This window comes from Peptococcaceae bacterium 1198_IL3148, assembly GCA_036763105.1.
Classification (GTDB): domain Bacteria; phylum Bacillota; class Desulfotomaculia; order Desulfotomaculales; family Desulfohalotomaculaceae; genus JBAIYS01.
Genome location: JBAIYS010000003.1, coordinates 1 through 57,671, shown reverse-complemented (window position 1 = coordinate 57,671; position 57,671 = coordinate 1). Strand labels below are relative to the sequence as shown.

Below are 57,671 nucleotides of genomic sequence, written 5' to 3'. Positions count from 1 at the left end.
CTATTGGGACATGATAATATCGCCACCACAAGAATATATACCCATGTGAATAGAAAACGGATGGCTACAGTAATAAATAAAATCCCCTTTGGCAGATTATAGCAGTAGATATTTTTGACAATAATATTAATAGAGATTATAGAGGGAGGTGAGTTTATTGAGCAAAAGATTCACAGTGCGCGGTCCCGGAAGTACGTGTACTGAAATTCAAGCGGGTGATTTAGAGCAAGCAATACAGCAGGTAAAACAGCATCACCCAAACAAAATGGTGGCTGCAGACGCCACCGAAGTTATTTATGTATGCAATGCCAACGAGGAAGAAACTGCCTGCCAAATGAAATTAATCTAATTGCCAAGAAAGAACCGTAATGAAACGGTTCTTTCTTATTATGAGATATATCACAGCAAAAACAAATTTTAATTGTTAATATGTAGTTAGATATAATGCAAAGGATGAGGACTATGCAAAAAATAGATAGAGATATAGATATAGTGTTAAAATTTATAGAAACTTATTGCCAACATAATCATCAAAATCATCACTCTGTTACACTACACAATAAAAGTCTGGCACTATGCGAAGAATGTAAAGAACTGAGTAATTATGCCATCAAGCGTCGCCAAAATTGTCCTAAAAACCCTAAACCAGCTTGTAAAAATTGCGATATTCATTGTTATACCCCTAAGTACCGAGAAAAAATTAAACAGGCAATGAAATTCTCAGGAATCTACTATATAAAAAGAGGACGTATTGATTACCTATTTCATTACTTTAGATAAACATTATTAATGCCTTGCTATTTGGCTACGCAGCATCTCACACATATTACAAGTTTCGGTAAATTGTTCATCGTTCATTTGGGGAATTTGTTTAATAATATTATTTAAAGTTTGTTCCATATTTTCTTGGTGCATCATTATTCGCTCTTTTTTACTGAGGGGTTCACGTTTACCGTTTCTAATATCTTCTACCAGCTTGGCCATTTTGTCAGCCCGATCACTATTTAAGTGCAATGGTAGATACAATTTAAGGGTTTCCGATTCATTGGCGGTCAATGCAACGCCCCGACGAATTTTTGTCAATACTGCAACCAACTCTTCCGCAGTAAAATGTTTCATAGACTGCTCTCCTCTCCATTGATAGTAATTTATTATTTCTCTAAAATAAAACCAATTACCTGCATTGGTGCTAAGGAAGTTTTAAAGAGGAATAATACGATTGTCAGCGAATTTATATATAACACGACATTTTTATTATATTGATGCTAAAGAAAGTGGTGACCCCAAATAGCTAATAACCTCATACTACCTAACCAAGATCAATTGACCAAAGCGTTTCTCCAAGGTGGGCCATATAAAGTTGGCGAGTTATTGTATTTACAATCTTATCCCATAATTGAGGACATTATTAATCAGAAGATAATAGAGACTTCCGCTGTCCAGGGAAGAAAAGTTACCTGCACTAAGGGTTGCGACAGTTGCTGTCACGAACAGGTCTTGGCCCAAGGAATAGAAGGTTTAGTAGCAGCCGCATGGATTAATAAACAGCCTAGATCTTTGAGAAAAAATATATTAAAAAAATTAGATAAATGGATGAAGGAACTGAAAAATGCCGGTATTAATTTGCACCTGTGCTCTCCCGAAGAGATATATTCAGAAGCTAATAAGTACTGGGAAAGTAAAATTGCTTGCCCATTCTTAAATAATAATATTTGCTCTATTTACCCCGCCAGGCCCTTTGCCTGTCGGACAATGTTGGTGGCCTCTGATCCTCAAGAATGTAGTAAAAACAAAGTCAATGCCGTTAGGGTACACAGCAATAAATTTGAACAATTAGTACGCTCGGAATTTTTACAGGTTACAGGACTTTTAAATAACATTAATAACAACGTCAACGAACAACAAATCGCAAATATGGTTTCATGGTTTCCATATATAACAAAAAAGTTTATTGATCAATAAAAATTTAACAAAATATGGCACATTTCTCCTCTGTTTTACGTCTAATATAATAACAAACAGTTTCGGGAGGGGATTTCATGTCAACTAAGGGAGCTAAATTATCATTCCGCACCAAAACGGCGGATTGCCAATATTGTAATCATCGGTCTGAGCGCTATATTCCCAATACTGACATTACCATTAACTTTTGTACTGTAAATTTACCCAAAATTGTATACCAATTGAGGGGTGTTAGTATATCTAAGTGTAGTTATTACAAACATAAAAATATTATGTAATAATCTAAGCCAGGGCAAAAGTTGCCCTGGCTTAGATTATTAGTTTTTCAAAAGGAAAATGCGGTATTATGTTGAAATAAATCATATATTGCCATTCATAGGAGGTATCTTTGTAAAATGTCCCATTTGCTGCAGAAGATTGCCCTAGTTTTAACTGGGTTAATGGCATTGTGGTTTGCCTTTGCTTATGTCCATCAACCCACGGTTCCCTTCTACCATAACATGGTTTTGTTCGTAGTTAGTTGGGTACTATTTTACTCCTTGCTAGATATTGCTTTTCAACCGGTGTCTGCTGTAGAAATACCGAATACTGATAAGAAAAGGCAAAAAATTAGGCGTAAAAATAGCACTACAGTTAATAAAGGTTAAGCTCAATGGCAAAAGCACAGTTTAGCTTACTTATCAAGGTTAATTTCTTTTTCTTTTTTTAAATCATTTGATCCGGACTCTTCCTTAATACTAACTTCTTTTTTTATATTATTGGATTCTTCTTTAATGGTTTCCGAAACTTTATTGGTGATGTTACGGAATTCGTAGAGGCCTTTTCCTAAAGATTTTGCTATGTCCGGAAGTTTATTGGGACCAAATACTATTAAACTTAACAATAATATTAGTATTATATCTGAAAAACTAAAATTCAAGACATGCCACACCCCCTCTTATTATACTTCTGCGTAAAAGTAAAATAACCTTTAGTTTTTTGCCTAACCCCTGTTAATTTAAGTTTTTACCCTTTGACAAAATCAAATGCAACCTATGCTGGAATAATAAAAATTAAACCGCCATTTAAGCGGTTTAATTACTTTTTCCCTATTTATTACCAGTTGTATTGCCGTAGGCAATTTGACTGGTCTTAGACTTTACATATCTTCTTTCTAGAGCACCCATCTCTCCTAAAACGTATTCTGCAATATTAACAGCATGATCACCAACCCGTTCCATATTGCTTAGGATATCAAGAAACACAGTTCCGGCTGCAACCCCACTACATTGGCCTTCATTTAACCGATAAATATGTCCTTCTCTAAATTGCCGCTCAAGACTGTCAATAATCACTTCATTTTGGATTACTTTGCGGGCCAAATCCTGGTCATTGTTTCTTAAAGCTTCCAAACCCAACTCTAATGTTTCATGGGTTAATTCATACATATTTTTGATGCTGTTCAATGCTTCTTCACTAAAGGTAAGTTTATGTTCCACAGCATATATTGCCTGTTCCACAATATTATCGGCGTGATCACCGATTCTTTCTAAATCATTTGCGGCATGTAACAATACAGAAGAGTAATTTGACTGTTCTTCTGTCAGTCTGTTTTCAGCCGTTACTCTAACTACATAATTGGTAATTTCTTCATCAAGTTTATTGATGAGTTGTTCTGTTTGTTCCATGTATAAAGGGTTTACTTCTTTGTCTTTGGTATCGAAGAAAAACTTAATGGAGTTGCTAAAAAATTTACTAGCATGGTCACCCATGCGTACAAGTTCTTTTTGTGCCTGACTTAATGCCACCTCTGGTTGCTGCAATAGTCTAGGCTCCAGATATCTGGTATTCATGTTTACCTCAACCATTTTACCAGGTACCAATTTAGTCACTATTGCGGCTAGCACCCCAACAAATGGTAGTTGCACTAATTTATTGGTGATATTGAAAACACCGTGGGATTGGGCTATTTGCATTCTGATATTTAAAGTCTCCCAGGTAGCATCAAAACCAGGCAGTAATATAAACACATAGTTTGTAAATAATTTTACTAGTTCCGGAAATACCCCTAATATTGTTAAAGGCAAAAATATTGCAGTACCACTAATATTAAAAAGCATGTGTGTCAGGGCAGTACGTCGGGCTGCAACGGAAGTGCCGATACATGCCAGCAGTGCGGTAATCGTGGTGCCGATGTTATCGCCAAATAAGATTGGCAAAGCTTGCAGATAGGTTACCGCACCTTGGCTGGCCAGTTCCTGTAATATACCAATGGTGGCACTACTACTTTGAACAATCATTGTCAGTGCAGTACCAATTGCTACCCCCAACAGCGGGTTATCTTCAACGCTAAGCATTAGCTCGGCAAATACTGGCAGGTCTTTTAATGGTTTTAAACCATCGCCCATAATATCCATGCCATAAAAAAGCATGCCAAAGCCAAATAATACTTGTCCAATACCAGCTAATTGCTTGTTTTTAAGAAAAAATATTGGTATCATTCCAACTGCCATAATAGGTAGTGCGTATGCCGCTAAATCAAAACCGATTAGGTAGGCAGTCATTGTGGTACCAATATTGGCACCCATTATCACACCAATTGCCTGCCGCAGGCTTAACAGCCCCGCATTAACCAAACCAACGGTAAGTACTGTTGTACCACTACTGCTTTGAATCAAGGCAGTGACCAGTGTACCCGTTAGAACACCACGGATAGGTGTTTTAGTACCCTTTTCTAAAAAATTTTTCATTTTGCTGCCGGCTACATTTTGCAGTGCATCAGACATATATTTTATACCAAAAAGAAATATAGCTAAGCCACCAACAGCATTGAATAATAACTCCTGTAAAGATAATTCCATTCTTTTGCCTCCAAACGGATTATTTAAAAGCTAGCAACAAACGCCTCCACTAATCATTTTTCTCAAATACCATATATCTATTATTTTTATCTATCTAATACCTTTATAAGATATGTAACGGTGTATATCACCACCCTGAATTGTTAAAACATATTTTATTGAAGATCACACTTTTTTACTGTAGTTTGTTCATAAACACTAGTATTTAACAGTTATCCTCAATAAACTGCTTAAAAGCTCGTGAGATTAAAATTTTACAACATATTTTGACATATATTTTTTCCATGATTATTATTCTTTAAATAAGTTAAAATCCCTTTACATGTAACTATCTTTTAACATTAAATTAACAAACCCTCTGCAATTTTACAGAGGGTTTGTGCTGGTTATGCTATTTTTAAAATTTCTCTTTCCACCCAATGTTTTAGGTCTTGATCTAAATAATAAAACCCATCACCCATCAGCTCGTTTCCTTGTTCTGTTAATGCTTTCTTTAGCATATCCATGGGCGGTTGCTTTTCCTCCAGAGGTTCACTTTTACAGCCATATTGCGAAAAGCGATACAGCGAGACCATAGCTGCACCATTTAAAACGTCAATAATAAAAGTGTAACCATGGGCGTTAGTTTTAAACTCATCCTCAAATTTAAAATCCCAAGATAAATTTCTAATAACCTTTTCCTTTAAGTGCTGATTCATTGCCTCAACCCCTTTCAATATTGTTACATATATCACTATTTTCCACATTGCTAATTAGAGTCCTGCTAAGGTTTTGATCATTAAATCTAGTCACTAACCATGGAGTTTGCTTTGCAGTTGATAATCAGGTAGTAATTTATAATACACCCTTTCTAGTCTTTTTGCACATTGCTTTGCGGAAAGTTGTTCGGCGTTTTTCAACGCATGTTCGGCCATAACTTGACATAATGGCCCATTACTAAGGATGCTTTTTAAACTGTTAGTAAATATGTTGACATCTAAAGGACATAGATAACCATCTTTGCCATTGGTAACCATTTCCGATACACCAAATGCATCGACGGCCACCACCGGTAAACCAGCAGCCTTGGCTTCAGCCAGCACTAAACCCTGGGTTTCTGTTACTGAGGCAAAGACAAAGATATTTGAACCGGCATAACATTTCACTGTATCTTCCTTAGAGAGCTTTCCAGTAAAGATTACTTTATTGTTCAGACCACTTTGATTAACTATAGTTTTTAAGTTTTCTTCCTCTGGCCCGCTTCCCACTATCACCAACACTGTCTGCGGATAGTATTGAACTACTTCTTGGTAACTTTTTAATATAAAATTAATATTTTTCTCTAAACCTAATCTACCCACAAATAAAAGCACCTTATAATCCGCTGGAATATTGTATTTATTTCTTAACCATTGTTTGTCTGCCCTCCTAAATTCATCAATATCGATGCCTGTGGGCACCACTTCTGTTGGGACATTAACTCCGTTTTCTTTTAAATAATCCGCTATTACCGCCGTCGGCACCACCACCTTATGGCATTGATTGCAAAAGTCGATGGTGACCCGCTGAGTAATACCTTTAGTAATATTTTGCCCTAAGGGGACGTAGTGTACATACTTGTCATAAAGAGTATGATAGGTAAAAACCAATGGAATATCCAAGCGATGCGCCCAGCGGGCACCTAATCTGCCTAGCAAAAATGGGGAATGAACGTGTATAACATCTAGCTGCAGTTGCTTTATTTTAGTCCATAGACTTAATGAAAACGGAACTGCCAGTGTAAATTCCTTATTTGTGGGAGATGGAATAGAAAAGAAACGGTAAACCCCCTTTTCCTGTTCACAATTGGGATAGTTAGGAGCAAAAATAAAAACCTCATGGCCCATCTCGGTTAGTTCATGTGTAAAGGTTTCTACAGATCTGACCACTCCACTGGTATAGGGGTGATAGCTGTCAGAAAACATAGCGATTTTCATTAATACTCCTCCTTTGCTTACAATTACCTATTAGAATAATCTCCTAATCCTACTGATAATATACCATACTCTACCAATGATTTAATTTACGCTGACAACGGACCAGCTAGACAACATAAAACCACCTCTTACATATCCTTAAACATGTATTTGGAGGTGGTTTTATTATCTATGGATTGTAGATCGATATTGGATGTTATTTTTCATGCCTGGGGTTGTTCATCACTATTTCTACAGCATTGACTATTTGTGATATCACCTGGGCTTTGCCTCCAAAATGGTCAAAGGAAATTTGAGTAATAACCTTTCCGGTATCTGTAACAACATAGTGCGGCGGCAAGTGATTAAGGGCAATGGCCATTATGTCTTGTCTACAACGCTCACAGTCACAAAGATTGGGGTGGGTTTTTTTGTAATTATCCAAAACATAATCCAACAGCTGCAATGTGGCGATTTCAGTGTAATTTTTTAACATAATAAATCCCTCTAATCTAATTTATTTACTATTATATACCAACATTATATTATAATTAAACTAAAATATTAACCATTATTATCCTTTAATCGAGTAGCAGGGAGCGATTAACTCCCGTCCTCTCACACCACCGTACGTACCGTTCGGGACTTTCACCCTATAGATAATGCCCATGCCGGGCGCACATACAAAAAGGGGCTATTGCAAAATTATGCAACAGCCCTTTTTACTAGTTTGACTGTTCCACTAGACGATCCAGTGTCTCTTTTAGCCTTTGTTGTGCTTCACCATAACCTGACCAATCACCACTCTGCAACCGCTCTTGAGCCTGATTATATAACTGGGCTGCTTCCCTAGCCAAATCCGGTATGCTGACCACTTGATCTGGTGGCGGTTGTTGTCCATCGCCCGGCTGTTCTTTCTTAGTTCCGTCACCAAAAATTCTCTCCAAGGCCAAATCTAGCGTTGGTTCCATCACCACTCGATCACCATGGGCCACTATAACCCTGCGCAACTCGGGCATACTACTTTGCTCTGATTGTAGGTAAAGGGGCTCCACATAAAGAATTGAATCTTTGATCGGTATCACCAATAGATTACCTCTCATAGCCGATGACCCCTTTTGGTTCCATAGAGTTAACTGTTGTGAAATAGTGGTATCTTGGTCAATTCTAGCCTCAATTTGCATAGGGCCATATACCAACTCTTGTTTCGGAAATTCATAAACCAGCAATTTGCCATAGTTCTCACCATCAGATCGGCCCGCCAGCCATGCAATCATGTTCTTTTTATTAGTGGGCGTAAAGGGTAATATTTGAACAAATTCCAATTTATTCGAATCTGGCAGTTTGATGATAGTGAAATAAGGCTCTAGTTTTACTTCTTCACCAGCAAAAATCTCGGTGGGTAATTCCCATCTATCCTCTTTGTTATAAAAGACTTGGGTGTTTTCCATATGATAATTGGTATACATATTTGCCTGCACTTCAAATAGATCAATGGGATACCTAATATGAGCCCTTAGACCCTCAGGCATTTGATCAAGGGATTGGAACATATTAGGAAATATTTTGCTATATGCTTTAATTAATGGATCCTCAGCATCTGCAATATAAAAATTCAGCTGTCCGGTGTAAGCATCTATAACAATTTTTACCGAGTTGCGTATATAGTTTTCACCGGTATTTTGAAATGGTTCTGAATATGGATAGCGATCGGTGGTGGTATAAGCATCCCACATCCAATACAGTTTACCATTGGAAACCACAATATAAGGATCATCATCATAGGACAAAAATGGGGCAATTTTCGGCACCCGTTCCCGAATATTCCTATACATCAGTATTTGGCTTTGGTCTGTGATGTCACTGGTAAACAATAGTTTGTAATCTGATAAAGTATAGGCAAAAAGCAACCTTTTAACGATTGAATCTAGCTTTATACCGGCATCGGCTTGATAGGTGCTGTATACGTTTTGATCTCCCTTTGGATAGTCAAATTCCTTAGTGTCAGTATTTACAATTACATACTGGCTGGCCTCTTCACCAAAATATATTTCCGGACGCTCTATCGGAATATCCTTTACACCTGTGGGAGGAATGTCTTTAATAAAGAAATTTGGCAAACCTTCACCGGTTACTTCGTTTACCGGGCTGATGGCCACTCCGTAGCCATGGGTGTAAATTAATCTTTGGTTTACCCAAGTCTGGGCTTGGGTTGGTAATTGATTTTGATTTAATTCCCTAGGTGCCAACATCACTTGTCTGTATTGGCCGTCAATTACATAACGATCAACGTCAATATCAGAAAAATCGTAGTACAATCTCATTTCTTGTAACTGAGCATAGGTTTGTTGTAATGGTTGCCAGTCCCACAGCCTAATATTATCAACGATTTCTCTATTTTCCTGGATGTCTTGGGCTGTAAGTACTCTTCCAGCTGGATAATCAGCAGTTTCAATCTTATTTAGATTATATGCCATACGGGTAAACTCAATATTATTGGCGATATATGGTTCTTCCTTATTAAACTGGTTCGGTAGTACAACAAACCGTTCGGTAACATAGGGCAATATACCATTTAACACAACAGACGCCACAATTAGTCCAATGACGCTGTACATTATAATGTTGAAACGGCGAACAAAAATATTTATCAATATTATCAAAGAAGTAACCAGTGATAAAACAGCCAACACTTTTAAAGCCAATAATGATACTTGAGCATCGGTGTACCCAAGTCCATATACCACTCCACGGCTGGAGAAAAGTAAATCGTATTGATCTAAGTAAAAATCCACTGCTTTGAATAGAAAGAAGATCGCACCTAAAACTGCCACATGAAATCTCGCTTTATCGGATTTAAACATGGCAAACCGACCGTTATTGGGCAACGCTTCGGCTATGAGATAAACCGCACCAACTGCCAATATAGACATTACCGTTGTCCACATTAAGAAGGACAAAACAAATTCGTAAAATGGCAACTGAAATACATAGAATCCCACGTCGTTATTAAAAATAGGATCGCTGATGTTAAATGTGCCATTATTTAAAAATTTTTGTAGCGTTATCCAATCACCACTATAGGCGCCGCTTGTAAATATAGCCAATAAAATACTGGTAACAATAAATACTAAACCAACAGACCGCTTATTTATCATGCCTACCCATTGGTCAGCCTGGGGATTAATCACTATTAAGTTATCATCAAATATTTGCCGGCGTTTTAATTGAAATTTCTCTACTGCCTCTAATAGTGGTTTGCGAGTGGCCAATAGGTTCAGCAATATAAAGATGAAAAATACTAATCCGGTGACTAATCGCAATCCCGCTTCACTTAAAATTATTTTGAGGAAAACCGATTGGTATTCAAGGGAGGAGAACCACAACCAATCGGTGTATAATCCAGCTAACCAGTAAGACATACTCAATATTAAAATTACTATGGCTAAAAAAATAAATCGCTTATTGCGCATAAAATCAACCTCCTAAGCCTTATTAGGTATTTTTGCCAAAATAAATAATTTATACCACATTATTTTAAGGCTTTAGGAAATTTATTAACTTACATTGGTTTTTTGGGCCCCTGAACAACATCATCCGCTTCCTTTCTTAATTTAGCTTGGCACAATTGACAAATTGATGAAGTGCTTTTCTTTGGTTTGGGAATAAAGTCATCTTCATCATCCCACAAATCATTTTTTTCTGGTTCTTCAGGTTCATTTACAATTAATTTGCCACAAATCATACAACGATCCGCCATTTTAATCCCCCCTATAGACATATAAACATATGTAACATTTTTCTTTATTTATTAGGCTTTTCCTGCTGAATATTTTAAATTTTTTAGAAAAGCTTGGTCTATTGCTTAGAGCTATATAAAAAACAACCCAACATCCTGCTATTACACCGATGTTGGGCTGTGCATTAATCAGATTATTTCTCTAGAGCAAGTTCAACCAACATGCTCAACAGTTTAGGGAACTCAATTCCAGCTGCCCGGGCAGAATCCGGAACCAAACTGGTTTCTGTCATTCCCGGCAAGGTATTCACTTCTAAAACATAAACTTTGTCATCTGGGGTCACTATGAAATCTACTCTGCTTAAACCCTGACAACCTATGGTGCGATATGTCTTTAATGCCAAATCCGCAGTTAGCTCTATGCATTTTTGGGGCAATCTCGGTGGAATGATGTGATCGCTCATACCCACAGTATATTTGGCATGATAGTCATATACCCCAGTGGCAGAGGTAATCTCAATTTGGGGTAAAACTTGTAACTTATCATTGCCAATGACTGTGACGGTCACCTCTGTGCCGGTGATAAACTTTTCAGCCATAATTTCTTTGTCATATTTAAAGGATTCCTCAATGGCGTTGGGTAAGGCTTCCTTATTTTTTACAAACGAGATCCCTATGGTGGATCCTTGGGTTGGTGCTTTAATTACCACCGGTAATGACAACCTACCGATAATTTCGTTACATACCTGTTCCATCCCCATTTGGTTGATGGTGGCTTGATCAAAAGTCAAAAAGTCAGGGGTAGGAATGTTATCAGCAGTAAGCAATTTTTTGGTTACTATTTTATTCATGGCTATTGCACTGGCCATAACGCCTGGTCCTGTATAAGGAATGCCCAACATTTCCAACAATCCTTGGATAGTACCATCTTCACCATATTTCCCATGTAATGCTAGAAAAGCAAGGCCTATTTGTTCTTTTTTGATGATATCTACAAAATCTGCTGCGGCCACATCTATTTTTACCACTTGGTATCCGCTGAGTTTTAATCCCTGATATACCGCTTCTCCGCTTTTAAGCGATACCTCTCTTTCAGTGGATTTTCCACCATATAAGACGCCTATTTTCAGGGTCATAAACACACCTCCAATAGGTTTTATTTTATTATATTCCTGGGCTAGGATCAAATACCTTAACAAACATTATTTAGCATTGACTAAAGCTGTAGTATGGTTTATAATTTATTTTGTGTCAAAAAACATTTGTAGGGGAGTAGCTCAATTGGTAGAGCACCGGTCTCCAAAACCGGGTGTTGCGGGTTCAAGTCCTGTCTCCCCTGCCAGTGGTTAACAATATAAAGGTCCTGGTTAAAAACCAGGACCTTTTACGTTATGACATTTTGTACTTTTTGCGGTAGTATACTCTCGGTTGAAGTAGTTCTGAACGAGCGGTATTTTTTTCTTCAAAATTTATCATCACAATACGACAACGCAACAAACGTTTTATTAATTTGAACATATACATTCCTCCTTAAAATTATCTACTTGTCCAACCTATATGCAGTATTAATATTCATCATTAATTGATGTTAGAACCAAACAATTAGTGTTAATTTGAAAAATAATTTATAACAAACTATTTACTATTAACATCTTTTAGGCTATAATATCACTTGCGAACAAAACTAATATATTTATAGGGGAGTAGCTCAATTGGTAGAGCACCGGTCTCCAAAACCGGGTGTTGCAGGTTCGAGTCCTGTCTCCCCTGCCAGCTGTAAAGGACTTGATTAATCAAGTCTTTTATTTTTTTGCCAAAAATACCTGATTTTTGATAGTATTTGTTTTTATAATCAGGCCAAAATAATATTGCGGGTTGCAAAATACTTAATTTAAGGGGGAACTAAAAATATGAAAAAGCAAAAGAGACAAAAGAAACAAAATCAACAATTTGAGTTTGCTCAAGAATTAAGCCCTCAACAGAAAATGCAACAAAAGCAAAATCTGAAACAACAACCTAACAAAGAACCACAATTTTAGTTGAGAGAACATGAAAAAGCATAATTTACTCAAAGGAAAACACAAATACCGCGTTGGTGAACCATTAATCTCTCCAATTAATACCGCAGAAAACTGTGCTAATTGTGAGTGTGGTGAAATCAGCCGCGAATTGACTGAATTTGCTGCTGAGCATACACCAGAGAAAACAATCAGAGATTATAAAGGTTAAAATGAAAAGCGACAGAAGTTTTTTAAAACCTCTGTCGCTTTTATAAATACTATTTGAAAACAGCTTCCTTCTCTTCCTTTGCTTTGGCGATAATTTTTTCTGTTAAATTAGCTGGCACCTCTTCATAGTTATAAAATTCCATTCTAAATTGGCCGCGACCTTGGGTCATGGATTTTAGATCGTTAGCATACTTAAACATCTCAGCTTGGGGCACATGGGCCTTGATAATAGTGCCTTCCTCCCCTTGGTCTGTACCTAAAACCCGTCCTCGCTTGGTGTTAAAGTCTCCGATAATGTCACCCATAAATTCATCCGGAACGGTAACTTCAACATACATAATTGGTTCTAACAAAACGGGCTTTGCTTGGGGTACTGCCTTTTTAAAGGCTAAAGAGGCCGCAATTTTAAATGCCATTTCTGACGAGTCTACGTTGTGGTATGAACCATCGTAAAGGGTAGCCTTTATGCCTACAGTGGGGAATCCCGCCAGCGCACCTTCAAGCATTGCTTCTCGCAAACCCTTTTCTACAGCAGGGAAATAATTTCGGGGTACAGCTCCACCAAATATCTCCTCTGCAAACTCAAAATCTCCATCGGCATAAGGTTCAAAGCGTATCCAGACGTGACCATACTGACCGCGACCACCGGACTGTTTCTTATGCTTGCCTTCAACTTGAACTTTTGAGCGAATTGTTTCCCGATATGGTACTTTAGGTTCCTCTGTGACTACGTCTACGCCATAGCGGTTCTTTAGTTTACTAATAATGATATTTAGATGTGCTTCACCCATACCAGTTAACAGGGTTTGTTTAGTTGCGGTGTTCTTTTCTATGCTTAAGGTAGGATCTTCATCCAGAAGCTTGTGCATCGCGTCGCCTAGCTTATCTTCGTCGTTTTTACTCTTAGGAGCTATTGCAATGGTGTAGTTTGGTGATGGGAATTCAATGCCACCCAATGCCTCTGGTTTTTCTTTATCACAAAGGGTGTCGCCAGAAACTGTTTCGGTAAGTTTGACCACTACGGCAAGATCGCCACATGGTACTTCAGTGGTGGGTTCAGATTGTTTGCCACGTAGATATAATACCTGTCCTAGTTTTTCTTGCTTTTCTTTATTAACATTAAAAACAACATTATCTGCTTTTAAAGACCCTCTAAATACCCGCACAAAGTTCATTCGACCTACATAGGGGTCAGATATGGTCTTAAATACTAAGGCAGCCAGTGGGCCGTCCTCATATTTAGGTGCCGGTGCAAATTCGGCCATAAAGTCACAAAGCGTTGTAACTGCTATATTTTTTATAGCAGAACCACACAACACTGGCACCACTTTAGCAGCGGCAATAGATTTTTTTAAACCTAACCTAATTTCTTCCGGTGTAAGTTCTTCACCTTCTAAGTATTTCATTGTCAAATCGTCATCGCCTTCAGCTGCAGCTTCTATCAACATTTCTCGATACTCTGCCAATAAATCCTGCACGCTTTCCGGTACTTCTATGGCCTTAGGTTTGCCATCATTACCGTATTCATAGGCTTGCCCGCTTAATACATCAACGACTCCTTTAAAATTTAAAGCTTCACCGATGGGAATAACCACTGGCACAAAATTTCCCGGGCACTTTGTATTTAACTCATCTATTAATTTATTAAAACTGGCATTTTCCCTATCCATCTTATTGATAAAAACAAATCTTGGCATTTCGGCCTTTTTTGCCAGTTTCCAAATCAACTCATGCTGTACTTGTACGCCATCCACAGCGGAAAGGACAAATAAATTGCTATCTGCCACTTTAGCTGACGCTTTAACATCAGATATGAAGTCCGAAAAACCTGGTGTGTCTAAAACATTTAACTTGACATTATTCCACTCGATAGGCACTAAACTGGTATGAACCGTTGACTGGCGCTGCTGTTCTTCAGGATGGTAATCTGCCACAGTGTTACCGTCTTCAACTCTGCCCATTCTAGAAGTCAATCCGGTGTTGAATACCATTGTTTCAACCAGTGATGTCTTGCCATTACCACCATGTCCTACAATTGCAATATTCCGAATTTTGTCTGTAGAATAGTTCTTCAATGCTATGACCCCTTTCTATATCTGATTATATTTATTTAATTGTTTCCTAATTTAGTAACTTTTGTTATATTATTACCATTTTTATTGTTTATGTACATAATTAAATTATATTCATTAAAAGCGATGTTAAGAAAAATTAACATTAGCTAATCAAACTTTAATAAGTATGTGATATATTCTACAAGCCATTGTAAATATCCTTGTAATAATAAATAATAATTTATTTTTTTCACACAAATTTTGCTTCATAGGTGTAAAAGCAAATGCATAGACATGTTATACGATATTTTTGGGGCGAGAGGTATGGCATGAAAAAGCAATCTTTTATTTATGGAGCAATGATTCTATTTATAGCTAGTTTGTTCAATCGCATCATTGGTTTTGGCTACCAAATGGTTGTTATTCGTTTAATTAAGCCCGAAGGGGTAGGGCTTTTTAATATGGTTTATCCAGTGTACATAATGGCAATGGTGCTATCAACTTTAGGGATTCCCCTAGCAATAGCCAAATTAGTTGCCGAAGAGGTAGCTAAAGGTAATATGCGGGGGGCATACCGCATTTTTTATATTTGTCTGTCAATACTAATCATTACCGCCACTGCGGTAACCGTTGGTCTATATTTGTCTACACCTTTCTTAATGGCTCACTACTTTCCTAACCCTAAGGTCTATTATAGTTTTTTGGCTCTCATACCGGGTATTTTTGTGGTATCAATGTGTTCGGCCTTTAGAGGTTTTTTTCAGGGTTTACAGCAAATGACACCCACCGCAGTTACCCAAATACTGGAACAATTGGTCAGAGTAGGTGCTGGATTAGTCATCGCCTATTTACTGCTACCCCAAGGAATTGAATATGCAGCCATCGGTATGTCACTGGGGGTAGTTTTGGGTGAAATTACCGGGTGTATAACCATGCTTATAATCTTTTTTCGTTCAAGACCATGCCCAAAACAAATTGGCACAATAAAACCTCTGGGTGTATCTTTAAAAAATATATTTTACTTAGGAATACCAGTGACGTTAACGCGATTTATTTCCACTGCTATCATGAGCATAGAAGCCATTATTATTCCCCAACGACTAATTATTAGCGGAGTATCATTAACTGACGCCACTTCTATGTATGGACAATTTGTCGGTATAGCCCAAACATTACTGCTCACCCCAGCCATTATCACCACCGCTTTGGCCACAGCATTGATACCGGCAGTATCAGATGCACTAGCGCAAAATAATTTAAAACTAGTACAAGCCAGAACATCAGAGGCCATCAGGTTAACCAACATTGCAGGGTTACCCTGCATTGTACTATTTTTGTTACTGCCCCATGAGTTATGTGGTCTACTTTTCGGCTATCGAGAAGCTGGCACCAGTTTAGCTATTCTGGCACTGGGAGGTAGTTTTTTATATTTTTGTCAAACAACCACTGGTATTTTACAGGGAATGGGTGAAGCAGTACGGCCGTTTAAGAATATGTTGATAGCCTCTTCCTTTAAAATAATTGGCATTTATTACTTAACCAGCATTCCTAGCTTGGGCATCAAAGGTACAGCTGCAGTAATGTCAATTTATTGCATCATCTACGCCTTACTTAACTACATTGATTTAAAAAAACTAATTGGATTTCGGATGTATTTTATTGCTTCAATTATTAAACCGCTAACATCTGCCCTAATAATGGGTTTTGTAGTGCTATTAACTAAACAAGCTATTTTTACCATCAGCGGATCTCTGGTGATGACAACATTTGGTTCAATATTTAGTGGTATGGCAATCTACCTAGCGGCACTATTTTTAATGGGGGGAGTTTCACCCCAGGATGTTGAAAGAATAAATAAAATGATTTATAAAATTATCCCCAAAAAACCAAATTAATTTAGTAATATGTTATACCTTAATTGCGCCATACTACACCTAAACATATCCAAAGGAGGGATTTTGGAATGGCACAATTTACCGATCAAGAAAAATTATTGCCCCGCACAGTATTGAGAGATCTTAAATATGAAGTTGCTAATGAAATTGGAGTTGCTCCCATTGTTGAAAAACGTGGTTGGGGTGGAACATCTTCCAGAGACTGTGGCCGGGTGGGAGGAAAAATGGGGGGTAATATGGTAAAAGTACTGGTTCGACAGGCCGAGGAGGCTTTAATGAATAAAAAATAGTTATTAATATAAGTAATGCAGCCTATCCTCAGTTCGACAGGCTGCATTGCTTACTTGTTAATGGCCCAAGTTTGCAATTCCTTCATAAAGTCGTAATTGGTGACATCGATTTCTATGGGCGTGACGGCTACATACCCTTCTTTTACTGCGTTGGCATCGGTGGTGGGATCATTTTCATCAAGGTTTTCCGGTTCCCCAGCCATCCAGTAATAGGTTCGTCCCCGAGGGTCTGTGCGCTTATCAAATACGTTAATATATCGCCTATTGCCTAGTCTAGTTATTCTTACGCCCTTAGGTTCTTCAATATGGGGAACGTTGATGTTTAATAATATACCCTGTGGTAACTTGTGTTTTAGCACATGGGGTACATATTCCATGATAAACTTAGCAGCCATATCGAAGTTAGGATTGGTCCAAGTGTTTAACGAGACCGCAATTGCCGGAACCCCATTGATAACCCCTTCATATGCCGCCGACACTGTACCAGAATATAGCACATCAGTGCCTAGGTTGGGACCTAAATTAATTCCAGAAATAACCAAATCCGGTGGTGCCTTTAACAAAGTCTCTAACCCTAATTTAACACAGTCAGCCGGGGTTCCATCCACCGCATAACCTATACTGTTACTGTTTTGATACTCAACTTTCTTAGCCCGCAGGGGTCGATAAACAGTAATACCGTGACCAGTGGCACTTCGTTCTCTATCTGGTGCCACCACAGTGACATCACCGATTTGCTCAAGGGCTTTCCGCAGCGCATTAATTCCAGGCGCTTGTATGCCATCATCATTTGATACTAAAAATCGCATGCTACCTCCTAAGTTTCGTATATATTAATGGTGATAGTATCATCACTTTTGGTTAATCCAAAAATTAAATTTTTATCTTTTAATGTTCGGTTTAAAAAGTCCACCACTCGATACATCTCATCGTAATTGGAGAATGACTTATGTGCAATTAGTTCCAACTTCGGCTCTCTTTTTTCCCCTGTACCCATGGTTATTATCCTCCTTCCCAGTGATTATTATCTAAGTATAAGCGAAAATGCTTCTTGTCTGCTGGCTAGATTCCTTTGAAAAAGTCCTCTAACAGCCGATGTTACCGTTTTAGCTCCCGGTTTTCGAACACCGCGCATGGTCATACACATATGTTCTGCTTCCACCACCACCACCACGCCGAAGGGGTTTAATTTTTCCATAATCCCATCGGCTATTTGTTTAGTTAAACGTTCCTGAAGTTGTGGCCTCCGGGCATATCCTTCCACCACCCGCGCTAATTTAGACAAACCAGTTACATTGCCATTGCGAGGGATATAAGCCACATGTGTTTTTCCAAAAAATGGAAGTAAATGATGTTCGCACATTGAATACATCGGTATATCCCTTACCAATACCATTTCTTCATGGTCCTCAGAAAATATTTTTTCCAAATGTGCCATTGGGTTCTCATGGAGACCACTAAAACATTCCCGATACATTCGGGCTACCCTTGCCGGTGTTTCAAGCAAACCTTCGCGTTCCGGGTCTTCGCCAATGGCTTCCAAAATCATACCGACGGCGGTTTTTATTTTTTCCTCATCGAATTTTTCACTCATACATTGTCCCCCTTATGGTTACATAATATAAGTCCTTGTATGTCATAGCATCCAGTTGCAATAATATTGGGGGCTATGATGTATACAAATCATTGCACTCCGCGAACTTTGCAGCGGGCTAGCCTAATGCTCTCTATTTCATTAGCATAACGCTGCCCAATTTTGTCAGCTAATTCTGCACTGCGATTTTCTGGCCAACCAAGATCCGTTATACTTACAGTAGGTACCGGTGTATTGTTAGATGAAATATTTATCCCAGTATGAATCACAGTGGATACTGGACTTAGGGTGGCAATAGAAACGGATAGTTTAGCATCGTTTAAATATAGATCATCTCCGTTACGCTTCAGTCGACAACCCGTAAGATCTTCCAGCACTTCTTTAATTATAGCAATTAATAATCGCTGCCGTGTAACTGTTTTTTCTAAATCCATATCAAAATGTTCTACTATAAAATGTAGCATATCTTCACTATAAATACTATCATTTGCTCTCACATCGGCCAAATCAACCATATGATCAATTTGCACATGGCATCGGCCTCTAAAACTAACAATGCTGTCCCCCTGAAGGCCAAAATTTCTAAAGGCCCATAGCGAACACAGTTGTGTTCCGTCATATTGCTTAACACTATCTACAAATTTGGCAATCATTATTATACCTCCAAATGGATTGATAATTTATTCTGCAAAACAATTAACCTTCATGCAAAAAAATAATAAGGGCACAGCCCTTATTATAAAATAAACCATTATTAAGTTAACTGGCAAGCCCCAATGCCTTGGCAAAGGCTTTGGCCGCCTCATTTGTTTTACCCATTTCCATGAGTATATTTCCCTTTAGACCCCAGGCTTCATAATTATTTGGTTCATTATCAATGGCTTTATCACAGAATTCAATGGCTTCAGCATAGCGCCCTAATTTGCCCAGGCATGCTGCATAATTAGTAAATACAATACTGTCAGCATCGGGCATGGACACAGCTTTGATATAGTATTCTTGGGCCTGTAGATCATTGTCAAGTTTTTCTAAACATATAGCCATATTGTTATATAATATAGCTACCTGGGGAGTGACGCCAATGGCAATTTTGTAACATTCCACCGCTTCGTTATATTTGCCTAACTCTTGATAGCAAGAACCTAAATTGCCTAAAATAGCTGAATCTTCTGGTGCCATTTGACGGGCTAATTCAAAACAGGTAACCGCCTCTTCATGCCTATGCAAATGAAATAAAGCATATCCTTTTAAACCCAATAGCTCTAAAGAGGAATAACCCATCTGTTGGGCTTGTTCCAGCATATTTAATGATTTATTATAATCTTTAACCTTGCTATAGGCCAATGCCAAATTTATTAGAATCACCGGGTCCCGCCGGCTACACTTAATGGCCTGTTCGAAGCAAGCGATGGCTTCACAATACTTATGCTGTCCTAAAAGCAACAGTCCACTATTATTAAACTTTGTGGCTATATCACTTACTTCTGCGTCTATATCAACGGTATCCGGTTTATCAACAGCTAAAGGTTGATCATTTGTGCTTAAGTAGCCACCATTACTGGCTTTGTCCAGTAAGTAAAGAAAGCCACCGGGGCCAACTCCAATATCGGCTTTTTTGCAATGTAATGCTGCTTGATCCACCTGACCCTCTTTTAAGAACAATCTACTGGCCTGAATGTGCAATTCAAGTTTTTGCGGATTGATGGCTATTGCCCTTTGTATATAGCGCAGTGCCAATCTGCGAGCACCCATGGCTTCCATAGCACAAGATAAAACCTGCCACATCTTAGATTTATCTAGTTGCCGCACCTGACACCACTTCCTTATACTAGAATGTTAAAGTAATTCGCCTTGGGATTTCCTTTTCCTGCTAATTATTTCCTAATTATGTCAACAAATTACTTAATATTCCGACATCTCTCTATAGTATGTTGGTAATGGTTACCGCCTCCTTTTCCGGTATATGTTCAATCATCAGTTTTAGTTCCGCCAGTTGACCGAAGGATAATTCTTTATTGTTACTTTTAATATATTCTGCAGTTTTAACCAGAGCGAATTCTATATTGTCAATCTCCTGATGATCTAAAATTATTGGCCACCAAGCGGCCTGTTTATCCCACCGTTTACGTAGATGTTGGATTTTTTGATAGGCGGCATCCCATTGATCTTGTTGGGCGGTGACAACAATAATATCTATTTCTTTAGCAAATTCCTTGGCAGAAGTTGTTAGTGCATGGTTTGACCAAGCTCCCAATCCAATAAAGATAGAAAATATTAGGATAAGTGAGACCAGCAACCTCATTATTTACGACCACCTTTTTTTTGATAAAACAACTTTCCTTCAGAATCTACACTGGCAAATAGTACCTCCCGATAGCCATTAATACCTAATTGATTAAGTTGGCTCTTTAACCAATCTTCTTTAAGATTATTCTTTGCTAAGTTATCACTTAATAAATTGCCATCAATTATTAATGTAGTAGGTAAGCCTTCATAATTAGTGGCAATGTTTATATCCGCCGGAGCCAGTGGCCTTTTTTGGGATTTAGGAATAACGCTTAACTCCCCGCTGGTTTCCAGGATGGCAAACTCAACGTCAGCAATATTGAACATGTTTTTAGCTCTTAACTGTTCCAATAGGTCATTGATATTGTATCTAATGCGTTTGAGTTCCTGCTCTACAATTTTGCCTTTATCTATTAAAATTACCGGTGTACCACAAATTATTTCCCGTGCCCGGATACTTTTTAAAGACAATAAAGACAGGCTTACTTGAACTAATACTAAAATTAAAATTGGCAAAATCCCATTGACCAGAGGAACTCCGGAATTTGACATCGGCAGCGCTGCCAATTCGGCTAATAGGATCATAATCACTAACTCATAGGGTTGCAGTTGACCGATTTCACGTTTACCCATCAATCTGATACCAATTGTGACCAACACAAACAATATTATGGTCCGTATGGCTACCAAAAGCATTTTTATATCCTAACCTCGCATATCTTTATTAATTTTAGCCACCCTTTGCTGCAACTGCGGTAATGACAGGCTATCACCGGCAGTTAGCTGTTTTTCTATGTCCTGTAATGATTTAAAGAGTTTTTTATCGGAAGTTAAATAAACGGTATATTGCTGATATTGGTTACTGATTTTTTGATGCGCCTGTTGCCGAATTGCTTTTAAACGCAGTCTGTCAAAACCCGTTACTTCTATGGCCACAGATATTTCTTTGTTTACCACCACCGCGGTACTGTTTTGGACGCCAGTTACTTCTCTACAAAGGGCTTTAACCTGTTGCGCCAACAGTGGGTCAACTTCTATTTGGACGTCGGTTTTGGTTGGTTGTGGTTTTTGTTGAGGGCTTTGGTCTGCACAACCCAAACATAAGGTTAGTAACAAAATATAACTACAAAGCAACAATTTTTTATTAAATAGCACTTTAACACCTACCCTTTTCCAACATATTGTTAACCTTTAGGCCTGACTAACAGGGCAGCAATGAAACCAAATATTATGGCTGCTGATATACCGGCACTGGTAACTTCAAAAATGCCTGTCAGTATGCCCACTATCCCCGTCTGTTCAGCCTCCGCCATTGCTCCATGTAACAACGAATTGCCAAAGCTGGTGATGGGCACAGTTGCACCCGCTCCAGCAAAGTCAATCAGTGGTTCATATAAACCTAAGCCCGCTAAAACTGCTCCCGCCACCACCAGTGTACTCATGGTGTGAGCGGGGGTCAGTTTAGCGACATCCATTAAAAGCTGACCAATTACGCAAATAATGCCTCCAACCACAAAGGCCCATAAATATGATTCCAAATTCTTCACCCCTATTGTTGATACTCAATAGCCACTGCATGGGCGATACCGGGAATGGTTTCTTTTTGTTGGTAGGAAAGCGGTGATAATAAAGCCCCAGTGGCAACTATTAATACTTTTCTCAATTCTCCCCTTTTCATGCGATTGAGAATATGTCCATAGGTAACGGTGGCTGCACAACCACAACCACTCCCACCTGAGAAGACCGGTTGATCTTGGTTATATATCAATAACCCACAGTCGGTAAATATTTCCTCTGGAATATTGATATTATGCTTCTTAAACAAATCCGTCGCAATTTGATGGCCGACCCGACCTAGGTCTCCGGTGGCTATCAAATCATACTCATTTGCCTTGATGTTTAAATCTCTAAAGTGGGCGGTTATGGTATCCACCGCTGCCGGTGCCATGGCGCCCCCCATATTAAATGGATCACTGATACCCATATCAATTACTCGGCCGATGGTGGCAGCTGTTACCTTGGGTCCAGTTCCTTCGGTGCCCAATACCGCCACCCCCGCTCCGGTCACTGTCCATTGAGCCGTTGGCGGCTTTTGGGATCCATATTCGGTGGGATAACGGAATTGTTTTTCTGCAGTGGCATTATGACTAGCGGTGCCACTGAGTACAAATTGAGCAGCTTTGCTATCTATTAACAAAGAAGCCAAAGCTAAACTCTCCATAGAAGTGGAACAGGCCCCAAACAAACCAATATAAGGAACTGACAATGTTCTGGCCGAAAAACTGCTGGTTATAATTTGATTTAATAGATCCCCGCTTAAAAAAAACTGGATATCTTCTTTCTGAAGTCCAGCTTTTGCAATGGCCATTTCTGATGCTTCTTCCATCATTTTCTTTTCTGCCTTCTCAAAGCTGTCCTGGCCTAACCATATGTCTCCATGAATGACATCAAAATCTTCAGTTAGCGGCCCTTGGCCTTCAAAGGGGCCAACCACTGTGGCAGTGGATACAATGGTGGGCTTATTGCGAAATACCCAGGTTTGATGACCATGCAACACTTTATGCCCCTCCCAACATAGAAAATGTGGTATTTATCAGAGCGATGACAAAGGCGGCAAAGACACCAAATACAATTACCGAACCCGCCAATTTAAACATATTACCTCCCACCCCCAACACCAAGCCTTCGCTGCGGTGTTCAATGGCTGCTGAAGCCACCGAATTAGCAAAGCCGGTAATTGGCACCGCTGAACCTGCCCCTGCCCATTGGGCCAGATGGTCATAGACCCCAAATGATGTCAGGATTACAGAAATAATAATCAATACTGCCACGGTCGGATTACCGACGGTTTTTTCGGTAAAGTCAAAGTTCCAAAGAAAAATTTCTGATACCCCTTGACCCAACGCGCAAATGGCTCCACCTACCAAAAAAGCTCTCAAGCAGTTGGCCACCACTGGTCGCTGGGGCTCCCGGGCCTTAGCAATCTTTTGATATTCTTGTTGTGTGGGCGTTAATTTTTTCTTGATTTTATTAGACATGTATAATACACCCCTTATCTCTTAAGCAATGGTTCAAGGTCGTTAACTACGTCAGCCAATTCCTTGGCACAGTGACCAAACATTTCCTTTGCCTCTGGTTGCTTAGTGCCCAATGCATATAACTCACAATCAGCTTGACACTTCTTTAAAGTTGCATGGGCCAATTCTTTGGTTTTAGGTTTTGGTACAATGATGGCATCATTAAACAGGTCTAGATAAAGCTGCCCCATGGAATCAACCTGGGCTAAAAATACATTTTCCGGTGCCACACCTACTTTTTCCAATTCGGTATGCAACCAATGCCTGTTCAGACCCATGGCTGTTAATGGTTCATCCATCATCACCCCATCCAGCATTATCGTTTGGGGCACGCTCTCTTGGCTGACTGTAATACCCATGGTTTTTGCAGATAGAGGTTGTCTGTCCTTTTTCAGCAGAACACTGACATCGCCATTGGGTTCTAAAATAGCAAATTCCACATCGGCGAAGGCAAAGACGTCCTTTCTTCTTAATTTACTCAACAAATCTTCGGGGGTAAGCCTGGCTTCAACCAACTTGTCTTCAAGCACTTTGCCATGGTTTATTAAAATGGTTTCCTTCCCTTGCAGAATGTCCCGGACAGTTTTATATTTCAGTGATAGCAAATATAAAGCTATCGGGATCAATGTCCAAACTGCCAGTGCCACTAGACCGGTAGAAATCTCTACTAAGTCTAATGAAATAACTGTGGCAATGGCCCCTACAGCAATTGCGGTGATTAAATCAAAAAATGTGAGTTGGGCGGTCTGTCTTTTGCCCATTAATCTAATCAGCAAAAGCGTTAATACTAATATTCCTAACGAACGCAAAAACACATTTAACCATTCAGGCATACCCATTACCCCTTTGAATTATATGTTAAAAACCTCGGTATTGAGGTTCTTCATATTCCAATTGCTTAATTCGACCTTCTATATTGGCAATCACCTTTTCAATTTTATTAATGTTAAATTCTAGAATATCCTTTGATTGTTGCTCCGGATGAAGCATGGCAAAGGCCTTTAAAGTCTGCTGAACACCTTTAAGACTGGCCATGGTCTGTTTCACTTCTGCTGCTATGGTCATCTAACCACCCACTTTAATATCCTTGATATTGGGGTTCTTCGTCTTCCAACTGGGCTACCCGGGGTTCTAAGCTTTGTACAACGCTTTTTATTTTTTGTGCCGCTTCTCCATAGATCTTTTTAGCCTCTTGATTTTGTGTTTGTAGTGCAAAGGTTTCTAAGCTGGCCTGAGCACTTTTTAACCCTGCCATTGTTTGTTTCACTTGGATACCAACAGTCATGCCATACACCCCTCTTATTAAAATTGATAAATATATTATCTCACCTGTGATTTCTAATTATTTAAAGATTACATCAGTTTTGATATGAATAAAGATGCCAGCCCAAAATAGACTGTTAAAGAAAAGATATCATTTAACGTGGTAATTAAAGGGCCAGAGGCTATGGCCGGGTCAATATTAAAGCGGTATAATAGTAAAGGAATAATGGTACCAGCCAGTGTACCAATTATTAATGTGATAAATAATGAACTGCTCACCACCAGAGCCAACACCAAATCTCCTTGCCACAACAGCGCAATTATGGCCAGCAGTGCACCACATACTAAGCCGATAATAAAGCCCACGCCAAATTCTCTGATAATTAATCGGTATGCCTCTTTGCGATCGATGTCGTGGGTTGCCAATCCACGAATCACCACTGCCAGTGACTGAGTACCGGTATTTCCCGTCATGCCAGATATCATCGGCATAAAAAAAGCTAAAGCAACTACCCTTTGCAAAGTACCTTCAAAACCACTGATAATACTGCCAGAAATGATACCAATAAATAATAGCAATATTAACCACGGCAACCGACGATAAGAGGCAGTTAAAACAGTGGTGTTAAAATCAATGGCTTTACCCGATGCGGAAAATTTTTCGATATCTTCGTTGGCTTCTTGAATCACCACGTCAATGACATCATCCACCGTAACTATACCCACCAATCTATTGTGTTCATCCACCACCGGCACCGCAATGAAATCGTAACGTTCAATAATTCGGGCCACTTGCTCTTGATCAGCATCCACCGGTACAGAAATTACCCGGCTAAACATAATATCCTCAATTTTTTCGTCGATATCAGCCAATAATAGGTCTCGATAGGATACCACCCCGACCAAAATTTTTTCTTCGTTTAGCACATATAGGTAATAAATGTTTTCAGCAATCTCTGCAAAGGATTTGAGTTTATCCACCGCTTCTCTAACGGTATAATAATTTCTAATCCAAACATAACGGTTGGTCATAATTCCCCCCGCAGTTTCAGCGGGATAACGCATTAAACTTTGAACGGTTTGAGATTCCTCCCGTTGCATTAAGTTTAAAAACTCTTCGGATTTACTGCGGGAAAGTTGGTTTAGCAAATCAACCAAATCATCATTTTCCATAAGGTCCATTATGCGGGATGATTTTTCAACACCCAAGTTATGTAGTATTGCAATTTGCGCTTCTTTGTCCGATTCTTCAATTAATCTGGCAATTTGTCTGGCAGTTAATAATGATAAAAATTTATGACGATGTTTTATCGGTAGTTGTTGAAAAAGTTCTGCAATGTCGTATGGTTGTAACTCGTCTATTACCACTTGAAAGGCTTCTCTTTGCTGTTCCTTCATATACTTAATAATCAATAACAAAAGTTGCTGCTCAGTATCCATTCCATTCACCACCATCCACATATTATGTCTCCTACCCAAGAGCATATTTATTTTTTTAATGCAAAAAATGATATGTATGAAATCCTAAACATTGGAGGAGATACAAATGACCAAACGCATCCGTTGTGAATCGATGGCAGAACTTGAACAATTTTTAAATCATAGCATCAGTGGACAATTGGATTTTCGCGCTTATCCCATTGCTGGAAATCCGGAAGATTTTCATTACAACCAACATGAACAAGTGGTTGTACGGAAAAAAGATGGTAGGCAATTTGACAATGTAGAAGATTTTCTTTGCTATGCCTTTCAATGTGATCTGGAGGGTTATGCCCACACTGAGCATGTTGATGTGGAAACCATAAATTAACATAACAGGACAGATAGTGGCGCAACGAACTGAAGTTAGCGAAGGAGGCTGTCGGAGGCGGGGTGGCGCATAGGACGTGCGCCACCGGCAACTGAGCCATAGACGTTTTTAAAGCGATTTTTTAAAATAAAAAAAGCAACCGAATTTTACGGGATTGCTTTTTTGGGGCTATTATTTTGCTGTGAACTGTCGTCTTTGTGGGGATATAATTTTTCCAAAGTCAGCACCCACTTTTTAGCAATGGGGTCGTATTGCAACTTTTGTAACTTATATTGTTTTTTCATATTATTTCTAAACCAACTAATGGCCACGCCCACATTGCTTTCATCTAAAAAAATCTTTTTCAATTATAATCCCCCCCGTACATAGAAATTTAATGGTGGTAAAATAAAAACTGTTATTATTTTATTACTGTAAGTTAATAATGATGACAATTAATTATAATTGTGCATGTTAGATAGGTTTGCTCTGGACAATGGCCACACCGGAACTGGTGCCGATACGGGTTGCCCCGGCTTCAATCATGGCCAGTGCATCCCTTAGGGTTTTAATGCCACCGGATGCTTTGACCCCTACATTGTCACCAACAGTTTTTCTCAGTAACGACACATCCTCCACAGTGGCGCCGCCGGATGAAAAACCAGTGGAAGTTTTAACGTAATCTGCACCGGCGCCAATTGCCAAATTGCAAGCCCTTACTTTCTCTTCATCGGTGAGTAAACATGTTTCTAAAATCACCTTAACCAATGCACCACCTCGGGCAGCGTCAACCACTGCTTTGATGTCTGCAACCACTTTGTCGTCTAGGTAAGATTTTAACAGGCCAATATTGATTACCATATCAATTTCGGCGGCGCCACTGTCAATGGCGGTGCTGGTTTCAAAGGCCTTGGTTTGCGTGGTGGTTTGCCCCAAGGGAAACCCTATTACCGTGGCCACTTTAATTGGTGTCTCCTTTAAGATTTCATAAGCAACGGGCACCCAATGGGGATTTACACATACCGCTGCAAATTGATACTGGATCGCCTCTTTAGATAAATTAATTATTTGTTCCCTGGTGGCTTCGGGTTTTAATAGTGTATGATCAATCATTTGAGCTAATTTTTTTATCATCCGTTACTCTTCCTTTCAATATGCTAGTTTGCTATCACATCATAAATTAATGGCAATTTATCTACCTTGTCATTTACAATGTGATAAGAATTCTGAACAAGCTTAATTACTTGCTCCACCCCTTGATGATTGCTATGGATAGTAACTAGGGATTCGCCAGCCTGCACCCGATCCCCAATTTTCTTTTGCAAAACCAGCCCCACCCCGAGATCTATTTTTGATTCCTTTGTGGCCCGACCGGCCCCTAATATCATGGCAGCAGTGCCAATATCATCGGCCTTAAGGGCAGATACAAAGCCAGACACAGGCGCCTTAACCTCAAATTTGTATTTGGCAGCGGGGAGTTTGTCAAGATCCTCCACCACCGAAGCATCGCCGCCTTGGGCGGCTAAAAAGGTTTTAAAGGTGTTTAGCGCATTGCCACTGGCTATAGATTCCAATAGCATCTGCCGAGCAATCTCGGGGTTGGGGGCTTTTTCTGCTAAATAAACCATTTGACTTGCCAATGTTAGACACAATTCTTCTAAATCCTTTGGGCCATGTCCCTTTAAAGTGGCTATCGCTTCCTTTACTTCAAGGGCATTGCCCACGGCAAAGCCCAATGGTTGACTCATATCAGAAATAATTGCTATCGTTTGGCGTCCCAATTGATTGCCAATCTCCACCATGGCCTGGGCCAGCTTTGTTGCTTCGCCCAAGTCCTTCATAAAAGCACCGGAACCAGTTTTTACATCCAAAACTATGGCATCGGCGCCCGAAGCTAGTTTTTTACTCATTATGGAACTGGCAATTAAAGGTATAGATTCTACTGTGGCAGTCACATCCCTAAGGGCATAGAGCTTTTTATCCGCAGGAGTTAAATTAGCACTTTGACCAATCACGGCAACTTTGTTTTTGTTTACCAATCTAATAAATTGATCGTTATCTATTTCCACCTGAAAACCGGGAACCGATTCCAGTTTATCTATTGTACCTCCGGTATGGCCTAAACCTCGACCAGACATTTTAGCAACAGGCACACCCACAGAAGCCACCAGCGGTGCCAATACCAAAGTGGTGGTATCCCCCACCCCCCCTGTACTATGTTTATCAACCTTAATGCCATCAATGGCTGATAAGTCGATCTGATCACCGGATTTAACCATGGCCATGGTTAAATGGGATCGTTCAGCTTTATTCATATCTTGATAATATATTGCCATCGCTAAAGCGGACATTTGGTAATCGGGGATGTCTCCCTTGGTATATCCCTGGATTATAAAGTCAATTTCTTCTTGATTTAATTCCAGACCATCTCTTTTTTTCTTAATTAAATCTACCATTCTCATTTTAAATCATCCCTTATTTATATAATGACATTTTTCTATTATCCCATTCCTATAGAGTTATTTTAAAATACTGAAAATATTAATCAATATTAGTTTAACATAAAAAAGGCTTTTCATGTGAATTATTTCTTTAATGTAACAGTAATTTACTTAACCGACCTGATTAATCCCAGCCAGAAGTGGTCAAAATAAATTAAGTGGTTGGAAAGGAGGAAAAGTAATGCCTAAATTTAAAAAGGTAAATAACAAAAATGGTGAATTTGCAATGGGATACAGCATGGTGAGGGAGCCCACCGGTTCTGCCGAGGCTATCAATGTGGACGGCACCGCTGACCCAAATGAGGATTATGTATCTAAAGAAAAATTAAAGTTTAAGAAGTAGTTAAAGGGGGGGCTAAACAGTGACATGCCCCCTCTTTATTTACAGATAAGTATTAGCAACCCACCATCCCAAGCATATTTTTACATTTAAAACATATTGTTATAATATACTTTTTTAGGAGGTGCAAATAACATGCGGCCACTTAAGACCGAAATAAATAACAATCAAGGCCCTGCAATAAGCTGGACTACTATTTATAAAGGCACGTTAATCACGCTGGTATTTTCATTGTTGCTCAGCATCATTGCCGGTATGGTTTTTTACTTAACTAGCTTGTCAGAAAACACTTTATCCTGGGTAGCTTCGGCAATACTGGGCATCAGTATTTTTTCTGGGAGTTTCTTAGCGGCATACAAAGTGGGCTATAAGGGGCTGTATCATGGTATTGGCATTGGAGTGTTATATTTCATACTGGTTTGGATAATAGCGGGACTATTTTTACCCAGTGGTGTAGCATTGGCTGGCTTCGCTATCAAATTTGTTATCTCCCTAATCGCCGGTGCCATAGGTGGTGTAATTGGCGTTACTTTATCAGCGTAAATTAACTAATATTTTTCATTTGATTTACTGTCGGCAAATAGATCGTAAAATTACTCCCTTCACCTGATTTACTTTGCACACTGATACGCCCACCATGACTTTTGATGGTTTGGTAACACACCGTGAGACCTAGACCGGTATTATTAGCACAGGAGGAGTAAAAGGGGTTAAATATTTTTTGAATTTCCTCTTTGGTCATGCCAACACCATTATCGCAAAAATTGATTTCAAATTCATTGCTATCTTGATGAAAGCTAACATTAATTGTTAATACTCCGCCAGTGGGCATAGCATTGATGGCATTAAGAGCCAAATTTAAAAAAACTTGCTTCATTTGGTTGACATCTAACACTGCCAAAGGTAAATTGGGCTGATAATTTCTGATTATTGTTACATTGTGACAAACAGCTTCACCATCAAGTAAAATAGAAATATCCTCTAACAAATGCTCCAATTGACTAAATGTTAAATTATCTCTGGTGGAAAGGGATAGCTGTTCCATTTCGTTAATAATTACGTTAATCCGATCAAGGCTCTCCAAAGCCACTACGATATGCTGTCTGGCCACATCGTCTTCCCGGAAACGATTATTAATAAGTTGTAGTAGTCCCCTGGCACTGGTAAGGGGATTTTTTATTTCATGGGCCACCCCTGCGGCCAATTCGCTGATCATAGATATTTTTTCAGTTTGTTGAATTTGATCCCACATCTGTTGTCTGGTGGTAATATCGGTGGCGGTGAGCAGCACGTTGACACAGCTTTCATTGGTATCATAAAGAATCTCAGTATTAATTATTAAGTGTTTTTTTTCACCATCTGACAAATCAAGGTAGTAATCATAATTTCGGATAGGTTTGCCAGTGGTTATCGTCCACTCCAGCAATTTATAGGGGCATTTTTTTTGTTGACTGTGCCTATTATTGTCGCACCTTTGACATTGAAAAAGGCACCGGGCAGTGGGATTACACATTACAATGTTACCTTCACCATCGAATACCAAAACTGCCACTGGTAAATTGCTTAGCACTTCATCTATTAAATTTTTTGTGTCTGCCACTTTATCCACAAGTTTATTTATTCCATCAGTTACTTCACCCCATAAACCTGGTAATTTATTAAAACGATAACTGGGATTATCGTTGAGCTTACTTAAACCCTGATAAATTAGCTTTATTCTTCGGTATGCAATACTTTGCAACACAAATAACACAACAAAAAGTACACTAACTAAAATGATGATTTCCAAATAAAAAACTGCCTCGTCAGTTCTAAAGCCCATAAACCATAGGATTGTCTTTGTGGTAATGTAAATAGCGACTACCGTCACCACATTTAATATATAAAAGAATAATTTGTGTACCCTTATCAAAATCCTTTACCCCCAAATAGTGGTTTGATTCAAGAAATTCCACAATAATAAGATAATCCCCTTCCTATTATTGGCAATTAATTTGTCGAAAAAAAATAGGTAGGACCGAAGGCCTACCTAATGCTAGTACTTATTTAATAAACTTAGCCAATATCGACCGCAAAAAGCCTGGCAATTTGATGTAATAAACCCGCAATGCTTTTCACCCCTTCAAATAAAATACTTACTGTTTATTTTATGTTGAAAGGTGCTGAATGTGCATGCGCAATTAAAATTTTGGCACCGATATTTTACTTACCATCAGCCAGGCCAACAGCAACACCATTACCAGGATAATACCGCCGTTTAAATTTTTAGACACCAGCAGCACCAAAGCCAATAAACCTCCGGCCACTGTAATCGGCACCCCTTGAAATTTACCAGTGAAGATTTCTGAATTGAAACGAGCTAACCTCAAAGCTCCACAGATCACAAAAACTACCGCCGCTGCTAAGCCAGGAATGCCAAAATCCACCAAAACAGTGGCATAGGCCAAAATAGCTGGCGCCACCCCAAAGCTCACTAAATCAGACAGGGAATCCAACTCTTTACCAAAGTCAGATGCCACTTGAAGACGCCTCGCCACTCTACCATCCATACTATCCATAATGGTGGCAAACAACACCATGGCCGCTGCCCAATTGTAACTTTCAGCCATAATTAGTACCAGAGACATTACTCCGGCCACAAGATTTATCGTTGTTAAAATGTTTGGTATATGTTTACCTTTCATTTGGGAGCCTCCCTATAATTGTTTCACCTCCGCGCACCTTGTCACCCGCTTTAACCCTAAGCTCAGTTTGCAAAGGCAAAAACAACTCGGTACAGGAACCAAACTTAATTAGTCCAAATCTTTCTCCCCGCTCTAACTGATCTCCCACATCTACCCAACAAACGATGCGCCGGGCGATAAAGCCGGTAACCTGAGTAACCATAACCCGCCATTTGCCGGTCTTAATACCAATAAAACTTTTTTCGTTTATTTCTGAGGCATGGCTTTTAAAAGCTGGTAGGAATTTACCCGGTCTATAGGACCGGTATTCCACTTCACCCACCACCGGTGAGCGGTTAATGTGCACATTAAAAACCGATAAAAAAATACTGACTCTTAGCGCTTTACCTTTAATGTAATCATTTTCTAGCACCTCGTCTATTGTCATTATGGTACCATCAGCCGGTGAAATAATCAGATCTTCTTCTGATGGAATAACGCGATTGGGATTGCGAAAGAAAAAGGCTACAAATATTAATAAAATACCAGGAACTATTGCCACCAGTGGCTGAAACAAATAAGCCAACACTGTTATCACTGCCAGTATTGCCAAATAAAGCCAACCATCCTGAGCAATTGGATATACATGTCTCTTCATTACGATTTAATAGTCCTCCTTATAGATTGTAACCTACATAGTTTACCATAACATCCACGTTACTACCAGTTTCGGTTTCACTGATCATTGATTATATTTTTTACTTTACTCAACATTAGTTGTTTATCGCCGCGCATATAGGTGCTAATGGGCAGAGAATTTAAAAATTTGCGACCATACTTTTTGTCCACAATTCTTCTGTCTAAAACTATTACTGCTCCCCGATCATATTTGGTGCGAATTAGCCGACCAAACCCCTGTTTAAATTTGATTATTGCCTCGGGTAAGCTAAAATGGTAAAATCCATCCTTGTTATTTTTATACAGTGCCTCGGTTCTGGCTGCCACCAAGGGCGCGTTTGGTGGCCAAAATGGTAATTTTACCAAGATAACACAGGATAATGATTCCCCGGGGATATCTAAACCCTCCCAAAAGCTTGAAGCCCCAAAGAGTACCGCTTTATTATTTTGTTTAAACTCTTCCACCAGTCTAGTTCTACTGCCATCTATATCGTGGCCCAATAACAGAATATCTTGTTCTTCCATTGATGGTTTAAGCTGATAATACACCTTTTTAAGGATTTTGTGCGCAGTGAAAAGAACTAACGTCCTACCACCCACCAAGGTGGCTAAGTCACCAATGGTTTCCGCTAATAAATTTAAATATTGGGGCTCTGGTATAGACCTTTGGTCAGGAAAGTTATCAATAATATAAAGGAGGCTTTGGTCATCATATTGAAAAGGTGAATCAACTTTAATTTCCACTAATCTTTCCGGATCCACTAGGTTAAGCCCATTGCGCTCAATAAAGTGGTTAAAGCTTCCGTCAACCGTTAGGGTTGCTGAAGCAAATATAATGGTATCTTTATATACATAAAGCAAACTATGCAATAAAGTTCCCACTTCAACAGGGGCTGCGTGTAACGATATATATACTTGGCCTGAGTTAGCCAGATAACCATCAAGCCAATAAACATTATCATTATTGCTACAGTCACATGTGAATTCTATGTCGGTGGCCAGCGAAAAACCGTTTTCGGCTAACAAAGCGATTTCTTTAGATGTCTCATTTTCTTCAACTAGCAGATGTCCCTCCATATCTTCTGCCACTTGCATCATTGCTGCGGACAATGTCTTTATGCGTTGCACCAAATTTTCAATATCTATCTTGTAATTGGTTAAATCAAAACCAGGCTTTAATCTTAAAGTATATCTGATGTCATTTGCTTCCGAACTATTTACCAACAATTCGGCCATCAGCTCAAAAAAAACCTCAGTGGCCTCTTTAACTTGAAATTGTAGCTCTTTAAGCTTATTAAGTCTATCAACCCATTGCTCATGGTTTCCGGGCGCAGGCATATTATTTAACCTGGCGGTGGTTTTATTAACCAACCCCAACCAACGGGTTATGCCCACCTTAGTCACAATTGTTCCCAAGTGATCGGTGGCGGTACTTTCTAAGTGGTGAGCTTCATCAAAAATTAATACTTTGTAAGGAGGCAACACCCTGTTGTCAGCTTTAATATCTGCACAAACCAAGGAATGATTGGCAATGATAATATTAGCATTTTCCGCTCGCTTTTTCATTCGACTTACAAAACAGGTGCGGTGAAAAAATCCGCATCTTTTACCTAAGCAGCCGTCACTTTCCGCGCAGATATTGTTCCATAAATCAACTTCCTGCCAGTTAATATTCAGTTCAGTGCGGTCTCCAGTTTCGGTTGTTGTCAACCAAACTAAAATTCGAGCATAAAATCCGGCATCGCGAACCTTTAAATTAGGGGAAGATAATTCTGCATACCAGCGGCGCAAACAGATGTAATTACTGCGCCCCTTCACTAAAGCTGCTTTAAAATTAAAATCTGGAAGAGATTGGAGTAAAGGGATATCTTTGTTCCACAACTGCTCTTGTAGGTTGATGGTATGGGTAGAAATAACCACCCGGCGATTATTTTTTTGGGCCCATAAAACTGCTGGCACCAAGTAAGCCATACTTTTACCTGTACCGGTACCTGCTTCGGCCAGCATGTAAATATCGTCATTTAAAGATTGGGTGACAGATTTTGCCATGGCAATTTGTTGGGGGCGGTATTCGTAGCGTTCTATGGTCCGGCTTAATAAACCGTTATCCCCCAAGCAGTTGACAACGTCATCTTCATTTAATGGCAAAACATCTCTTTCATCCTCTTCTTCTTCAAATAGCCCGACAGAAAATTCATCCATAATTGGTTTTAGGCCTGAAATGCTACTAATTTTGCGATTGGCTATTTCCTTAGCAGCATGCTTGGCCATATCCTCAATTACCCCACACCAAGGCGAGCCATTTACTTCTAACAATGTAATTAAATCCCGCAACAAAGGTAGTTCAAAAACTGATAATCGCCGCAATAATTCCACAGCCAGTAATGCAGCACCTAGGGCATCAGCATATGCTCGGTGCTGTTGACTCAAATCAATATTACAAACTTTACATAACGTTGTCAGCCGATGATTAGGTGCATCAGGCAATACAAATTTGGCTAAATCCAACGTATCATACAGTTGATTTGGGATGGGGTTGGTGGTGGTGCTTCCTAAGGCTGTTGCTAAAAAATCTCTGTCAAACATCACATTATGACCAATGAGGGGGAAATCACCAATAAAATCTATGATATCGGGTAAAATTTCATTAATAATTGGCTTATCGCTCAAATTCTCATCGTTTAAACCAGTTAAACGTTTAATTTTTACCGGCAGTTTAACCCCGGGATTAACAAGGGTATGATAGCAATCTTTAACTTCACCATCAACTAGCTTCACTAATCCCACTTCTATAATCTTGTCCACCTGATGATTTACACCGGTGGTTTCCAAGTCAAGGCTGACATAAGTACCATGCAATTTATACACCTACTATTTACTATTAACCAGTTGTTGTTGGTCATTACTATTTTGTTCATCATTTTGCTGTTTTTTCTTGACTCGTTTTTCTAGCTCATTAGTCAATATCAGTATATTTAATAAAATTCTATGTTTTTAAATTAAATCCTGCTTAATAAAACGGTATGCTTCTTTAATAGCCATATTATAAACTGCTTTTACAGCGATGTTATTTTTTTGGGCCAGTTTAATACAATCCTCATACTCCGGTGCTATATTCATGATGCGACTAGCCTGATGAGCTATTTTTACCGCAACGTTACCAAAACAAGTCTCCACTTGAATAACGACACGCTTCAACACTTGGCGCCGAGCAGGATATATGCGGTAGCCAATGGCGCTGGTTTCTTCAAATATCACTTGTCCCAATTGATGCTCTAATTCTGCTGGACTTAATAGCTGCAAGATACAACCGGGCCTACCCTTTTTCATCAAAGCAGGGGTGATAGTTACATCTAAAGCACCTAACTCAAGAAGTTTATTGATTACAACTGGGTACAATTCGGGGTTCATATCATCGATATTGGTCTCAATCACAGATATCGTTCCGTCTGTTAGCGGTTTTTTTTTATTTCTCCAATATGTATTCGCAACAAGTTAGGAATTGATAAATCACCGTCCCCGGCACCATATCCCACTGTTTCACTAATCATTTCAGGCATTGGTCCAAAACAATGACAAATTGAGGTTATTATTGCCGCCCCCGTTGGTGTAACCAATTCTTGATTTATATCCCCATGTTGGCAGGGCACACCCTTTAGTAGCTCTGCCGTTGCCGGTGCGGGAATGGGAATAGTCCCATGGGAACATTGAACAAATCCACTACCGGTGGTCAGTGAAGAGGCCATTACCTGCTCAATGCCAAGCAAGTGAAAACCCACAGCAGCACCGACAATGTCGATGATGGCATCCATTGCTCCCACTTCGTGAAAATGCACCTCCTCGACGGTGGTACCGTGCACTTTAGCTTCAGCTTGGGCCAGACGACTAAATATATCTAAAGCGGTATTTTTAATATCCTGATCCAGATTGCTATCGTTAATAATTTGCTGAATGTCATGAAGGTTTCTGTGCCGGTGGTTGTGGTTATTACCGTGATTGTGATGGTGCTGTTCCTTTGCCTGAACAGCAAATTTAGTACCACTGATACCATTCTTTTTAACTTTTTCCACTTTAAGTTGCCAACCGGCTAAGTTTAATTTTTTCAACTCCCCTTGTAACAACTCAAGGGATAAACCTGCATCTAATAACGCACCGATGATCATGTCACCAGCTATTCCAGCAAAGCAATCTAAATAGGCCACTTTCATCGTCAAATCTCTCCCAACTTATTTATTAATGATGCCGCGTAACCACCGCCAAATCCATTATCTATGTTTACCACAGTGACACCGGCGGCACAACTGTTTAACATACCTAAAAGGGCAGCTAAGCCGCTAAAATTAGCACCATAACCAACACTGGTGGGCACCGCAATAATGGGTTTTTCCACCAACCCCCCCACCACGCTGGGCAGGGCACCCTCCATACCGGCCACCACCACCAACACTTTAGCTTGCTTTATCTGGTCTAAGTTATTTAGCAGGCGATGTAAACCTGCCACCCCAACATCATAGAGCCTATCTACGTTATTGCCCAAAACCTCGGCTGTAATTGCTGCCTCCTCCGCCACCGGCAAGTCAGAAGTTCCAGCACACATCACCAGAATATTTCCCACCTTTGATACTGTTTTCTGCCGGAGAGTAATAATCTTGGGTAAATCAAAGTACTGTACGGTGGGAATTATATTTTTAATCATTATATACATTTCTCTTGTTGCTCTAGTTGCTAAAACGTTATTGCCCTTAGTGGCTAGATTTACAAATATTTCCTTTACCTGCTCAGCAGTTTTGCCGGCACAGTAGATTACTTCCGGGAAACCGCAACGCAGTTCACGGTGATGATCCACCTTGGCAAAGTACAACTCTTGGTAAGGATAATGTTGTAAGCTTGCCAATGCCTGTTCCACATCCAGTTCTCCCTGTTTAACCTTTAATAGAACATCTCTAAGTTGTGCTTTGCTCATGGTCACCACCCTGTCTGATAACTCTATTCATACTGCCCCTCACATAACCATCCAAATCAAGTGTTACATATTTGAAGCCTAATTGTTTTAACTCCATAGTGATTGCTGTTTTATTATCAAGTACCACCGTCAACTGGTCAGGGTTTACTTCGATTCTGGCAATATCGCCATGGTCCCTCAACCGCACATTCTGTAAGCCAGCGGCAATCAACATTCTTTCAGCTTTTTCAATGCGTCGTATGCGCTCAACGGTAATAGCAATACCAAATTCAATTCTAGTGGCCAAACAGGATTGGGCGGGAGTGTTCCAAGTTGGTAAGCTCCATTTTTTGGAAATGGTTCTAATTTCTTGTTTGCATAAATTTGCTTGTCGCAAAGGACTCTCTATGCCCAGTTCTTTGATCGCCCGCATACCCGGTCGATAATCTTTGGCATCATCGGTATTTGATCCTTCAATGACCACCATGTTTCTCTGTGCCGCCATTTCTTTCAATAACCCCAATCGATGTTGTTTACAGTAATAACAACGATCAATATTATTTTCTTTAAAAGCAGCAATATTTAGCTCATTACTATGTTTAATTAAATGTCTAACACCAAGTAGTCTGGCGATTTGTTGCGCCCGTAGCAATTCCTGCTCTGTGTAGGTTTCGGAAACTGTAGTCACTGCCAACACTTTTCGAGTTCCCAAAGCCTTACGAGCAGCCGCCAGCAGCAACACACTATCAGTGCCTCCAGAATAGGCCACCAAGGTATTGTGGTATTGCAATAATATGTCGTTCAATAGTGCTATTTTATTTTCTAAATCCTTCCTGTACATGGAAAACTCCACTTTCTTTAATAATATAATTACATTTTATCCCATAAATGCATAGTTAAAAAGAACATCTGATACATTTGTGGTATTATGTGTATAGGTAGGTGATTAAACTGAGTAAAAATAATAGTAATGAGCTTGATATTATAGGCCTTTTGGACTTTATTGAAAAAATTGCAGGACATGATTGGATGGAAAATTGGGTACACGGTATGCGGGATAATTTCGGCCGATTGCCTCAAAATGTCCCCCCGCTGGCGGTTAGTTGGTTAAAGGCTAAAGATGAGTTGGCCGCCTTTCAACTTACTGACAATTTAAAGTTGTCGGAATCCACGGTCAGATTGCTACAACTGGGGGATGATCTCAAGCTATTGCGAGATTACAAAGACATTGGCCACCAAATAACGTTACTTAAAGGAAATGTTGAACAATACAGCCACGTCTGTTATCAAATGTATATAGCCGCCCATTACCATCGAAAAAAGGTGAATTTCATTTTGCCATCGGATATATCACAACCAGATTTAACATTGTTGGATAAACACCAGCAAACAGCGGTGGCCACCGTGGCACCAGTATTAGAAAATGGGTCGATGTTGGTAAAGAATTTGCCTTTAATTATTAATAATATTGTTACAAAATTAGCAAATAAGGTGAAAGTGATCTATATTGATTTTCCACTGCCACCCTGCTTTACCGTGGAGCAATTTGCAGAAGAAGTCGTTAAGCAGAATAGGCTGACCCCCTTAGATGCTAATATATCTGTCATAATTACCATCTCTTATGTAAAAAGCCAACCTGTGCCTAGCCTCAACCACTCAATTGTTCCATTAAGGTAGGCCTAAGGATTTTATAAAATTTTTGCTTGATGGTCATATAATGATACCTATTCTTCCATACTATATGCATGCCACTTAATATGGAGGTGTACCGGTGAGCGAAACCATTAGCGTAGACATTGCCATTATTGGTTGTGGCCCTGCAGGGTTAGCGGCGGCAATCAATGCTAAAATCCGTGGCAAATCATTAGCCCTATTAGGTTCGGGCTTTTGTAGTCCTAAACTACATAAAGCCCCCCACATCGATAATTATCTTGGCTTTCATAGCATCAGCGGCGAAGAACTGCGTCAAAGGTTTATGGAACATGTGGCCGCCATGGGGATTGAGATTCTTAACAATCGCGTAACAATGGTTGTCCCCCAACATGAAGGATTTGTCATACAAGCTAAGGATAAAGTTTTTAACGCCAAAGCGGTGATTTTAGCCACTGGGGTAAGCGTCGCTAGGTTATTACCCGGAGAACAAGAAAAATTAGGTCTCGGGGTAAGTTATTGTGCCACCTGCGATGGCGGTCTATATAAAAACCGCATAGTGGCGGTACTGGGGTACAGCGAAGAAGCAATTGAAGAAGCTAATTATTTGTCCACCCTTTGTGAAAGGGTAATCTTTTTCCCGCTATTTAAAAATAAATTTGAACAAAACTATCACCTAAAAGATAATATTGAAGTTATTAAAGATAGCAAACCCTTATCCATAGAAGGGGATATGTTTGTGTCAGGGGTCAAACTGGATGACAACAGCTTACTGGAGGTGGCGGGCGTTTTTGTTATTCGAGATGCAGTGCTTCCAGATCAGTTAATCCCCGGTATTGAAATTGAAAACGGCGCCATCAAAGTCAATCGTGACTTGACCACCAGTATTCCAGGAATATATGCCGCTGGGGATAACACCGGACTGCCCCATCAAATCAATAAAGCAGCTGGCGAAGGTCAAGTGGCTGCCTTAAATGCCGTCAAGTATATTGACAGTCAAAAGAAATAGGGTTGGCCCTATTTCTTTTTGTTAGATATCTAAGGTTTGACTGGGTTCCAATAGCGTTACTTTGGTGCTGGTACTTTGCTCCACTTGATTTTTAAACGTTTCTGGATTTTGGTTAATTAAAGGAAAAGTATTATAATGCATTGGTATGGCAACACGGGGTTTCAACATCTTCACCGCCACCACTGCGTCTTCGATACCCATGGTGAAGTTATCGCCAATGGGTAATAGGGCCACATCAATTTTATGTAAACTGCCGATCAGATTCATGTCGCCAAATAAACCGGTATCACCAGCATGATAAACGGTCTTGCCACCCAGCGAGATTATAAACCCGCAAGGATTACCCAAATACTCTGCGGGACCATCATTGCCCCCCAGCGAACTGCCGTGTAGCGCCTGGGTTAATTTTACTCTTAGATTGCCAAAATCGTGGCTACCGCCAATGTGCATTTGATGAGCGCAGCAACCATTACGGGCACAGTAGTTGGCAATTTCAAAAACGCTTATTACCACCGCCTCCGACTGCTTGGCTATTTGAATGGCATCTCCTAAGTGGTCATTATGACCATGGGTTATCAATACATAATCAACCTTTAAATCCCCTACGTTAACCTTAGCCCGAGGATTGCCTGTGATAAAAGGATCAACCACCACTTTAATCCCTGCATTTTCCAGTAGAAAACCTGCATGACCTAAAAAGGTTATTTGCATCCACAATCACTCCTTTGATGTTCTTGTTAAATTATATCTATTTGCCATTATTACCCATAATCCTGCAGCTAACACTTGCAAATTAGTATTTTAAACACTATACTTTAATACGTATGCAATGTTAATTTACACAGGGAGTGACTATAGATGCCTTTAAAATGCGGCATTGTTGGTTTGCCTAATGTTGGTAAATCAACTCTTTTTAATGCCATCACCCAAGCTGGCGCGGAATCCGCCAACTATCCCTTTTGCACCATCGACCCTAATGTTGGTGTGGTAACGGTGCCAGACGAACGACTGGACAAGCTCACAGAATTGGTTGTACCCAAAAAGACTATACCCACCACCTTTGAATTTGTAGACATCGCCGGCTTAGTGGAAGGAGCCAGTCGCGGCGAAGGCCTAGGCAATAAGTTTTTATCCCATATTAGAGAGGTGGATGCCATCGCCCATGTTGTGCGCTGCTTTGACGATGATAATATCACCCACGTTTCCGGTGGCGTTGACCCAATCAGGGATATTGAAGTAATCAACTTGGAACTGGTGTTGGCTGACATGGAAAGCATGGAACGCCGCCAAGAACGTTTAGCCAATAAGCTGAAATCCCGGGATAAGGATGCTAAGTTTGAATACGATTTAATTCAAAGGTTAAAGGACGAAGCCTTTAACCATGGCAAAGCTGCCAGAAGTCTTGAATATAGCGATGAAGAATGGCAAGTGCTAAAACATTTCCATCTGTTAACTATTAAGCCAGTCATTTATGTTACTAATGTTGGCGAAGATGATATTGCTGGCATTGATGATAATATCTACGTCCAAAGGGTTAAAGAATATGCCTCCCAAGAGGGTGCCACTGTGGTTCCTGTTTCAGCAAAACTAGAATCAGAAATCGTAGAGTTAGAGGGGGAAGAAAAGCTGCTATTCTTGGAGGAACTGGGTTTAAAAGAATCCGGTCTAGATAAGTTAATCAAAGCCTCTTACAGCCTGCTGGGTCTAATTACTTATTTTACAGCGGGAGTACAGGAGGTTAGGGCGTGGACCATTACTAAGGGTACCAAAGCTCCCCAAGCAGCCGGTGTAATTCACACTGACTTTGAACGGGGTTTTATTAGAGCAGAAGTTGTTGCCTACGAGGATTTAATGGCCGCTGGCTCGATGGCCCAAGTGAGAGAGAACGGCAAGCTGCGCCTGGAAGGAAAAGAGTATGTGGTCAAAGATGGCGACATCATGCACTTCAGATTCAATGTCTAACCACATCAGTTATATTTATAAAGGGCTGTTGCAAAACATTGCAACAGCCCTTTTTTATTGAATATTAAACAAAACGAAACCCAGGTGTCTTTTGCTTTGCTTGTTAGATAAAAGGTTAATTGAAAAACCCGGCACCGGCTGAGAACGAACAAAGGTTGCCTCTTATTTGCTTTTTGCAACAGCCTCTTTATTATTTTTTGAAAAATATGCTGCCAATAAGGATCCGGAAATATTATGCCAGATACTAAATATCGCCCCCGGCAACGCAGCAGCGCTATAAAAATATTTAATGGCCAGAGCCACCCCCAAACCGGAATTTTGCATCCCCACTTCAATGGCAATTGTCCGGGCATCCTGTTCACGCAACGCCAATAATTTAGCAAGCCCGTAGCCTGCTGTTAATCCCAAAAGGTTATGAATAATCACCGCCACCATCACCAACACGCCAGTGTTGGTGATATTATCTTTATTGACAGCCACAATAATGGCTATGATCACAATAATAGCCATCATTGAAAGCAGTGGGAAAAATTTTTTAACCTTGTCCAAAGACTGTCCCACCAAACTATTGATTGTTAAACCGATGATTACTGGAACGATTACTATTTTTACAATATCAAGCAACATCGCCCCCACCGGTACCGATATTGTTTGTCCAATGTAAAGCCATGCCAAAAACGGGGTCATAATTGTGGCCAGTAAAGTACTAATTGATGTCAAAGTGATTGACAAAGCTAAATCACCGCGGGCCAAATAACAAATAACATTGGAAGCAGTACCGCCTGGACAGCACCCCACCAGTATTAAACCAATGGCAATTTCGGTAGGCAAATGCATAAAACCCGCTATTAACCAAGCCAAAAGTGGCATCAACAAAAACTGCAAGATAGTGCCAATTATAATGGCCTTTGGTTTCTTAATCACATATTGAAAATTTTCTATGGTTAAAGTTATGCCCATGCCAAACATCACTAAGCCCAGTAGTGGCGTGATGGTATTATCAAAGGGCAAAAACACTTGTGGAAATAAGTAAGCAAAAATGGAGAGCAAAATTGCCCAAAGGGGAAACAGCTCGGTAAACCTGTTGATCACACATAAGACCTCCTAAAATTAACATACTTCTATATATTATTAAATTTTTATCAACTTAGCAATTTTGCAGCGATAATTTTACAATTCAGTATATAAAAATGACACCAACCATAGTAGTTAGTTGGTGTCAAAGGTTTTTACTATTCCATTGCCCACTTGACAGGGAGCATATCTAATTCGCCATGGCGGTCCAGTGGTTAACAAGCTAGTGCGGTTTAGCCAAATTATTGACATTGCCCCTGGCCAGAGAGGCAAATATACCGGCAAAGCAAATCACAGTGAAGATAACGAAGGATAGTCTTGTGGCTTTAACCAACAACTCCGGATTAGCAGCACTTACCTCTACATTACCCACAATAAATGATAGTATCATGGTCACTATGGCCATACTGACAGCTTGACCCACTAACCTCATGGTACCCAAAGTCGACGAAGCTACACCATAAAATTTCTTTTCCACTGAACCCATAACGGCGTTGTTGTTCGGTGAAGAAAATAGTGCAAACCCAGTGCCTAAAAGCATTAGGTTTAAAACCAACAACCATAATGGCATATTCACATTGATAAAGCAAAGCACAAATAAGCCCAACGTTGATAAAGCCATGCCCCAGGAGGCCACAATTCTCGGTTCAATGCGGTCAGATAATTTGCCGGCAAAGGGTGATAAAACCGCCATAATAATTGGTTGTGAAAGCAAAATAAAACCTGATATTTGCGAGTTATAGCCCACCACCAACTGTAAATAAAGTGACAGTAAGAAACCCACTGCAAAGGTGGCACTGTAATTAATTAGTGCTGCTAAATTAGAAAAGGCAAAGGCAATATTTTTGCTAAACAAACTCAATTTTAAAACTGGGTGTTGCACATACATTTCGTATTTAACAAAGATCACCAGTATAACCAACCCGAAAACAGTGGCGTATTTAGCCCAGTATACTGTGTTAAAGGTTGATATTCCGTACATGAAAACCACTAACCCCAGTGAATATAACACTGCCCCCATTAGATCATAGTTTTCTCCCTTGGCGCCAGCCCATTCGCCCTTTAGTTTAGCCACTGTAATTATTAAGGCCACAAGGCTGACGGCAGCACTAAAATAAAAAATTGAGTGCCAACCAAGATTGTGAACCAAAGCTCCGCCAAGTACCGGACCTAATGACAGGCCAACATAAACAATTGCGACGTTCATACCCAATATTTTCCCGCGCTCTTGGGGTGGATACACAGACGTGAGAATTGCCATGCCGGTACCAAAGATCATTGAACTGCCAACACCTTGCATTACTCGAAATAAAATCAATATGTTAACTGACCAAGCCAGTCCACACAATATTGCTGATAGGCTGAATAAAGCAATGCCTAACATAAATATCTTTTTGCGACCAACAATATCGGCTAGTCTACCAAAGGGCACTAAAAAAGCCGCTGATAATAAAATATAGCTGGTTACTACCCAGCTTAACATCATGGTGCCACTGCCAAATTCTTCTCCAATGGCCGGAATAGCCAAGTTAACTGCGCTACCCATGAAAGGCGTTAAAAATGATGCCATCATAGCAGCTAGTAGTGCATATTTTTGCAGTTCTTTGTTTTCTTTCATCACATACCCCAACCTATCATTTATTTATTAGTCCAGTTTAAAGAACAAAGTAACAAGAGTTTCCGAAAGCCCAAAAATGGCATTCTGAAACTCTCTTCTAATTAACCAAATATGTCAGGTTTAAAGTGATACAAGGCCCACAGCCCCGTGCCAATAATGGCTAATCTGATAACTAAACCAACGGCACCCTTAATTAATTTATAAGCCAAAGTTAAAGCAAACAGTAACCCCACTATTATAAATACTAATTCCATCATACTCCTCCTTATTACCTGTTCTATTCACTGACAGTTGTTATTATAACATCTTTTGCAGCAACTCAGGTACTTCCCAAGGAAGATTAGCTACTTTGGCGCCAGCAGCGGTCAATGCTTGCACTTTGTTTTCAAAGGTGCCATGCCCCCGTTCAATGATTGCTCCGGCGTGCCCCATGCGCTTTCCTGGCGGTGCACTGTGGCCGGCAATGAAGGCCACCACTGGCTTTGTCATAGTGGCAATATACTTTGCCGCTTCCTCCTCTGCATTACCGCCAATTTCCCCCACTAGAACCACTGCTTTAGTCCCTCGGTCCTGCTCCATCATCTTTAAAACATCAGTAAAGGATAATCCAACTACCCGATCTCCACCTAGTCCGATTACCGTTGATTGTCCCAAACCAGCATTGGTCAAGCCGAACGCAATCTCATAACTTAATGTACCACTGCGGGCAACGACTCCCACCGGCCCCGGTTGGTAAATACTGTTGGGCATAATTCCCATTTTAGATTGCCCAGGGGAAATAATGCCGAAGGTATTAGGGCCAATAATGGTTACCTGTTTTTTTTCAGCCTGGGCCATTATGTCCAACTCATCGTGCAACGGCACATGCTCTGTAATAATCACCATGGTTTTAAGCCCGACATCCATTGCCTCTAAAGCAGCATCTTTAACTCCCGGTGCGGGAATGAAAATTATTGTAGCATCTACATCATGACGTTCCACGGCCGCCGTCACTGTGTCGTAAACCGGAACACCATTAACACTCTGTCCATATTTTCCCGGCGTCACCCCGGCCACTATTTGGGTACCATAGTGAATCATTTGCTCGGTATGAAAACTGCCTTGGCGTCCAGTTATTCCTTGCACCAAAACTTTAGTATCTTTATTGATTATTATTGCCATTTGTTAGTTCCTCCTCACCGGCAGCAGCCAATTCCACCACTTTAGCAACTGCTTCATGTACCGTGCGGAAACTGGCTATTCCCTGTTGCTTAAGAATATCTAGGCCGGCCTGTTCATTGGTACCCACCAATCGTATTACCAGCGGAACTGGAATTCCCAGTTGTTCGCTTACTTGTTTAAAGGCATTGGCCACATCATTGCAGCGGGTAATGCCACCAAAAATATTGGCTAATATCGCTTTTGGCTTGGTTGATAGTAAAATCTCCAATGCCTTAGCGGTGGTCTCAGTACTGGCGCCACCGCCAGCATCCATGAAGTTCCGTGGTTTACCACCATAATGGTGTAAAATATCCAGTGTCGCCATGGTAATACCAGCACCATTGGCCATTACAGCAATATCCCCATCCAATTCAACATAGGAAATGCCCAGTTGGTGTGCTTTTTTCTCCCGTTCACTGCGCTCATCCACCATGGGCATACCAGGTTGATAACGAAACACCGCTTCATCATCCACTGTCACTTTGGCGTCAGCAGCAATCAATTGATCATGGCAAATTACCAAGGGATTAATTTCCACCAGTTCACAATCATAACTTCTAAACAGTTGATACATGTTAACTAACAAGCTGGCAAACTGTTTAAGATAATTGCCCTGCAGACCCAGTCTGCGGGCTATTTCTCTGCCAACATAGGGTTGGATGCCAATGTGAACATCCACATATTTTTTTATAATTTGATCTTCTGCCACCTCTTCTATGTCCATACCACCGCTGGCCGAGGCAATAATTACAGGTTTTTTTGCTGATCCGTCCACTGTGATTGCCAAATATATTTCTTGATCAATATCCAACCTTTTTTCCACCAGAACTGCTTTTACTGGATAGCCTTTAACAATTGTTTGCAATAACTCTTCAGCGGCTGATTTAGCATCTAATGGGTTTTTTGCAAATCTAATGCCACCGGCTTTACCCCGTCCCCCAGAAAGCACCTGAGATTTTATTATTACTGCACCGAGGTTGGCAACATATTCTTCTAAATGATCGAGGTTATCAAAGACCTTTCCTTCCGGTACCGGGATGTTATATTTACGAAATAATTCTTTGCCCATGTGCTCAAATAGTTTCATAAATACGCCCCTTCTTATTGTATTTTTCTCATTATTCTATATTTTTGAACTAATCCCTCTTTTCTGAGCAAAATTAAAGCAGAAGTTACCATACATGGTTACTTCTGCTGAGTGCCTATCTGATATTCTCTTAATATTTTAGTGTAAGTTTTAGCGCCAATGGTTATAATAGTACTAATGTTTTATAACAATCTCAATCTCCTCTCCCTTATCGTGCTGTATCAATAGACACAGCACGATTTTTTTGTACTACTCTTCCATGGATGCGAGATACTTTTCAACTTGGGTAGCTGCCACTGCGCCATCGGCGGCAGCGGTAATAACTTGGCGCAATTGTTTTTTGCGCAAATCTCCAGCCACATAAAGCCCTGGTATAGCAGTGCTGGTATCTTCTCCAGCAATAACGTAACCGTTGTTATCTGTTTCCACCAAATCCTTTACCAAGTCGGAATTAGCTTGGGTACCCACATACACGAACACTCCATCCACCGGCAGTTCCTTCTTTTCATCGGTGCGGACATCTTTAATCAACACTCCCTTCACCGTTTGTTCGCCCAATACTGATTCCACCACCGAATGCCAAACAAACTCAATTTTGGGATTGTTAAGGGCGCGTTGCTGCAGTATTTTAGTGGCCCTCAATTCTCCACGTCGGTGTATTATATAAACTTTAGCTGCAAATTTAGTTAAAAACATCGCCTCTTCCACAGCAGCATCTCCGCCGCCAACAACTGCCAACACCCGATCACGGAAAAAAGCTCCGTCGCAGGTGGCACAATAGGATACCCCTCGACCATGAAATTCACTTTCGCCTTTGACGCCTAAAAACTTTGGTTTAGCTCCACTGGCCACAATCACTGCTTTGGCTAAAATCTCATTGCCGCCATATGTAATTTTAAAACCCCCTTGCAGTGGTTCTAACTTTTCAACATCAGAGTAAACAATTTCACAACCAAAATGTTGTGCTTGTTCAGCCATTTTCATTGCTAACTCAGGACCATCTATCCCTGCTGGAAAACCTGAATAATTTTCAATTCGTTCGGTTTGAGCCGCCTGACCACCGGGCATCCCCCTTTCTATCAACACTGTGTCCAAGGCTGCCCGGGCTGCATACAAACCAGCAGTTAAACCCGCGGGACCACCACCAATGATTACCAAATCCTTATTTATCATAATTGAGTGCACCACCTATGTAATATTTTTATTTTAATTCTTTATATTATCTCATTTCACAAAATTGCTAGTCAAGTGTTGGCAGTTATCTGTGCCAACAGTTATTTAAATTTTGCGATGGTTTCTTTGATTAACCTGCGTACAGTAATGTTCTCCTCTGCAATAAGCATTTCTTCTAAATGGCGAATTGCCGACGGCATATTTAATGCAGCTAATGCCTTCACCACATGTTCCCTGACAATGGGCACGTCATCATGCAAAGCAGCAATCAGGTAAAAATAATATGCTTTATCAGCTAATTTTTCTATGGCTTGACAAGCTTTAACTCTTACAATACTGTCACGGTGTTGTAACGCCTTGGTAATTAAACCCACCACATCATTGCCGCCAAACTCTGCACAGGCTGATATAATCTCCAAAAGCACCGGCTTGCTTACTCTTCTATGTAATGCTTTGAAAAAAAGTATTACCACTGGGTCTTTGCTGGCCGTTAATTGTTTAATTACATGCACCGCCACGCTGCTGTTTTTCCCTATCACCAGTGCTATACTTCTGGATATGCGATCACTATCCCGCGAGTTTAGTAAATCAAGAATTTCTTGGGCTAGGCGGGGCGATATAATGGGTACTATTAACATGGCTGCTTTAGAAGACAAAGAGAGTTTACCATCGCCATTGTTTATTTGTACCAACAAATGATTCTCTATCAACTCATCAATAATATTCTTTATCTGCCAGTGCTGGCGATTGCTAAATAACCCGCTTAAACCAGTGCCCATTTCCTTTGAAGCGGCGAGCTGATTGATTAGTTTTTCTCTATTGAATTGTTTATCGTTGTAGTACATACCCTCCAGAAATTGTAATAGTTCATCAACATTTAACGGCAACTCAAAGTCAAATATAACCTGTTCTGCCTGTAGACGGGCATAATAATTTTTAAACACTTTAAAGCGGGAATTAAAATCCACCATAAATCTCAGCAGTTGATTGCCATAACTTTTTAATTGCGGTAATTTGGCATAATAATCAAAATCGGCATTTAATCCTTCAGCCAAATTGGCAAAATTAACATATCTTTTTCTAAAGGACTCAATATACGACTCCGAAAAAGCGGTTTTGTCGGCAATGTCTTTAATGGTATGACCAACGGTTATCATCCGCAGCACATCTTCCCATGGTTTCCACGGGTGAGATTGACGATCTTGATGTTGGCCCAATATCTTAATTGCCACCTTGGTGACATCCGGCGCCAAGCCTTCGGCAAAGGTGAGCGGATAGGCAAATTCAGTATTCAGCTTATTTGTTAAAATGTCAATAAAGGTATTGTTTTCTAAATAACGATGATTGATTAGCAGGCAGTTGATCAATTGAGGAATGACGTTTTGGCGCAAATAATTGATGGCCAACTCACTTCTCGGTCCACCCCATTCATCCAAAAACAAACACTCTAGCCCTTGAAACAACTGAGTTTTGATTTCTTTTGAATATTTTTGTGCATTGGCTTGCAAAACGCTCACCCCCATATCCCTAATTTTAACATATTTGGGTTATAACAGAGGGATAAAAAATGCCACATTCAATCTGTGGCATTAGGTTATTTGTTATCACTCTCCAACCTTTTTATTAAATTAATAAAGGTTCTCAAAATATCGGTGGAAGCCGTTACCAATAATTCTGCATTTGCCACTGAACTTTGTTGGACAAGTTTGGCTGCTGCAACGTGTACCCTTTGGTGCGGTTCGTCTATAGCAGAGAATTCTTTTAAATGATGATATGTGTCTTTGTTTTTATCATACCACTTGCCAAAGGCACATTGGTGATGATCTACGCTGGTCTCACCGGAACCAGCCTTTTTAATAGTACTGCGCAAAAAATTGGCATGATCAATTAACCTAGCTGCCAATATTGAGATAATCCGTTGGCTATTAGATAATTTTAAGTGTGGATTGACAATATTGAACAATTCCTTGGCATTATTGGTAATGGAGTCACCAAAATCACTGGCCGCTGCCATACCCGTAGCCACCTGAGCCAGATTTTCCGCCGCCACTGACTGTTGTTGCATAGCATCGGCAATGTTTTCAACCATCTCAGCGGAATGCTCCACCTGTATCGATCCCTCTTTAATGTTATCGGCAATTTCCGCAGAACTTTGTAGATACTTTTCAAAGATATGTTTAACACTGGATACTGCTGCCCCGGTGTTGGCAGCTTTTTCGTTAACTTGATAAGAAATATCTTTAACCTCCACCACAGCATCCTTGGTTTGGCTGGATAAATTGCGCACTTCTTCGGCCACCACCGAAAAACCTCTGCCAGCTTGTCCCGCCCGAGCAGCTTCAATTGCTGCGTTTAATGACAGCATATTGGTTTGTTCAGCGATATCGGATACATTTTCACTAATATCATCAATCTTTTTTATTTTATCATTTAGTTCGCTGGCATTTTCCACCATACTATTTAATATCTTTTCCACTTCATTTGCCAATTCCGACAATTGATCTATGGTTTTAATCTCTTTGGCAAAATCATCCTTCAATTGTTGCATTTTAGCACTTATTTCTTCTGTGGAGGCAGTGACTTCTTCAGCGGTGGCAGACATTTGTTCACTGGTGGCAGCTAAATCCGATGCTTGGCTGGCAACTTCTTGTACTCGCAGCCTTGATTGAAAAGCCATTAATTCAGTATGGGCTAAAGAAAAATTCGTTAAAGCTGCATAAAAATCCTGATGACAATTGCTAAGGTTTTCAGAATCTGGAGTTGAACGAAACAAAGATAACAATGGTAACCCTCTCCTTTAGCATCATTTTTTACAAATCATGCTAGAATTCTATTAAATGTGCTATATTTCATTATACTATTAATAATCACTGTAATATATATAATAATCATTAAATTATTATTAAAAAAATTTGCGCCTTTAGGCGCAGTAAGCAGCTCTACCTATACTATTTTTGAAACCTGCTCTTTAACCGCGCGGGCTTCTTCGGCTAATCTAAATCCCAACTGCAATGCTTTACTGTTTAACTCTTCAGTCCCTTTGGGCACCCTAGCCATTACTGCTTTAGTAACGGTTTGGATAGACACTACGCCGGTGAGGCCCACCAGCGCACCCAAGGCGACAATATTGGCCACCAATTCCCGACCAATTTCTTCGCGGGCAAGTTTTGTGATGGGCATGGGGTAGATTTGGCAAGTGCTGGCAGGAACATCTTCAACCAAGGATGAGTCGATGATGGCCAAGCCGTCACTTTTTATACTCCCCATGAATTTGGTGCAGGACTCCTGATTAAGAGCTAATAAAACATCGGCGGTTTCTACTTTAGGATAGTCAATTTCTTGGTCACTAATAATAACCTCTGCTTTACTGGCGCCGCCACGGGCTGCCGGACCGTAGGATTGGGTTTGAACCACATTTTTCCCCTCTAGGATTCCGGCCTCAGCTAATATTATACCAGCCAATATTAGCCCTTGACCTCCGGAACCACTTAAACGCACTTCCCAGGTCTGCTCCATTTCACTTCCCACCTTTCATTTGTAACGCCTCTACCAATTTCCTGTATTCTTCTATATATTCCGGCTCCTCAGCCCGGTAGAGCTCTCCAATGGGTATTTTTCCTGCAGGCACAGTGCCACCGTTGGCTAGCATGCTCTTCACATTGACTGTGTTTTCCCTTTGTGCCTTAAGCATATCTGCTGGTGACCCCAATTTATTATATCTGCCATATGCTGTGGGGCAAGCGGTTATCACCTCCACCACAGAAAAACCTTTATTTTTATACCCTTCCATAATTAGGTTGGTTAACAATTTGGTATGGTAGGTGGTGGCCCGGGCAACATAAGTAGCCCCGGCACCTTTGGCCAGTTCTGCTAAATCAAAGGGGCGATCAATGTTGCCAAAGGATGCGGTGGTTGCCCTTTTGTTGTGGGGTGTCATCGGCGAATATTGACCACCGGTCATACCATAGATATTATTATTAAATACAATGGCAGTAAGATTAATGTTCCGGCGGGCTGCATGTATAAAATGATTGCCGCCGATGGCGGTGCAATCTCCATCCCCCATTAATACAAAAACATTTAATGCAGGTTTTGCCAGTTTAATACCAGTGGCAAAGGCCAATGCCCGACCATGGGTTGTGTGCAGAGTATCAAAATCAAGATAACCTGCAGCTCTAGAGGCACAACCGATGCCTGATACTATGGTGGTCTGGTCTTGGTTCAAACCAAGGGCAGAGATGGCATTGATTAACGAATGCAAAATAATGCCATTGCCGCAGCCCGGGCACCACATATGGGGCAGTTTTTCTATGCGAAAATATTGTTCTATCTCCGGCAACATTTTAATACACCTCCCTGACTTTATTCAAAATATAATCAGGTTTAATTAATTCACCATTGACTTGGTTTACAGGATATACCGGACACCTTCCCCTTACTATCCGTTCAATTTCATGTACCAGTTGACCAAAGTTCATTTCTGGCACCACCAACTTAACTTTTTTGTCAGCCAGTAGATTGAGTTGCTCTTCGGGGAAAGGCCAGATGCTGATGGGTCTAAAGATGCCAACCTTCATTCCCTCCTGCCTGGCTAAACGCATTGCCTTTGTGGCCGCCCGGGCAGTGCCCCCAAAGGTAACTAATATAACCTCTGCATCGTCAGTATTTAATGATTCCCAATCCACTATCTCTGAGCGATGATGGTTTATTTTATTATGTAATCTTTGCAACTGCCTACCAACTATTTCCGGATTCTCGGTGGCAAAACCATTTTCATCATGGATTAAACCGGTTACATGATAGCGGTAACCATCACCAAAACAAGCCATGGGCGGTACATGGGTTTCGGTATCTTGATATGCTTTGTAGCGATGGGGTTCAACGGAGGGCGTTGGTCGATTAATTATCGTTGTTTGATCAATCTCTGGCAATTCTACCCGCTCGCGCATATGCCCCACCACTTCATCCATTAACATAATCACCGGCACTCTAAATCGTTCAGCCATATTAAAAGCACGCATTGTCAGGGTATAACATTCTTTAACCGTTGCTGGCGAATAAACAATAATGGGGTGGTCACCATGGGTGCCCCACCGGGCCTGCATCACATCCCCTTGGGCCGGAGCAGTGGCTACCCCGGTGCTGGGTCCGAGGCGTTGCACATCGACAATTACGCAGGGCACCTCGGCCATGGCAGCAAAACCAATATTTTCTTGTTTTAGTGTAAATCCCGGACCGCTGGTGGCAGTCATGGCTTTTGCACCGGTTAATGACGCTCCAATCACCGCCGCCATACTGGCTAATTCATCCTCCATTTGAATAAATTTGCCTCCGAGCATTGGTAGCTTGCGAGACAGCAGCTCAGTAATTTCCGTGGAGGGTGTTATGGGGTAGCCGGCATAAAATGACAACCCAGCGGCCAATGCCCCTTCGGCACAAGCCTCATTTCCCTGCAACAATCTGGGTTCCGTCATTATTCCATCACCTCCAGACTAATGGCATAATCCGGGCACAAATTGACACACAAGTTGCAACCTACGCAATTTTCTGGATTTTCTACATAAATTTTGTTGTTATCCCGTTGCACCAACACACCTTTGCTACAGAAAGACACACAAATACCACATTTTTTGCACCAAGTATGATTCACCGCGACCACTGTTGTTTTAATTTTGGGTACCATTTGCCCTTGCAACATCAGTCACCTCTCCCTTGTTAAATGAGTAGAAGTAATTTTATACTAAGTTATTCATTTTAAAAATTAACGTGCATAAAACCCAATAGCTTGCTATTATTTATTCTCGCATTCTTTGCATTTTCCTGCGTAATTTTATTGAATATTTAGAAATTTGCCAACACAATTGATTGGTTTGAAATTATAAAAATAATGGGCAAACGCGTTACTGCATACGTTTGCCCTCGGGTCTTAACCCCCTGTGATTAAATGAATAACTTTCACATCATCGCCATCGGCGATGACGGCAACCTCAAAGTTTTCAGGGTCAATCACCTTTTCATTAATTTTGACAACTAGATTGGGAAAAGTATAATTCTTTTTCTCTAACAGCTTTTTTATGGTCAGATTTTCTTCCCATGGGAACTGTCTTCCATTAACCTTGATCATTTGATGATACTCCTAAGCTAGGTGTTTTTTGACCACCGCTATTACTTCCGGTAAATCTATCCCCAGTGCTTGTAAGGTTTCTATTTTGGGGATACCCTGTTCAGTCCAGCCCCGCCGTTGGTAGACAGCATCAATTAACTTTTGGTATTGTCCTTCACGATAATTTCTTAACACTTGCAACTTATCTGCCGTTGACTTGCCCTCTGGATTATAGGCCAATAGTTCTACTAATTGGTTATCGTATCTATCCTGCCTGGATTGATATTCTTCCACAGTGACCGGGCCCACAGAGCGGTAGGGTATACTGTCATGCTCTCTGGTGCCAAAGCCCATTTTTAGGTTAAACACCCTTTGGAAGTTATAAACCCGTTCTGATTGTCGCAACATTTCATCTATGTCTATGTTGCGTCCGGTCATAGCGTTAAATAAATCTACATAGTTTTGCACATGTTCAGGTATTTTATTAGGCTCAGCGGTGCGATTATTATCCTCAGGTACTATGTCATTCCAAGGCAGTTTACACAGCCCAACCAATCCTAACCAAGTTCTGAACATCGGGAAGTAATGCAGTGCTTCAGCTTTATCTTCAAAGGTGGGCAACTGGTTGTTAACCATGTCCATAAAAATCAACCAGGCCTCATCATGTTGTGGTCCTTTATTGGCTAAGCCAAAGCCTCCCTGTTGTACCAAAGACTCTTTGCTAACATATTCAGCATACTCCATTCCTTTGGCTTCCATGCCAATGTCATTAAGAAAATCAATATCTGCGTGGTATTCTTTAACAAAATATTCCTTACATTTCCGAATACCCAAACCGGCAATTTTACCAAAACCCTCGCCCCTAGACATTTGATGCAACAACTCTAACACCGCGACACCATTGCCAAATTTTAATTCTAACCCACCGGTTTTTTCTTGATCTAGGATGCCATTCTCATAACACTCCATTAAGAATGCGGTTAATGTGCCAAAGGATATGGTATCAACACCATAGGTGTCACAATAAAAATTGCATTCCATAATGTAATCAATATCAAAAATGCCACAATTTGAACCTACACCGGCAATGGTTTCATATTCTGGGGCATCCATAATAACCCTTTGGCCTTGATAGGGACCGGTTTTTAAAACAAAATCCCCCACCACTTTACAACAGGACAACGTGCAGCCATACCAGCAACCGTCAGCCTTACCCAAGTCAAAGCGCTCCACCCAATGGGGGGCTGTGATTTTTTCACCGTCACTGTGGGAACCATACTTAAAATTATAAGTGGGCAACAGATCGTAGTCGTTCATTATTTTGACCAAATAAGTGGTGCCTCGGACTCTCATCTGGCATTGCTTGTCGTCGCCATTTTTTATTTCTTTGTGCAACTTAATACCGGTCTTAGCAATCTTATTAAAATCTGCCGGGTTATTCAGGTTGCCTTTTACACCGGCAAACTTAACCACAATGGCTTTGATATGCTTGTTTCTTAAAACCGAACCGATGCCACCGCGGCCGGCTTGTTTTAAGCGGATGGCCTTCCTCCGGGAATCATAAAAAGAGAAGTTCAACATACCAATTAACGTATGATCGGCCGCAGATCCGGCAGAAATTATTGAGATGCTTCTTTTATCCTCCTCATTACAGGCATAGTAATCCGTCAACTGTTCAACCAGCAAATGACTGTCATTAGCCAGCTCCGGCAAGGATTCAATTCTAACCAACCCGGCATTGCCATCGATAAAAATCACCACATCCTGCTCTGATTTCCCTTGCACCTCTAAGGCATCCCAGCCAGAAAACTTCAACAACGGGCCAAAGTGCCCTCCCACGTTGCTGTCCACCACCGTACCGGTGGTGGGGGATAAACTGACCACCAAAGATTTACCTGCCCCCGGGTACTGGGTAATACCGCCAACGGGTCCCGGCGAAACAATGATTTCATTTTCCGAGTCGTCCCACTTTGTTTCCGGAGTAACGGCGTTCCAAAGGTACCACAGCCCAAATCCTCTGCCGCCAATAAACTTTTCCTTTACCATTTCAGTCACTGGCTTTTCACTGATCTTATAATCTGAAACATTTATATATAATGTTTTATTAACATATCCTCTGTCCAGTTTTGCTGGCACATATGAAAATTCTGTCAAAACCTTTCTTATCATTTAAACGCCCCCTAAATTTATCTAATCTTCTCTATTCTTCTATAAATATTGCTCCTGTGGGACATTGTTTAGCACAAATACCACAGGCAACACATTTAAAAGGTTCTATATTATCACCCTGTTGAAACATCGCCGCCTCGGGACAGAAGCCTACACAGGCAAAGCACCCTACGCACCGGGCCTTTTTAATTCTAACTACCCCTTTATTATCACGATAAATTGCTTCGGCAGGACAAATATCAATACATTCTCCGCACTGGGTGCAGGTGATTAACTTAACATCAGCATTACCTGAATCCCACACTCTGATGGCAGCCAATGCACTGTTCTCAACCTTAAAATAGGTTGTTGAGCAAACCTGTTCACAGTTGTGACAGGCTATGCACATAGACTCATCTTTAGCTAATTTTTTCAATACTGTCACCCTCCCTCTATAATCTAACGTTTTCTTAAAATATCTCTGTATTTCTTAGAATTACACATTTTCAAAAACAAGCATTATGGGTATATTTTTCAACATTGTATAATTATGGATAGAAAACCTTATACCA

General features: G+C 40.3%; 68 protein-coding genes and 2 tRNA genes (1 of these 70 running past the window's edge). 18 read left to right on the top strand and 52 right to left on the bottom strand.

Translation table 11 applies throughout. The annotated features are described in order from the left end of the window. From V6C27_04115 to V6C27_04105, 3 genes are all read left to right on the top strand, one after another. A protein-coding gene (locus V6C27_04115) for a tyrosine-type recombinase/integrase (GenBank protein ID MEG6615611.1) crosses the window boundary here: on the top strand, positions 1 to 102 show its 3' portion. The gene continues 900 nt to the left of window position 1, outside the view; 102 of the gene's 1,002 nt are visible here — the last part of the coding sequence; its start codon lies off the left edge, out of view; the stop codon is at positions 100 to 102. A 55-nt stretch (positions 103 to 157) separates the two neighbouring features. Beyond that, positions 158 to 349, top strand: coding sequence for a hypothetical protein (locus V6C27_04110; protein ID MEG6615610.1), 192 nt, complete (start codon positions 158 to 160; stop codon positions 347 to 349). 113 nt (positions 350 to 462) lie between these two features. After that, entirely contained in the window at positions 463 to 780 is a 318-nt protein-coding gene (locus V6C27_04105; protein ID MEG6615609.1) for a nitrous oxide-stimulated promoter family protein, read from the top strand. Between the two features lie 6 nt (positions 781 to 786). Here V6C27_04105 and V6C27_04100 read toward each other — a convergent pair whose 3' ends face one another. Continuing rightward, positions 787 to 1,119, bottom strand: coding sequence for a hypothetical protein (locus V6C27_04100; protein MEG6615608.1), 333 nt, complete (start codon positions 1,117 to 1,119; stop codon positions 787 to 789). Between the two features lie 204 nt (positions 1,120 to 1,323). Between V6C27_04100 and V6C27_04095 the strand changes: the two genes are divergently transcribed. The 3 genes from V6C27_04095 (at position 1,324) to V6C27_04085 (ending at position 2,609) form a co-directional block, all read left to right on the top strand. After that, positions 1,324 to 1,962 (top strand): YkgJ family cysteine cluster protein, encoded by a 639-nt coding sequence (locus V6C27_04095; protein ID MEG6615607.1) that lies wholly within the window; start codon positions 1,324 to 1,326, stop codon positions 1,960 to 1,962. Between the two features lie 77 nt (positions 1,963 to 2,039). Continuing rightward, entirely contained in the window at positions 2,040 to 2,240 is a 201-nt protein-coding gene (locus tag V6C27_04090) for a hypothetical protein (GenBank protein ID MEG6615606.1), read from the top strand. Positions 2,241 to 2,357: 117 nt separating this feature from the next. Beyond that, positions 2,358 to 2,609, top strand: a complete 252-nt coding sequence (locus V6C27_04085; GenBank protein ID MEG6615605.1) for a hypothetical protein — start codon at positions 2,358 to 2,360, stop codon at positions 2,607 to 2,609. A gap of 26 nt (positions 2,610 to 2,635) precedes the next feature. On the opposite strand, the gene V6C27_04080 is transcribed toward V6C27_04085, so the two are convergent. The 8 genes from V6C27_04080 to V6C27_04045 all read right to left on the bottom strand — a co-directional run bounded on the left by V6C27_04080 (position 2,636) and on the right by V6C27_04045 (position 11,611). Beyond that, positions 2,636 to 2,881 (bottom strand): twin-arginine translocase TatA/TatE family subunit, encoded by a 246-nt coding sequence (locus tag V6C27_04080; GenBank protein MEG6615604.1) that lies wholly within the window; start codon positions 2,879 to 2,881, stop codon positions 2,636 to 2,638. A gap of 169 nt (positions 2,882 to 3,050) precedes the next feature. Then, on the bottom strand, positions 3,051 to 4,802 hold the full coding sequence (locus V6C27_04075; GenBank protein ID MEG6615603.1) for a Na/Pi cotransporter family protein: 1,752 nt from the start codon (positions 4,800 to 4,802) through the stop codon (positions 3,051 to 3,053). A gap of 386 nt (positions 4,803 to 5,188) precedes the next feature. Further along, a complete protein-coding gene (locus V6C27_04070; protein MEG6615602.1) occupies positions 5,189 to 5,500 on the bottom strand; it encodes a hypothetical protein in 312 nt (103 codons plus the stop codon). Between the two features lie 93 nt (positions 5,501 to 5,593). Beyond that, positions 5,594 to 6,757: a glycosyltransferase family 4 protein gene (locus V6C27_04065; protein MEG6615601.1), complete on the bottom strand. Its 1,164-nt coding sequence runs from the start codon at positions 6,755 to 6,757 to the stop codon at positions 5,594 to 5,596. A 196-nt stretch (positions 6,758 to 6,953) separates the two neighbouring features. Beyond that, complete coding sequence (locus V6C27_04060; protein MEG6615600.1) at positions 6,954 to 7,232, bottom strand: late competence development ComFB family protein; 279 nt, start codon at positions 7,230 to 7,232, stop codon at positions 6,954 to 6,956. Between the two features lie 229 nt (positions 7,233 to 7,461). Next, entirely contained in the window at positions 7,462 to 10,209 is a 2,748-nt protein-coding gene (locus V6C27_04055; GenBank protein MEG6615599.1) for a UPF0182 family protein, read from the bottom strand. A gap of 89 nt (positions 10,210 to 10,298) precedes the next feature. After that, positions 10,299 to 10,496, bottom strand: coding sequence for a hypothetical protein (locus V6C27_04050; protein ID MEG6615598.1), 198 nt, complete (start codon positions 10,494 to 10,496; stop codon positions 10,299 to 10,301). A gap of 173 nt (positions 10,497 to 10,669) precedes the next feature. Beyond that, complete coding sequence (locus V6C27_04045) at positions 10,670 to 11,611, bottom strand: D-alanine--D-alanine ligase (protein MEG6615597.1); 942 nt, start codon at positions 11,609 to 11,611, stop codon at positions 10,670 to 10,672. A gap of 130 nt (positions 11,612 to 11,741) precedes the next feature. Between V6C27_04045 and V6C27_04040 the strand changes: the two genes are divergently transcribed. The 4 genes from V6C27_04040 (at position 11,742) to V6C27_04025 (ending at position 12,704) form a co-directional block, all read left to right on the top strand. Next, positions 11,742 to 11,817, top strand: a tRNA-Trp gene (locus V6C27_04040). A 355-nt stretch (positions 11,818 to 12,172) separates the two neighbouring features. Further along, positions 12,173 to 12,248 (top strand) — tRNA-Trp (locus V6C27_04035). Between the two features lie 137 nt (positions 12,249 to 12,385). Continuing rightward, positions 12,386 to 12,514, top strand: coding sequence for a hypothetical protein (locus tag V6C27_04030; protein MEG6615596.1), 129 nt, complete (start codon positions 12,386 to 12,388; stop codon positions 12,512 to 12,514). Positions 12,515 to 12,524: 10 nt separating this feature from the next. Continuing rightward, the gene (locus tag V6C27_04025) at positions 12,525 to 12,704 is read left to right on the top strand and encodes a hypothetical protein (GenBank protein ID MEG6615595.1); all 180 of its coding nucleotides are present in this window, start codon (positions 12,525 to 12,527) and stop codon (positions 12,702 to 12,704) included. A gap of 49 nt (positions 12,705 to 12,753) precedes the next feature. Here the strand turns inward: V6C27_04025 and fusA are convergent, their stop codons facing one another. After that, positions 12,754 to 14,778 (bottom strand): elongation factor G, encoded by a 2,025-nt coding sequence (fusA, locus tag V6C27_04020; protein MEG6615594.1) that lies wholly within the window; start codon positions 14,776 to 14,778, stop codon positions 12,754 to 12,756. 308 nt (positions 14,779 to 15,086) lie between these two features. Here fusA and spoVB point away from each other — a divergent pair, with 308 nt between their 5' ends. Together spoVB and V6C27_04010 are read left to right on the top strand one after the other, a co-directional pair. Then, entirely contained in the window at positions 15,087 to 16,652 is a 1,566-nt protein-coding gene (spoVB, locus tag V6C27_04015; protein ID MEG6615593.1) for a stage V sporulation protein B, read from the top strand. 68 nt (positions 16,653 to 16,720) lie between these two features. Next, positions 16,721 to 16,942: an alpha/beta-type small acid-soluble spore protein gene (locus V6C27_04010; GenBank protein ID MEG6615592.1), complete on the top strand. Its 222-nt coding sequence runs from the start codon at positions 16,721 to 16,723 to the stop codon at positions 16,940 to 16,942. Between the two features lie 50 nt (positions 16,943 to 16,992). On the opposite strand, the gene surE is transcribed toward V6C27_04010, so the two are convergent. The 15 genes from surE to mgtE all read right to left on the bottom strand — a co-directional run bounded on the left by surE (position 16,993) and on the right by mgtE (position 26,602). Then, positions 16,993 to 17,751 (bottom strand): 5'/3'-nucleotidase SurE, encoded by a 759-nt coding sequence (gene surE / locus V6C27_04005; GenBank protein ID MEG6615591.1) that lies wholly within the window; start codon positions 17,749 to 17,751, stop codon positions 16,993 to 16,995. Positions 17,752 to 17,759: 8 nt separating this feature from the next. After that, positions 17,760 to 17,939 carry a YpmA family protein gene (locus V6C27_04000; GenBank protein ID MEG6615590.1) on the bottom strand — a complete coding sequence of 60 codons (180 nt, stop codon included), beginning with the start codon at positions 17,937 to 17,939 and terminating at the stop codon, positions 17,760 to 17,762. Positions 17,940 to 17,966: 27 nt separating this feature from the next. Then, positions 17,967 to 18,536 carry a GTP cyclohydrolase I FolE gene (folE, locus tag V6C27_03995; protein ID MEG6615589.1) on the bottom strand — a complete coding sequence of 190 codons (570 nt, stop codon included), beginning with the start codon at positions 18,534 to 18,536 and terminating at the stop codon, positions 17,967 to 17,969. 89 nt (positions 18,537 to 18,625) lie between these two features. Further along, positions 18,626 to 19,189, bottom strand: a complete 564-nt coding sequence (locus tag V6C27_03990; protein ID MEG6615588.1) for a DUF366 family protein — start codon at positions 19,187 to 19,189, stop codon at positions 18,626 to 18,628. Between the two features lie 106 nt (positions 19,190 to 19,295). Next, complete coding sequence (locus V6C27_03985; protein MEG6615587.1) at positions 19,296 to 20,345, bottom strand: tetratricopeptide repeat protein; 1,050 nt, start codon at positions 20,343 to 20,345, stop codon at positions 19,296 to 19,298. A 112-nt stretch (positions 20,346 to 20,457) separates the two neighbouring features. Next, the gene (locus tag V6C27_03980) at positions 20,458 to 20,838 is read right to left on the bottom strand and encodes a DUF4363 family protein (protein MEG6615586.1); all 381 of its coding nucleotides are present in this window, start codon (positions 20,836 to 20,838) and stop codon (positions 20,458 to 20,460) included. Continuing rightward, positions 20,838 to 21,518, bottom strand: coding sequence for a DUF421 domain-containing protein (locus V6C27_03975; protein MEG6615585.1), 681 nt, complete (start codon positions 21,516 to 21,518; stop codon positions 20,838 to 20,840). The genes V6C27_03980 and V6C27_03975 overlap by 1 nt, the downstream gene beginning before the upstream one ends. Positions 21,519 to 21,527: 9 nt before the next feature. Continuing rightward, a complete protein-coding gene (locus tag V6C27_03970) occupies positions 21,528 to 21,938 on the bottom strand; it encodes a YhcN/YlaJ family sporulation lipoprotein (GenBank protein MEG6615584.1) in 411 nt (136 codons plus the stop codon). A gap of 68 nt (positions 21,939 to 22,006) precedes the next feature. Then, the gene (gene spoVAE, locus V6C27_03965) at positions 22,007 to 22,360 is read right to left on the bottom strand and encodes a stage V sporulation protein AE (protein ID MEG6615583.1); all 354 of its coding nucleotides are present in this window, start codon (positions 22,358 to 22,360) and stop codon (positions 22,007 to 22,009) included. Positions 22,361 to 22,371: 11 nt separating this feature from the next. Further along, positions 22,372 to 23,379: a stage V sporulation protein AD gene (gene spoVAD / locus V6C27_03960; protein MEG6615582.1), complete on the bottom strand. Its 1,008-nt coding sequence runs from the start codon at positions 23,377 to 23,379 to the stop codon at positions 22,372 to 22,374. A gap of 1 nt (position 23,380) precedes the next feature. Then, a complete protein-coding gene (gene spoVAC / locus V6C27_03955; protein MEG6615581.1) occupies positions 23,381 to 23,860 on the bottom strand; it encodes a stage V sporulation protein AC in 480 nt (159 codons plus the stop codon). Positions 23,861 to 23,874: 14 nt separating this feature from the next. Then, entirely contained in the window at positions 23,875 to 24,732 is an 858-nt protein-coding gene (locus V6C27_03950; GenBank protein MEG6615580.1) for a DUF421 domain-containing protein, read from the bottom strand. Positions 24,733 to 24,757: 25 nt separating this feature from the next. Continuing rightward, positions 24,758 to 24,964, bottom strand: coding sequence for a DUF1657 domain-containing protein (locus V6C27_03945; protein MEG6615579.1), 207 nt, complete (start codon positions 24,962 to 24,964; stop codon positions 24,758 to 24,760). Between the two features lie 13 nt (positions 24,965 to 24,977). Next, a complete protein-coding gene (locus V6C27_03940; GenBank protein MEG6615578.1) occupies positions 24,978 to 25,184 on the bottom strand; it encodes a DUF1657 domain-containing protein in 207 nt (68 codons plus the stop codon). 68 nt (positions 25,185 to 25,252) lie between these two features. Beyond that, positions 25,253 to 26,602, bottom strand: coding sequence for a magnesium transporter (mgtE, locus tag V6C27_03935; GenBank protein ID MEG6615577.1), 1,350 nt, complete (start codon positions 26,600 to 26,602; stop codon positions 25,253 to 25,255). A 106-nt stretch (positions 26,603 to 26,708) separates the two neighbouring features. On the opposite strand from mgtE, the gene V6C27_03930 reads away from it, so the two are divergent. Beyond that, the gene (locus V6C27_03930) at positions 26,709 to 26,972 is read left to right on the top strand and encodes a hypothetical protein (protein ID MEG6615576.1); all 264 of its coding nucleotides are present in this window, start codon (positions 26,709 to 26,711) and stop codon (positions 26,970 to 26,972) included. A 146-nt stretch (positions 26,973 to 27,118) separates the two neighbouring features. On the opposite strand, the gene V6C27_03925 is transcribed toward V6C27_03930, so the two are convergent. The 3 genes from V6C27_03925 to V6C27_03915 form a co-directional block, all read right to left on the bottom strand. Beyond that, positions 27,119 to 27,319, bottom strand: a complete 201-nt coding sequence (locus V6C27_03925) for a hypothetical protein (protein ID MEG6615575.1) — start codon at positions 27,317 to 27,319, stop codon at positions 27,119 to 27,121. A 106-nt stretch (positions 27,320 to 27,425) separates the two neighbouring features. Further along, positions 27,426 to 28,085: a deoxyribose-phosphate aldolase gene (deoC, locus tag V6C27_03920; GenBank protein MEG6615574.1), complete on the bottom strand. Its 660-nt coding sequence runs from the start codon at positions 28,083 to 28,085 to the stop codon at positions 27,426 to 27,428. A 23-nt stretch (positions 28,086 to 28,108) separates the two neighbouring features. After that, positions 28,109 to 29,413: a pyrimidine-nucleoside phosphorylase gene (locus V6C27_03915; protein MEG6615573.1), complete on the bottom strand. Its 1,305-nt coding sequence runs from the start codon at positions 29,411 to 29,413 to the stop codon at positions 28,109 to 28,111. Positions 29,414 to 29,633: 220 nt separating this feature from the next. Between V6C27_03915 and V6C27_03910 the strand changes: the two genes are divergently transcribed. Together V6C27_03910 and V6C27_03905 are read left to right on the top strand one after the other, a co-directional pair. Beyond that, complete coding sequence (locus tag V6C27_03910; protein ID MEG6615572.1) at positions 29,634 to 29,795, top strand: hypothetical protein; 162 nt, start codon at positions 29,634 to 29,636, stop codon at positions 29,793 to 29,795. Positions 29,796 to 29,927: 132 nt separating this feature from the next. Beyond that, positions 29,928 to 30,335: a TIGR04086 family membrane protein gene (locus tag V6C27_03905; GenBank protein MEG6615571.1), complete on the top strand. Its 408-nt coding sequence runs from the start codon at positions 29,928 to 29,930 to the stop codon at positions 30,333 to 30,335. A 1-nt stretch (position 30,336) separates the two neighbouring features. Here V6C27_03905 and V6C27_03900 read toward each other — a convergent pair whose 3' ends face one another. The 8 genes from V6C27_03900 to larE all read right to left on the bottom strand — a co-directional run bounded on the left by V6C27_03900 (position 30,337) and on the right by larE (position 38,916). Further along, the gene (locus V6C27_03900) at positions 30,337 to 31,704 is read right to left on the bottom strand and encodes an ATP-binding protein (protein ID MEG6615570.1); all 1,368 of its coding nucleotides are present in this window, start codon (positions 31,702 to 31,704) and stop codon (positions 30,337 to 30,339) included. Positions 31,705 to 31,972: 268 nt separating this feature from the next. After that, a complete protein-coding gene (gene pssA / locus V6C27_03895; GenBank protein ID MEG6615569.1) occupies positions 31,973 to 32,476 on the bottom strand; it encodes a CDP-diacylglycerol--serine O-phosphatidyltransferase in 504 nt (167 codons plus the stop codon). Then, positions 32,466 to 33,113, bottom strand: a complete 648-nt coding sequence (locus V6C27_03890) for a phosphatidylserine decarboxylase family protein (protein ID MEG6615568.1) — start codon at positions 33,111 to 33,113, stop codon at positions 32,466 to 32,468. The genes pssA and V6C27_03890 overlap by 11 nt, the downstream gene beginning before the upstream one ends. Before the next feature lie 77 nt (positions 33,114 to 33,190). Further along, positions 33,191 to 35,992, bottom strand: a complete 2,802-nt coding sequence (locus tag V6C27_03885; protein MEG6615567.1) for a helicase C-terminal domain-containing protein — start codon at positions 35,990 to 35,992, stop codon at positions 33,191 to 33,193. 135 nt (positions 35,993 to 36,127) lie between these two features. Then, positions 36,128 to 36,568, bottom strand: a complete 441-nt coding sequence (gene larC / locus V6C27_03880) for a nickel insertion protein (GenBank protein ID MEG6615566.1) — start codon at positions 36,566 to 36,568, stop codon at positions 36,128 to 36,130. A gap of 17 nt (positions 36,569 to 36,585) precedes the next feature. Further along, entirely contained in the window at positions 36,586 to 37,341 is a 756-nt protein-coding gene (gene larC / locus V6C27_03875) for a nickel pincer cofactor biosynthesis protein LarC (GenBank protein MEG6615565.1), read from the bottom strand. Positions 37,342 to 37,343: 2 nt separating this feature from the next. After that, positions 37,344 to 38,096, bottom strand: a complete 753-nt coding sequence (larB, locus tag V6C27_03870) for a nickel pincer cofactor biosynthesis protein LarB (GenBank protein ID MEG6615564.1) — start codon at positions 38,094 to 38,096, stop codon at positions 37,344 to 37,346. Beyond that, on the bottom strand, positions 38,077 to 38,916 hold the full coding sequence (gene larE / locus V6C27_03865; protein ID MEG6615563.1) for an ATP-dependent sacrificial sulfur transferase LarE: 840 nt from the start codon (positions 38,914 to 38,916) through the stop codon (positions 38,077 to 38,079). The genes larB and larE overlap by 20 nt, the downstream gene beginning before the upstream one ends. 101 nt (positions 38,917 to 39,017) lie before the next feature. Here larE and V6C27_03860 point away from each other — a divergent pair, with 101 nt between their 5' ends. Next, positions 39,018 to 39,752 carry a hypothetical protein gene (locus V6C27_03860; GenBank protein MEG6615562.1) on the top strand — a complete coding sequence of 245 codons (735 nt, stop codon included), beginning with the start codon at positions 39,018 to 39,020 and terminating at the stop codon, positions 39,750 to 39,752. Positions 39,753 to 39,846: 94 nt separating this feature from the next. Next, a complete protein-coding gene (locus V6C27_03855) occupies positions 39,847 to 40,734 on the top strand; it encodes an NAD(P)/FAD-dependent oxidoreductase (GenBank protein ID MEG6615561.1) in 888 nt (295 codons plus the stop codon). Positions 40,735 to 40,755: 21 nt separating this feature from the next. Here V6C27_03855 and V6C27_03850 read toward each other — a convergent pair whose 3' ends face one another. Then, positions 40,756 to 41,445: a metal-dependent hydrolase gene (locus V6C27_03850; GenBank protein MEG6615560.1), complete on the bottom strand. Its 690-nt coding sequence runs from the start codon at positions 41,443 to 41,445 to the stop codon at positions 40,756 to 40,758. Positions 41,446 to 41,592: 147 nt separating this feature from the next. On the opposite strand from V6C27_03850, the gene ychF reads away from it, so the two are divergent. Next, the gene (gene ychF / locus V6C27_03845) at positions 41,593 to 42,696 is read left to right on the top strand and encodes a redox-regulated ATPase YchF (GenBank protein ID MEG6615559.1); all 1,104 of its coding nucleotides are present in this window, start codon (positions 41,593 to 41,595) and stop codon (positions 42,694 to 42,696) included. A gap of 162 nt (positions 42,697 to 42,858) precedes the next feature. On the opposite strand, the gene V6C27_03840 is transcribed toward ychF, so the two are convergent. The 15 genes from V6C27_03840 to V6C27_03770 form a co-directional block, all read right to left on the bottom strand. Further along, the gene (locus tag V6C27_03840; GenBank protein ID MEG6615558.1) at positions 42,859 to 43,788 is read right to left on the bottom strand and encodes a bile acid:sodium symporter family protein; all 930 of its coding nucleotides are present in this window, start codon (positions 43,786 to 43,788) and stop codon (positions 42,859 to 42,861) included. A 205-nt stretch (positions 43,789 to 43,993) separates the two neighbouring features. Next, positions 43,994 to 45,388: an MFS transporter gene (locus V6C27_03835; GenBank protein ID MEG6615557.1), complete on the bottom strand. Its 1,395-nt coding sequence runs from the start codon at positions 45,386 to 45,388 to the stop codon at positions 43,994 to 43,996. 101 nt (positions 45,389 to 45,489) lie between these two features. Beyond that, entirely contained in the window at positions 45,490 to 45,642 is a 153-nt protein-coding gene (locus V6C27_03830; protein ID MEG6615556.1) for a hypothetical protein, read from the bottom strand. A 43-nt stretch (positions 45,643 to 45,685) separates the two neighbouring features. Continuing rightward, the gene (gene sucD / locus V6C27_03825; GenBank protein MEG6615555.1) at positions 45,686 to 46,549 is read right to left on the bottom strand and encodes a succinate--CoA ligase subunit alpha; all 864 of its coding nucleotides are present in this window, start codon (positions 46,547 to 46,549) and stop codon (positions 45,686 to 45,688) included. Then, positions 46,530 to 47,675, bottom strand: coding sequence for an ADP-forming succinate--CoA ligase subunit beta (gene sucC / locus V6C27_03820; protein MEG6615554.1), 1,146 nt, complete (start codon positions 47,673 to 47,675; stop codon positions 46,530 to 46,532). Before sucC ends, sucD begins: the two co-directional genes overlap by 20 nt. Before the next feature lie 249 nt (positions 47,676 to 47,924). Next, complete coding sequence (trxB, locus tag V6C27_03815) at positions 47,925 to 48,848, bottom strand: thioredoxin-disulfide reductase (GenBank protein ID MEG6615553.1); 924 nt, start codon at positions 48,846 to 48,848, stop codon at positions 47,925 to 47,927. A 101-nt stretch (positions 48,849 to 48,949) separates the two neighbouring features. Then, complete coding sequence (locus V6C27_03810; protein ID MEG6615552.1) at positions 48,950 to 50,356, bottom strand: HEAT repeat domain-containing protein; 1,407 nt, start codon at positions 50,354 to 50,356, stop codon at positions 48,950 to 48,952. Positions 50,357 to 50,442: 86 nt separating this feature from the next. Continuing rightward, on the bottom strand, positions 50,443 to 51,630 hold the full coding sequence (locus V6C27_03805) for a methyl-accepting chemotaxis protein (protein ID MEG6615551.1): 1,188 nt from the start codon (positions 51,628 to 51,630) through the stop codon (positions 50,443 to 50,445). Positions 51,631 to 51,791: 161 nt separating this feature from the next. Next, entirely contained in the window at positions 51,792 to 52,364 is a 573-nt protein-coding gene (locus V6C27_03800) for a 2-oxoacid:acceptor oxidoreductase family protein (GenBank protein ID MEG6615550.1), read from the bottom strand. A gap of 1 nt (position 52,365) precedes the next feature. Then, on the bottom strand, positions 52,366 to 53,190 hold the full coding sequence (locus V6C27_03795; GenBank protein ID MEG6615549.1) for a 2-oxoacid:ferredoxin oxidoreductase subunit beta: 825 nt from the start codon (positions 53,188 to 53,190) through the stop codon (positions 52,366 to 52,368). Between the two features lies 1 nt (position 53,191). Next, complete coding sequence (locus tag V6C27_03790) at positions 53,192 to 54,322, bottom strand: 2-oxoacid:acceptor oxidoreductase subunit alpha (protein ID MEG6615548.1); 1,131 nt, start codon at positions 54,320 to 54,322, stop codon at positions 53,192 to 53,194. Beyond that, the gene (locus V6C27_03785; protein MEG6615547.1) at positions 54,322 to 54,546 is read right to left on the bottom strand and encodes a 4Fe-4S binding protein; all 225 of its coding nucleotides are present in this window, start codon (positions 54,544 to 54,546) and stop codon (positions 54,322 to 54,324) included. The genes V6C27_03790 and V6C27_03785 overlap by 1 nt, the downstream gene beginning before the upstream one ends. Positions 54,547 to 54,774: 228 nt before the next feature. Beyond that, positions 54,775 to 54,972: a sulfur carrier protein ThiS gene (gene thiS / locus V6C27_03780; GenBank protein ID MEG6615546.1), complete on the bottom strand. Its 198-nt coding sequence runs from the start codon at positions 54,970 to 54,972 to the stop codon at positions 54,775 to 54,777. Positions 54,973 to 54,984: 12 nt separating this feature from the next. Beyond that, positions 54,985 to 57,120, bottom strand: a complete 2,136-nt coding sequence (locus tag V6C27_03775) for an aldehyde ferredoxin oxidoreductase C-terminal domain-containing protein (GenBank protein ID MEG6615545.1) — start codon at positions 57,118 to 57,120, stop codon at positions 54,985 to 54,987. Between the two features lie 31 nt (positions 57,121 to 57,151). Continuing rightward, positions 57,152 to 57,535, bottom strand: coding sequence for a 4Fe-4S binding protein (locus V6C27_03770; protein MEG6615544.1), 384 nt, complete (start codon positions 57,533 to 57,535; stop codon positions 57,152 to 57,154). Between the last annotated feature and the right edge of the window lie 136 nt (positions 57,536 to 57,671).

Coding starts and splice junctions, on each gene's coding strand:
- V6C27_04105 (MEG6615609.1), top strand. CDS start 463: ATGCAAAAAATAGATAGAGATATAGATATAGTGTTAAAATTTATAGAA.
- V6C27_04100 (MEG6615608.1), bottom strand. CDS start 1,119: ATGAAACATTTTACTGCGGAAGAGTTGGTTGCAGTATTGACAAAAATT.
- V6C27_04090 (MEG6615606.1), top strand. CDS start 2,040: ATGTCAACTAAGGGAGCTAAATTATCATTCCGCACCAAAACGGCGGAT.
- V6C27_04085 (MEG6615605.1), top strand. CDS start 2,358: ATGTCCCATTTGCTGCAGAAGATTGCCCTAGTTTTAACTGGGTTAATG.
- V6C27_04075 (MEG6615603.1), bottom strand. CDS start 4,802: ATGGAATTATCTTTACAGGAGTTATTATTCAATGCTGTTGGTGGCTTA.
- V6C27_04070 (MEG6615602.1), bottom strand. CDS start 5,500: ATGAATCAGCACTTAAAGGAAAAGGTTATTAGAAATTTATCTTGGGAT.
- V6C27_04065 (MEG6615601.1), bottom strand. CDS start 6,757: ATGAAAATCGCTATGTTTTCTGACAGCTATCACCCCTATACCAGTGGA.
- V6C27_04060 (MEG6615600.1), bottom strand. CDS start 7,232: ATGTTAAAAAATTACACTGAAATCGCCACATTGCAGCTGTTGGATTAT.
- V6C27_04055 (MEG6615599.1), bottom strand. CDS start 10,209: ATGCGCAATAAGCGATTTATTTTTTTAGCCATAGTAATTTTAATATTG.
- V6C27_04050 (MEG6615598.1), bottom strand. CDS start 10,496: ATGGCGGATCGTTGTATGATTTGTGGCAAATTAATTGTAAATGAACCT.
- V6C27_04045 (MEG6615597.1), bottom strand. CDS start 11,611: ATGACCCTGAAAATAGGCGTCTTATATGGTGGAAAATCCACTGAAAGA.
- V6C27_04030 (MEG6615596.1), top strand. CDS start 12,386: ATGAAAAAGCAAAAGAGACAAAAGAAACAAAATCAACAATTTGAGTTT.
- V6C27_04025 (MEG6615595.1), top strand. CDS start 12,525: ATGAAAAAGCATAATTTACTCAAAGGAAAACACAAATACCGCGTTGGT.
- spoVB (MEG6615593.1), top strand. CDS start 15,087: ATGAAAAAGCAATCTTTTATTTATGGAGCAATGATTCTATTTATAGCT.
- V6C27_04010 (MEG6615592.1), top strand. CDS start 16,721: ATGGCACAATTTACCGATCAAGAAAAATTATTGCCCCGCACAGTATTG.
- surE (MEG6615591.1), bottom strand. CDS start 17,751: ATGCGATTTTTAGTATCAAATGATGATGGCATACAAGCGCCTGGAATT.
- V6C27_04000 (MEG6615590.1), bottom strand. CDS start 17,939: ATGGGTACAGGGGAAAAAAGAGAGCCGAAGTTGGAACTAATTGCACAT.
- folE (MEG6615589.1), bottom strand. CDS start 18,536: ATGAGTGAAAAATTCGATGAGGAAAAAATAAAAACCGCCGTCGGTATG.
- V6C27_03990 (MEG6615588.1), bottom strand. CDS start 19,189: ATGATTGCCAAATTTGTAGATAGTGTTAAGCAATATGACGGAACACAA.
- V6C27_03980 (MEG6615586.1), bottom strand. CDS start 20,838: ATGAGGTTGCTGGTCTCACTTATCCTAATATTTTCTATCTTTATTGGA.
- V6C27_03975 (MEG6615585.1), bottom strand. CDS start 21,518: ATGCTTTTGGTAGCCATACGGACCATAATATTGTTTGTGTTGGTCACA.
- spoVAC (MEG6615581.1), bottom strand. CDS start 23,860: ATGTCTAATAAAATCAAGAAAAAATTAACGCCCACACAACAAGAATAT.
- V6C27_03950 (MEG6615580.1), bottom strand. CDS start 24,732: ATGCCTGAATGGTTAAATGTGTTTTTGCGTTCGTTAGGAATATTAGTA.
- V6C27_03945 (MEG6615579.1), bottom strand. CDS start 24,964: ATGACCATAGCAGCAGAAGTGAAACAGACCATGGCCAGTCTTAAAGGT.
- V6C27_03940 (MEG6615578.1), bottom strand. CDS start 25,184: ATGACTGTTGGTATCCAAGTGAAACAAACAATGGCAGGGTTAAAAAGT.
- mgtE (MEG6615577.1), bottom strand. CDS start 26,602: ATGGATACTGAGCAGCAACTTTTGTTATTGATTATTAAGTATATGAAG.
- V6C27_03930 (MEG6615576.1), top strand. CDS start 26,709: ATGACCAAACGCATCCGTTGTGAATCGATGGCAGAACTTGAACAATTT.
- deoC (MEG6615574.1), bottom strand. CDS start 28,085: ATGATAAAAAAATTAGCTCAAATGATTGATCATACACTATTAAAACCC.
- V6C27_03915 (MEG6615573.1), bottom strand. CDS start 29,413: ATGAGAATGGTAGATTTAATTAAGAAAAAAAGAGATGGTCTGGAATTA.
- V6C27_03910 (MEG6615572.1), top strand. CDS start 29,634: ATGCCTAAATTTAAAAAGGTAAATAACAAAAATGGTGAATTTGCAATG.
- V6C27_03905 (MEG6615571.1), top strand. CDS start 29,928: ATGCGGCCACTTAAGACCGAAATAAATAACAATCAAGGCCCTGCAATA.
- pssA (MEG6615569.1), bottom strand. CDS start 32,476: ATGAAAGGTAAACATATACCAAACATTTTAACAACGATAAATCTTGTG.
- V6C27_03890 (MEG6615568.1), bottom strand. CDS start 33,113: ATGAAGAGACATGTATATCCAATTGCTCAGGATGGTTGGCTTTATTTG.
- larC (MEG6615565.1), bottom strand. CDS start 37,341: ATGAAAGTGGCCTATTTAGATTGCTTTGCTGGAATAGCTGGTGACATG.
- larB (MEG6615564.1), bottom strand. CDS start 38,096: ATGAGCAAAGCACAACTTAGAGATGTTCTATTAAAGGTTAAACAGGGA.
- larE (MEG6615563.1), bottom strand. CDS start 38,916: ATGTACAGGAAGGATTTAGAAAATAAAATAGCACTATTGAACGACATA.
- V6C27_03850 (MEG6615560.1), bottom strand. CDS start 41,445: ATGCAAATAACCTTTTTAGGTCATGCAGGTTTTCTACTGGAAAATGCA.
- ychF (MEG6615559.1), top strand. CDS start 41,593: ATGCCTTTAAAATGCGGCATTGTTGGTTTGCCTAATGTTGGTAAATCA.
- V6C27_03835 (MEG6615557.1), bottom strand. CDS start 45,388: ATGAAAGAAAACAAAGAACTGCAAAAATATGCACTACTAGCTGCTATG.
- V6C27_03830 (MEG6615556.1), bottom strand. CDS start 45,642: ATGGAATTAGTATTTATAATAGTGGGGTTACTGTTTGCTTTAACTTTG.
- sucD (MEG6615555.1), bottom strand. CDS start 46,549: ATGGCAATAATAATCAATAAAGATACTAAAGTTTTGGTGCAAGGAATA.
- sucC (MEG6615554.1), bottom strand. CDS start 47,675: ATGAAACTATTTGAGCACATGGGCAAAGAATTATTTCGTAAATATAAC.
- trxB (MEG6615553.1), bottom strand. CDS start 48,848: ATGATAAATAAGGATTTGGTAATCATTGGTGGTGGTCCCGCGGGTTTA.
- V6C27_03800 (MEG6615550.1), bottom strand. CDS start 52,364: ATGGAGCAGACCTGGGAAGTGCGTTTAAGTGGTTCCGGAGGTCAAGGG.
- V6C27_03795 (MEG6615549.1), bottom strand. CDS start 53,190: ATGTTGCCGGAGATAGAACAATATTTTCGCATAGAAAAACTGCCCCAT.
- V6C27_03790 (MEG6615548.1), bottom strand. CDS start 54,322: ATGACGGAACCCAGATTGTTGCAGGGAAATGAGGCTTGTGCCGAAGGG.
- V6C27_03785 (MEG6615547.1), bottom strand. CDS start 54,546: ATGTTGCAAGGGCAAATGGTACCCAAAATTAAAACAACAGTGGTCGCG.
- thiS (MEG6615546.1), bottom strand. CDS start 54,972: ATGATCAAGGTTAATGGAAGACAGTTCCCATGGGAAGAAAATCTGACC.
- V6C27_03775 (MEG6615545.1), bottom strand. CDS start 57,120: ATGATAAGAAAGGTTTTGACAGAATTTTCATATGTGCCAGCAAAACTG.